Annotated in this window: 49 protein-coding genes and 1 pseudogene (1 of these 50 cut by a window edge); 19 read left to right on the top strand and 31 right to left on the bottom strand. The window is 63.4% G+C overall.

Going from position 1 to position 57,523, the window contains the following annotated elements; genetic code table 11:
* The 5 genes from pcaF to pcaR form a co-directional block, all read right to left on the bottom strand.
* Window positions 1-571 carry the beginning of a 3-oxoadipyl-CoA thiolase gene (gene pcaF, locus CC207_RS01970; RefSeq protein ID WP_178080945.1) on the bottom strand. The gene continues 635 nt to the left of window position 1, outside the view, so the window shows 571 of its 1,206 coding nt (coding positions 1-571); its start codon is at window positions 569-571; its stop codon lies off the left edge, out of view.
* Window positions 568-1,347, bottom strand: a complete 780-nt coding sequence (locus CC207_RS01965; protein WP_088851493.1) for a CoA-transferase subunit beta — start codon at window positions 1,345-1,347, stop codon at window positions 568-570. Before CC207_RS01965 ends, pcaF begins: the two co-directional genes overlap by 4 nt.
* Window positions 1,344-2,204 (bottom strand): CoA transferase subunit A, encoded by an 861-nt coding sequence (locus tag CC207_RS01960; RefSeq protein WP_028690217.1) that lies wholly within the window; start codon window positions 2,202-2,204, stop codon window positions 1,344-1,346. Before CC207_RS01960 ends, CC207_RS01965 begins: the two co-directional genes overlap by 4 nt.
* Window positions 2,205-2,370: 166 nt before the next feature.
* Window positions 2,371-3,717 carry an MFS transporter gene (locus CC207_RS01955; protein WP_028690218.1) on the bottom strand — a complete coding sequence of 449 codons (1,347 nt, stop codon included), beginning with the start codon at window positions 3,715-3,717 and terminating at the stop codon, window positions 2,371-2,373.
* Between the two features lie 358 nt (window positions 3,718-4,075).
* A complete protein-coding gene (gene pcaR / locus CC207_RS01950; protein ID WP_028690220.1) occupies window positions 4,076-4,945 on the bottom strand; it encodes a pca regulon transcriptional regulator PcaR in 870 nt (289 codons plus the stop codon).
* 565 nt (window positions 4,946-5,510) lie between these two features.
* Here pcaR and CC207_RS01945 point away from each other — a divergent pair.
* Both CC207_RS01945 and CC207_RS01940 read left to right on the top strand, forming a co-directional pair.
* Window positions 5,511-5,711, top strand: coding sequence for a hypothetical protein (locus CC207_RS01945; RefSeq protein WP_028690221.1), 201 nt, complete (start codon window positions 5,511-5,513; stop codon window positions 5,709-5,711).
* Window positions 5,712-6,023: 312 nt separating this feature from the next.
* Complete coding sequence (locus CC207_RS01940) at window positions 6,024-7,496, top strand: inorganic phosphate transporter (protein ID WP_028690222.1); 1,473 nt, start codon at window positions 6,024-6,026, stop codon at window positions 7,494-7,496.
* Window positions 7,497-7,580: 84 nt separating this feature from the next.
* Here CC207_RS01940 and CC207_RS01935 read toward each other — a convergent pair whose 3' ends face one another.
* Complete coding sequence (locus tag CC207_RS01935; protein ID WP_088851492.1) at window positions 7,581-9,056, bottom strand: helicase HerA-like domain-containing protein; 1,476 nt, start codon at window positions 9,054-9,056, stop codon at window positions 7,581-7,583.
* Between the two features lie 171 nt (window positions 9,057-9,227).
* Here CC207_RS01935 and CC207_RS28210 point away from each other — a divergent pair.
* The 5 genes and pseudogenes from CC207_RS28210 to CC207_RS01915 all read left to right on the top strand — a co-directional run.
* Window positions 9,228-10,244, top strand: a pseudogene (locus tag CC207_RS28210) (cache domain-containing protein); the annotation flags it as partial.
* Window positions 10,245-10,337: 93 nt separating this feature from the next.
* The gene (locus tag CC207_RS28205) at window positions 10,338-11,102 is read left to right on the top strand and encodes a methyl-accepting chemotaxis protein (RefSeq protein ID WP_371349843.1); all 765 of its coding nucleotides are present in this window, start codon (window positions 10,338-10,340) and stop codon (window positions 11,100-11,102) included.
* Between the two features lie 159 nt (window positions 11,103-11,261).
* Window positions 11,262-12,383 (top strand): glycosyltransferase family 1 protein, encoded by a 1,122-nt coding sequence (locus CC207_RS01925; RefSeq protein WP_028690225.1) that lies wholly within the window; start codon window positions 11,262-11,264, stop codon window positions 12,381-12,383.
* On the top strand, window positions 12,376-13,140 hold the full coding sequence (locus CC207_RS01920) for a DUF2334 domain-containing protein (RefSeq protein ID WP_088851490.1): 765 nt from the start codon (window positions 12,376-12,378) through the stop codon (window positions 13,138-13,140). The genes CC207_RS01925 and CC207_RS01920 overlap by 8 nt, the downstream gene beginning before the upstream one ends.
* A complete protein-coding gene (locus tag CC207_RS01915; protein WP_028690227.1) occupies window positions 13,137-14,126 on the top strand; it encodes a lysylphosphatidylglycerol synthase transmembrane domain-containing protein in 990 nt (329 codons plus the stop codon). Before CC207_RS01920 ends, CC207_RS01915 begins: the two co-directional genes overlap by 4 nt.
* 154 nt (window positions 14,127-14,280) lie before the next feature.
* Here the strand turns inward: CC207_RS01915 and purU are convergent, their stop codons facing one another.
* Window positions 14,281-15,132 carry a formyltetrahydrofolate deformylase gene (gene purU / locus CC207_RS01905; RefSeq protein WP_028690228.1) on the bottom strand — a complete coding sequence of 284 codons (852 nt, stop codon included), beginning with the start codon at window positions 15,130-15,132 and terminating at the stop codon, window positions 14,281-14,283.
* A 300-nt stretch (window positions 15,133-15,432) separates the two neighbouring features.
* Between purU and mvaT the strand changes: the two genes are divergently transcribed.
* On the top strand, window positions 15,433-15,810 hold the full coding sequence (mvaT, locus tag CC207_RS01900) for a histone-like nucleoid-structuring protein MvaT (RefSeq protein WP_028690229.1): 378 nt from the start codon (window positions 15,433-15,435) through the stop codon (window positions 15,808-15,810).
* A 75-nt stretch (window positions 15,811-15,885) separates the two neighbouring features.
* Here the strand turns inward: mvaT and sbcB are convergent, their stop codons facing one another.
* The 3 genes from sbcB to CC207_RS01885 all read right to left on the bottom strand — a co-directional run bounded on the left by sbcB (window position 15,886) and on the right by CC207_RS01885 (window position 18,247).
* Window positions 15,886-17,316 (bottom strand): exodeoxyribonuclease I, encoded by a 1,431-nt coding sequence (gene sbcB, locus CC207_RS01895; protein ID WP_088851489.1) that lies wholly within the window; start codon window positions 17,314-17,316, stop codon window positions 15,886-15,888.
* A gap of 61 nt (window positions 17,317-17,377) precedes the next feature.
* Window positions 17,378-17,737, bottom strand: a complete 360-nt coding sequence (locus CC207_RS01890) for a PilZ domain-containing protein (RefSeq protein WP_028690231.1) — start codon at window positions 17,735-17,737, stop codon at window positions 17,378-17,380.
* A 123-nt stretch (window positions 17,738-17,860) separates the two neighbouring features.
* On the bottom strand, window positions 17,861-18,247 hold the full coding sequence (locus CC207_RS01885; RefSeq protein ID WP_028690232.1) for a hypothetical protein: 387 nt from the start codon (window positions 18,245-18,247) through the stop codon (window positions 17,861-17,863).
* A 181-nt stretch (window positions 18,248-18,428) separates the two neighbouring features.
* Here CC207_RS01885 and pyk point away from each other — a divergent pair, with 181 nt between their 5' ends.
* Entirely contained in the window at window positions 18,429-19,883 is a 1,455-nt protein-coding gene (pyk, locus tag CC207_RS01880; RefSeq protein ID WP_028690233.1) for a pyruvate kinase, read from the top strand.
* Window positions 19,884-20,098: 215 nt separating this feature from the next.
* Window positions 20,099-23,041: a M66 family metalloprotease gene (locus CC207_RS01875; protein WP_088851488.1), complete on the top strand. Its 2,943-nt coding sequence runs from the start codon at window positions 20,099-20,101 to the stop codon at window positions 23,039-23,041.
* Window positions 23,042-23,146: 105 nt separating this feature from the next.
* Here the strand turns inward: CC207_RS01875 and CC207_RS01870 are convergent, their stop codons facing one another.
* A complete protein-coding gene (locus CC207_RS01870) occupies window positions 23,147-24,067 on the bottom strand; it encodes an iron-sulfur-binding ferredoxin reductase (RefSeq protein ID WP_028689704.1) in 921 nt (306 codons plus the stop codon).
* Window positions 24,068-24,334: 267 nt separating this feature from the next.
* Here CC207_RS01870 and CC207_RS01865 point away from each other — a divergent pair, with 267 nt between their 5' ends.
* Window positions 24,335-25,858: a fumarate hydratase gene (locus CC207_RS01865; protein ID WP_011532463.1), complete on the top strand. Its 1,524-nt coding sequence runs from the start codon at window positions 24,335-24,337 to the stop codon at window positions 25,856-25,858.
* Window positions 25,859-25,940: 82 nt separating this feature from the next.
* Here CC207_RS01865 and CC207_RS01860 read toward each other — a convergent pair whose 3' ends face one another.
* The 7 genes from CC207_RS01860 to CC207_RS01830 all read right to left on the bottom strand — a co-directional run bounded on the left by CC207_RS01860 (window position 25,941) and on the right by CC207_RS01830 (window position 31,451).
* On the bottom strand, window positions 25,941-26,531 hold the full coding sequence (locus tag CC207_RS01860) for a GNAT family N-acetyltransferase (RefSeq protein WP_088851487.1): 591 nt from the start codon (window positions 26,529-26,531) through the stop codon (window positions 25,941-25,943).
* A 182-nt stretch (window positions 26,532-26,713) separates the two neighbouring features.
* Entirely contained in the window at window positions 26,714-27,292 is a 579-nt protein-coding gene (locus CC207_RS01855) for a DJ-1/PfpI family protein (RefSeq protein WP_028689706.1), read from the bottom strand.
* A gap of 73 nt (window positions 27,293-27,365) precedes the next feature.
* The gene (locus tag CC207_RS01850) at window positions 27,366-28,523 is read right to left on the bottom strand and encodes a phosphatidylserine/phosphatidylglycerophosphate/cardiolipin synthase family protein (protein ID WP_062364093.1); all 1,158 of its coding nucleotides are present in this window, start codon (window positions 28,521-28,523) and stop codon (window positions 27,366-27,368) included.
* Between the two features lies 1 nt (window position 28,524).
* Window positions 28,525-29,106: a YceI family protein gene (locus tag CC207_RS01845; RefSeq protein WP_028689708.1), complete on the bottom strand. Its 582-nt coding sequence runs from the start codon at window positions 29,104-29,106 to the stop codon at window positions 28,525-28,527.
* 44 nt (window positions 29,107-29,150) lie between these two features.
* Complete coding sequence (locus CC207_RS01840) at window positions 29,151-29,447, bottom strand: amidase (protein ID WP_028689709.1); 297 nt, start codon at window positions 29,445-29,447, stop codon at window positions 29,151-29,153.
* Window positions 29,444-30,520, bottom strand: a complete 1,077-nt coding sequence (locus CC207_RS01835; RefSeq protein ID WP_028689710.1) for a serine hydrolase — start codon at window positions 30,518-30,520, stop codon at window positions 29,444-29,446. The genes CC207_RS01840 and CC207_RS01835 overlap by 4 nt, the downstream gene beginning before the upstream one ends.
* A gap of 43 nt (window positions 30,521-30,563) precedes the next feature.
* A complete protein-coding gene (locus CC207_RS01830) occupies window positions 30,564-31,451 on the bottom strand; it encodes a hypothetical protein (protein ID WP_062364090.1) in 888 nt (295 codons plus the stop codon).
* Between the two features lie 132 nt (window positions 31,452-31,583).
* On the opposite strand from CC207_RS01830, the gene olsB reads away from it, so the two are divergent.
* Both olsB and CC207_RS01820 read left to right on the top strand, forming a co-directional pair.
* Complete coding sequence (gene olsB / locus CC207_RS01825) at window positions 31,584-32,339, top strand: L-ornithine N(alpha)-acyltransferase (RefSeq protein ID WP_028689712.1); 756 nt, start codon at window positions 31,584-31,586, stop codon at window positions 32,337-32,339.
* The gene (locus tag CC207_RS01820) at window positions 32,339-33,121 is read left to right on the top strand and encodes a lysophospholipid acyltransferase family protein (protein WP_069016098.1); all 783 of its coding nucleotides are present in this window, start codon (window positions 32,339-32,341) and stop codon (window positions 33,119-33,121) included. The genes olsB and CC207_RS01820 overlap by 1 nt, the downstream gene beginning before the upstream one ends.
* 10 nt (window positions 33,122-33,131) lie before the next feature.
* Here CC207_RS01820 and CC207_RS01815 read toward each other — a convergent pair whose 3' ends face one another.
* Complete coding sequence (locus tag CC207_RS01815; RefSeq protein WP_088851486.1) at window positions 33,132-33,716, bottom strand: ACP phosphodiesterase; 585 nt, start codon at window positions 33,714-33,716, stop codon at window positions 33,132-33,134.
* Between the two features lie 151 nt (window positions 33,717-33,867).
* Between CC207_RS01815 and CC207_RS01810 the strand changes: the two genes are divergently transcribed.
* Window positions 33,868-34,170, top strand: coding sequence for a helix-turn-helix transcriptional regulator (locus CC207_RS01810; RefSeq protein ID WP_028689715.1), 303 nt, complete (start codon window positions 33,868-33,870; stop codon window positions 34,168-34,170).
* 19 nt (window positions 34,171-34,189) lie between these two features.
* Window positions 34,190-35,239: an alkene reductase gene (locus CC207_RS01805; RefSeq protein WP_062364086.1), complete on the top strand. Its 1,050-nt coding sequence runs from the start codon at window positions 34,190-34,192 to the stop codon at window positions 35,237-35,239.
* Window positions 35,240-35,277: 38 nt separating this feature from the next.
* Here the strand turns inward: CC207_RS01805 and CC207_RS01800 are convergent, their stop codons facing one another.
* The 6 genes from CC207_RS01800 to CC207_RS01775 all read right to left on the bottom strand — a co-directional run bounded on the left by CC207_RS01800 (window position 35,278) and on the right by CC207_RS01775 (window position 45,001).
* Window positions 35,278-37,416: an autotransporter outer membrane beta-barrel domain-containing protein gene (locus tag CC207_RS01800; RefSeq protein ID WP_158216129.1), complete on the bottom strand. Its 2,139-nt coding sequence runs from the start codon at window positions 37,414-37,416 to the stop codon at window positions 35,278-35,280.
* 256 nt (window positions 37,417-37,672) lie between these two features.
* A complete protein-coding gene (locus tag CC207_RS01795; RefSeq protein WP_028689718.1) occupies window positions 37,673-39,751 on the bottom strand; it encodes a hypothetical protein in 2,079 nt (692 codons plus the stop codon).
* Between the two features lie 88 nt (window positions 39,752-39,839).
* Window positions 39,840-41,861 (bottom strand): hypothetical protein, encoded by a 2,022-nt coding sequence (locus tag CC207_RS01790; RefSeq protein WP_088851484.1) that lies wholly within the window; start codon window positions 41,859-41,861, stop codon window positions 39,840-39,842.
* 292 nt (window positions 41,862-42,153) lie between these two features.
* On the bottom strand, window positions 42,154-42,978 hold the full coding sequence (locus tag CC207_RS01785) for an ATPase (RefSeq protein ID WP_088851483.1): 825 nt from the start codon (window positions 42,976-42,978) through the stop codon (window positions 42,154-42,156).
* An 87-nt stretch (window positions 42,979-43,065) separates the two neighbouring features.
* A complete protein-coding gene (locus CC207_RS01780) occupies window positions 43,066-44,061 on the bottom strand; it encodes an NAD(P)-dependent oxidoreductase (RefSeq protein ID WP_028689721.1) in 996 nt (331 codons plus the stop codon).
* Between the two features lie 49 nt (window positions 44,062-44,110).
* On the bottom strand, window positions 44,111-45,001 hold the full coding sequence (locus tag CC207_RS01775; protein WP_028689722.1) for a LysR family transcriptional regulator ArgP: 891 nt from the start codon (window positions 44,999-45,001) through the stop codon (window positions 44,111-44,113).
* A 125-nt stretch (window positions 45,002-45,126) separates the two neighbouring features.
* On the opposite strand from CC207_RS01775, the gene CC207_RS01770 reads away from it, so the two are divergent.
* Window positions 45,127-45,726, top strand: coding sequence for a LysE/ArgO family amino acid transporter (locus CC207_RS01770; RefSeq protein WP_028689723.1), 600 nt, complete (start codon window positions 45,127-45,129; stop codon window positions 45,724-45,726).
* A 484-nt stretch (window positions 45,727-46,210) separates the two neighbouring features.
* Here the strand turns inward: CC207_RS01770 and CC207_RS01765 are convergent, their stop codons facing one another.
* Complete coding sequence (locus CC207_RS01765; RefSeq protein ID WP_028689724.1) at window positions 46,211-47,047, bottom strand: mechanosensitive ion channel family protein; 837 nt, start codon at window positions 47,045-47,047, stop codon at window positions 46,211-46,213.
* A 112-nt stretch (window positions 47,048-47,159) separates the two neighbouring features.
* Window positions 47,160-47,645, bottom strand: coding sequence for a YajQ family cyclic di-GMP-binding protein (locus tag CC207_RS01760; protein ID WP_011535522.1), 486 nt, complete (start codon window positions 47,643-47,645; stop codon window positions 47,160-47,162).
* 99 nt (window positions 47,646-47,744) lie between these two features.
* Between CC207_RS01760 and CC207_RS01755 the strand changes: the two genes are divergently transcribed.
* Genes CC207_RS01755 through CC207_RS01745 form a run of 3 tightly spaced genes read left to right on the top strand, consistent with a single transcriptional unit; the run spans window position 47,745 to window position 51,294 of the window.
* Complete coding sequence (locus tag CC207_RS01755; RefSeq protein WP_028689725.1) at window positions 47,745-48,662, top strand: putative 2-dehydropantoate 2-reductase; 918 nt, start codon at window positions 47,745-47,747, stop codon at window positions 48,660-48,662.
* 36 nt (window positions 48,663-48,698) lie between these two features.
* On the top strand, window positions 48,699-50,726 hold the full coding sequence (locus tag CC207_RS01750; protein ID WP_028689726.1) for an ATP-binding protein: 2,028 nt from the start codon (window positions 48,699-48,701) through the stop codon (window positions 50,724-50,726).
* 1 nt (window position 50,727) lies between these two features.
* Window positions 50,728-51,294, top strand: coding sequence for a cob(I)yrinic acid a,c-diamide adenosyltransferase (locus CC207_RS01745; protein ID WP_088851482.1), 567 nt, complete (start codon window positions 50,728-50,730; stop codon window positions 51,292-51,294).
* Window positions 51,295-51,326: 32 nt separating this feature from the next.
* Here CC207_RS01745 and CC207_RS01740 read toward each other — a convergent pair whose 3' ends face one another.
* The 4 genes from CC207_RS01740 to secA all read right to left on the bottom strand — a co-directional run bounded on the left by CC207_RS01740 (window position 51,327) and on the right by secA (window position 57,169).
* The gene (locus CC207_RS01740; protein ID WP_088851481.1) at window positions 51,327-52,271 is read right to left on the bottom strand and encodes a Nudix family hydrolase; all 945 of its coding nucleotides are present in this window, start codon (window positions 52,269-52,271) and stop codon (window positions 51,327-51,329) included.
* Entirely contained in the window at window positions 52,268-52,900 is a 633-nt protein-coding gene (locus tag CC207_RS01735; RefSeq protein ID WP_028689729.1) for a glutathione S-transferase family protein, read from the bottom strand. The genes CC207_RS01740 and CC207_RS01735 overlap by 4 nt, the downstream gene beginning before the upstream one ends.
* Window positions 52,901-52,994: 94 nt before the next feature.
* Complete coding sequence (gene argJ / locus CC207_RS01730) at window positions 52,995-54,212, bottom strand: bifunctional glutamate N-acetyltransferase/amino-acid acetyltransferase ArgJ (RefSeq protein ID WP_028689730.1); 1,218 nt, start codon at window positions 54,210-54,212, stop codon at window positions 52,995-52,997.
* Between the two features lie 221 nt (window positions 54,213-54,433).
* Window positions 54,434-57,169: a preprotein translocase subunit SecA gene (gene secA, locus CC207_RS01725; RefSeq protein WP_069016107.1), complete on the bottom strand. Its 2,736-nt coding sequence runs from the start codon at window positions 57,167-57,169 to the stop codon at window positions 54,434-54,436.
* Window positions 57,170-57,523 lie beyond the last annotated feature (354 nt).

Here is a 57,523-nt window from a genome sequence, read left to right as displayed (position 1 = left end):
GCTGGCTGCGCAGGGCGAAGGCGTCCTGGTCGGCGCGCGACACCTGGTAATCGTCAGCGACGTTGTCGGCGGTCTCGGGCATGGCGTCCACGCCATGTTGCGCCTTCATCAACGGATTGACGAAGCGCCAGCCGATGGTGGTGTCCTCAAGCTTCATGTTGCGCGAGTAGCCGTTCTCGGCTTTTCCCATCACGAACGGCGCGCGGGACATCGACTCGACGCCACCGGCAATGGCCAGCTCCATCTCGCCACTGGCGATGGCGCGAAACGCGCTGCCGATGGCGTCCATGCCCGAGGCGCACAGACGATTGAGGGTCACGCCAGGAATGCTCTGCGGCAGGCCGGCCAGCAGCAGCGCCATGCGCGCCACGTTACGGTTGTCCTCGCCGGCCTGGTTGGCGCAACCGAGGAACACTTCGTCGAGCAGCTCCCACTGCACCTGCGGATTGCGCTCGACCAGCGCCTTGAGCGGCACCGCCGCCAGGTCGTCGGCGCGCACGCCGGCCAGGGCGCCGCCAAAGCGGCCAATGGGGGTGCGAATGGCGTCGCAGATAAAGACGTCACGCATCAGGCTTCTCCTGCCGTCTGGCCATGGGCGGCGGCGGTGCGCGCTTCGAGGTCGCGCAGGGCGGACAGCTCGACATCGCTGGGTGCCGCGGTCTGCAGCACGTCGTCGGCGAAGCGGATCGCCCAGCCAGTGGCGGCAACGATCTGCTCGCGGGTTACGCCCGGGTGGATCGACGTGACCACGAATTCATGGGTGCCCGCTTCCGGCTCCATGATGCACAGGTCGGTGATGATGCCGACCGGCCCCTCGCCGGGCAGGCCCAGGCGCTTGCGCGAGTCACCGCCTTCACCGTGGCCGACCGAGGTGATGAAATCGAGCTTGTCGACGAAGGCGCGTGGCGACTGCTTGAGGATGATCAGCACCTGCTTGGCGGAACCGGCGATCTCCGGCGCACCACCGGCACCTGGCAGGCGAGTCTTCGGCGCGTGGTAGTCGCCGACCACCGTGGTGTTGATATTGCCGAAGCGGTCGACCTGGGCCGCGCCGAGGAAACCGACGTCGATGCGCCCGCCCTGCAGCCAGTAGCGGAAGATCTCGCCGGTCGGCACCACGGTGTCGGCAGTCTCGGCCAGCTCGCCGTCACCGATGGACAGCGGCAACACACTCGGCTTGGCACCGATCGGGCCGGACTCGTAGATCAGCACGACATCGGGCGACGAGGTCAGGCGCGCCAGATTGGCGGCCTTCGACGGCAAGCCGATGCCGACGAAGCACACGGCACCGTTGCGCAGGCGGCGGGCCGCCGCGACGGTCATCATTTCGGAAGTGGAGTAGCTCATTGCGCGGCCTCCGCGGTGCTGGCCAGCTTGGCCTGGAATTCGGTGAAGTCCCGGGTGCCACGGATGAAGGTGTCGATCCAGGCGGTGAACGACTCGCGGTTGCGGGCGATCGGGTCCCAGGCCTGGTAGAAGCGGTTGTCGCGCTCGTAGTAGCCGTGGGCGTAGGACGGGTGGGCGCCGCCGGGCACCAGGCACACCGCGCTGAGCGCCCAGGTCGGCAGCACGCAGGCATTCATCGGCGCATTCAAGTCATCGACGATCTCCTCGACGGTGACGATGCAGCGCTTGGCCGCCAGGGCCGCTTCCTTCTGCACGCCGAGGATGCCCCACAACAGCACGTTGCCCTTGCGGTCGGCCTTCTGCGCGTGGATCACGGTGACGTCCGGACGCACCGACGGCACAGCGGCGAGCACCTCGCCGGTGAACGGGCAGGTGACGCTCTTGATCAGCGGGTTGACCTTCGGCAGGTCGGAGCCGGCGTAGGCACGCAGCACCGCGAACGGCAGGCCGGAGGCGCCGGCGACATAGGCGTTGGCCAGGTCGGCGTGGCTGTGCTCTTCGATCTCGATGGCGTGCGGCCACTGCTTCTCCACCGCGTCGCGCAGGCGATGCAGCGAACCGACGCCGGGATTGCCACCCCAGGAGAAGATCAGTTTGCGCGCGCAGCCGGCACCGATCAGCTGGTCGTAGATCAGGTCCGGGGTCATGCGCACCAGGGTCAGGTCGCGCTTGCCCTGACGGATGATCTCGTGACCGGCCGCCGTCGGGATCAAGTGGGTGAAGCCTTCGAGGGCGACGCTGTCGCCGTCCTGGATGAACTGCTTCACAGCCTCGTGAAGCGAGAGGATTGCTGCCATTGGAGACTCCTGGTCAGGTCGAGTCGAGTCAGTGAGCAGCGGGCCATTGCGTCGCTGCGATGGGCCCAGATTACGGAGGCTATCGGGGTGGTTACAATCCGATAATCGCACTTTAGTGCGATTATCGAACAGATTGTTATCTTGCTATTTATGCACGCCTATCGTCTCAGGTCGCGTCGGCGTGGCTCACCAGCCCCTTGACCACCACTGCCAGGGTGGCCAGCGCCGCCGGCACCAACAGCGCGGTCAGTACCTGCTCGAAGGTCCACCCCAGCCCCAGCAGCGTCGCCCCGCTCCACGCACCGAGAATCGCGCCGAAGCGACCGATCCCGAGCATCCACGACACCCCAGTGGCACGCCCCTGGGTCGGGTAGAACCGCGCTGCAAGCGAAGGCATGGCCGACTGCGCGCCGTTCACGCACATGCCGGCGACCAGCACTAGCGTGGCCAGCAAGGTAATGTTGCCCAGGCTCTGCCCCACGGCATAGGCGAACACACCCGCCAGCAGGTAGAAGATGCCGATCACCTTGTGCGGGTTGAAGCGGTCCATCGCCCAACCCACGGCCACCGCACTGAGCACGCCGCCGAACTGGAACAATGCGCCGATGAAGGCAGCCTGCTCCATGCTCGCGCCGCTGTCACGCATCAGGGTCGGCAACCAGCTGGTCAGCAGGTAGACGATCACCAGCCCCATGAAGTAGGTCAGCCACAGCAGCACGGTGCCCAGGCCATAGGTGCCCGAGAAGATCACCGCGAACACGTTGCGCGTCGCCACCACCTTGTGCTCAGGCACGCTGAAGCTCGCAGCCTGGGCCACCAGGGCCGGGGCAATCGGCGCCAGGGTCCGGCGCACCTTCTCGGTGCCACGATTGCGCACCACCAGGAACCGCGCCGACTCCGGCAACCAGACCAACAACACCAGCGCCAGCAGCAACGGCAGCACCCCGCCGATCACCAGCAGGCTATGCCAGCCGTAGGCCGGGATCAGCTTGGCCGAGATGAAACCACCCCCGGCCATGCCCAGGTTGAAGCCACAGAACATGCTGGTCACCAGCAGCGACTTGAGCCGTTCCGGGGTGTACTCGGAAAGCAAGGTAGTGGCATTGGGCATGCCCGCCCCCAGGCCCAGGCCGGTCAAAAAGCGCAGCACCAGCAACTGGTCGACATTGCTGGCGTAGGCCGAGGCCAGGCTGAAACCGCCGAACACCAGCACCGCCCCCACCAGCACGCCCTTGCGCCCGAAGCGGTCGGCCAACGGCCCGGACCCAAGGGCACCGAACACCATGCCGATCAGCGCGGCGCTCATCACCGGGCCGAGGCTGGCGCGGTCGATGCCCCATTCCTGGGATAGCGCCGGGGCGATGAAGCCCATGGCGGCGGTGTCCAGGCCGTCGAGGAAGACGATCAGGAAGCACAGGATCACCACCCGCCATTGATAGCGAGACAGCGGTTGGTCGTTGATGAGAGACTGGACATCGAGGCAGTTGCCGACAGCGGATTGTGGCTTGTTCATTGTTGTTATCCGGGAGTTGGGCACAGGCAGGCTACCGCGCATCGCTGATACGCAGGAGCAGTAAACGTTGGATACGACGGCCTGGGATCAGCCGGGCAGCAGCACTGCGCGCGGGTGTGGCCGCGACAGCAAAGGGACGGTCTTCATGGGGGGATGCCCTCGGGCCTGTTGTTATTGTCCGGTCGGCGAAGCCGACTCGTGCGACAGACATTAATCAGCAGGCGTGGGTGGCGCAATTCGTCGGGAACGACACTGTGCGTTTATCGAACAGGAAACGGCAGCGCCGGTTCGACAGCTCAGCCCACACGGTATGAAAGCCCGTCTGCCGCCGATGGGGCGCAATGCGCCCCGACGTTGTTCAGCCAAACAACTGGTGACACAGGTCCCGGCTGGCCGCCAGCAGGATCGGCAGGAAACGTTGCTCCAGTTCGCCACGGCTGACCCGACCGACATGGGTGCTCACGTTCAACGCCGCCAGCACCTGCCCGGAGGCGTCATAGATCGGCACGGCAATCGAACGCAACCCCTGCTCCAGTTCCTGGTCGACCACGCACCAACCCTGCTCGCGCACCTGCTGGATGCAGGCGAACAACGATTCAGGGTCGTGCAGTGTACGGCTGGTCCGCGCCTTGAGGTCGGCCCTATCCAGATATTCGTGCAGACTGGCATCGTCGAGCGCCGCCAAGAGGATGCGCCCCATCGAGGTGCAATAGGCCGGCAACCGCCCACCGACGGACAGGTCGACCGAGATCAACCGTTCGACCGTGGCCGAGCGCGCTATATAAAGGATGTCGTCGCCTTCCAGCGTGGCCATGTTGGCCGCTTCGTGTAGCTGGTCGCTGATCCGGTCGAGGTAGGGCTGTGCCGATACCGCCAACGGCGTCGACGACAGGTAGGCATGGCCAAGGGTCAACACCTTGGGCAACAGCGAATAAGTACGCCCGTCAGTGGTCGCGTAACCCAGCTTCATCAAAGTATGCAGACAACGCCGGACCGCCGCCCGGGGTATTTCCGTGCGGTGGCTGATCTGCGCGATGGTCAGGTGTCGCTTGCGCTCCTGGAACGCCTGGATCACTGCCAGCCCACGGGCCAGGGAAGTCATGAAGTCCGGGTCGCCGGTGAAGGCCTGAATGCGCTTGGCCGCGGACGCCACGATCGGCGGTGCCAGGGCGGGGCTGGTGCTGCGCGTGGGCTCGTTTGCTGGCGGCGCGCTGGTTTCTTCGCTCATGGACATGCCTCAAAAAATCGCTACCTCGTGCGATTATCGAACGAACGGCCGATAATCGCAATTGACCGCTGACACGTTTGCTTATACCTTTCCCCTGCCACATGTGGCTTCTTTGGAGAGACTGGTCAGGTACCCACCGTAGAAGTCCCAGGCAGCGGCCTCGCCTCCTAGCGAGGCCGTTTTCATTTCTGACAGAGAACGGTCAAAGTGGCCCCCTGACAAGTGGAACTTTCAGCACGCTAATCAGGCCAAAACTTTGGCTGGCCAGAATAACTTCCGGTCTATTGTCAATGACGCGTAAAGAACGATAGCCTTCGAATTGACGATTGCTATAATCGGCACTGTTGATTGCCAGTGCTGTATAACGGATCCAATCGATAAACTTTCGTTGCCTTCCTGACGCCAGCCCGCTGCTTGAGCAGTGGTGTGTCGTGTGGTGCACGGCAGGTCGCCCTCCCACGCCCAGTCATTCCAAGTGCAACGATGTGTACGCGCTGCCTGTATGTCCACATTCAGCATGTGTATTTAACGGCCAACGCCCAACTTAAACTATTCAGGTATGACTGTGACGAAAGAAGAACTGCGCGCCGAACTCGAGCGCCAGGCTGAACGTTACAAGGATGTTTACGGTGGTGAAGTCACCACCTATGCCGCACAACCCGACCCGGAACGCAAACCCTGGCGTAAACGTGCCAGCATTCTCGACCAGGCCTTCGCCCAGGAGATCGAGAAGATCGAAAAGGAACTGCGCAGCGACGGCGATTGAAGCTGAGCGATGCTATAGCGCCATCACCCTATGGCGATTGCAGCGAGGCATCCTGGACAAAATTGCTCGATATGAAATGGAATCACACAAATTTCATACAAGCGTTTTAATTGCGGAAAACTTGCCTAAATCGTCTCAAATCGCTGATTTTTCTGAAATTTATCGATTTTTTACGGCATTTTTTCGCAATAGCCCACTCGCACGACGCGTGGATGGGGTCGACATTCCCCTGCCATCGGTCAGTGGCGGGTGCATCGATTGCAATGGTTTTCTGGCATAATCCGCCCCCCCTAAGACCGCCAGACAACCTTCATGATCGATTTATTCAGCGGACTGGATGCCTGGGTTATCGTGAGCCTGACGCTCGCTCTGACCTTCGTGCTCGCATTCGAGTTCATCAATGGCTTTCATGACACCGCCAACGCGGTAGCCACTGTCATCTATACCAAGGCCATGCCACCGCACCTGGCCGTGTTCTTCTCCGGGGTGTTCAACTTCCTCGGCGTTCTGCTCGGCGGTGTCGGGGTGGCCTACGCCATCGTCCACCTGCTTCCGGTCGAACTGCTGATCAACGTGAACACCGGCCACGGCCTGGCCATGGTCTTCTCGCTGCTGGCTGCCGCCATCACCTGGAACCTGGGCACCTGGTACTTCGGTATCCCGGCCTCCAGCTCGCACACCCTGATCGGCTCGATCCTCGGTGTCGGCCTGGCCAACGCCCTGCTCAGCGACATTCCACTGGGCGACGGCGTCAACTGGCAGAAGGCGATCGACATCGGCATGTCCCTGGTGCTTTCGCCCATGGCCGGCTTCGCTGTCGCCGCCCTGCTGCTGATCGGCCTGAAATGGTGGCGTCCGCTGTCGAAGATGCACAAGACCCCGGACCAGCGCCGCAAGCTCGACGACAAGAAGCACCCGCCGTTCTGGAACCGCCTGGTGCTGGTGATCTCGGCCATGGGCGTGAGCTTCGTGCACGGCTCCAACGATGGCCAGAAAGGCATCGGCCTGATCATGCTGGTACTGATCGGCATCGTCCCCGCCAAGTTCGTCCTCGACCTGAACAGCACCACCTACCAGATCGAGCGTACCCGTGACGCCACCCTGCACCTGAGCCAGTTCTACCAGCGCAACGCCGCCACCCTGGGCGAGTTCCTGGCGCTGGGCAAGGCGCAAGCGAGCGACCTGCCGGAGCAGTTCAGCTGCAATCCACAGCAGACCGAGCCAACCATCGCCGCGCTGCAATCGTCGCTGGCCGGCGTGACCGACTACCGCGCCCTGAGCGCCGAGAAGCGCGTCGAAGTACGTCGCTACCTGCTGTGCCTGGACGACACGGCGAAGAAGGTCGGCAAGCTGCCGGGCCTGCAGGCCCGTGAAAAGGCCGACCTGGAGAAACTGCGCAAGGACCTGACCGCCACCACCGAGTACGCACCGTTCTGGGTGATCGTCGCCGTCGCTCTGGCCCTGGGCCTGGGTACCATGGTCGGCTGGAAACGCGTGGTACTGACTGTCGGCGAGAAGATCGGCAAGCAGGGCATGACCTATGCCCAGGGCATGTCGGCCCAGATCACCGCGGCCTGCGCCATCGGCATGGCCAACGTGTTCAGCCTGCCGGTGTCCACCACCCACGTGCTGTCGTCGGGTGTCGCCGGTACCATGGTCGCCAACAAGAGCGGCCTGCAGGGCGGCACCGTGAAGACCATTCTGCTGGCCTGGGTGCTCACCCTGCCGGCAACGATGGGCCTGGCGGCTGGCCTGTTCTGGCTGGCCACCAAGGCGATTGGCTGAGTGCTGATGCAGTACTGAAAAAGGCGCCTTTGCAGGGCGCCTTTTTCATATCCGTCATTCGAGGCCTATCGCGGGGTAACGGGTTTAACGTTTCTTCCCTCCCAGCAACGATCCCATCAAACCACGCACCAACTGCCGCCCCAACTGATTGGCCGCCTGGCGCACCGCTGACTTGATGGCCTGCCCCGCCGCGCTCTGCAGAAACTCGCCGGCCTTGTCGGCGAAGCTGTCCTCGTCGGCCTCGGCCTGGGGCGCGGGCTCCACCGGCTCGCCCTTGCGCTGGGTCAGCATTTCATAGGCCGACTCACGGTCCACCGGCTTGTCATAGCGCCCTGCCAGCGGCGATGCCGCGATCAGTGCCTGCCGCTCTGCTGCGCTCAATGGCCCGATCCGCGACTGCGGTGGCGCGACCAGCACCCGCTGGACCATGGCCGGCGTACCCTTCTCCTCCAACGTCCCGACCAGCGCCTCACCAATGCCCAGCTCGGTCAACACCGCCAGACTGTCGAACGCCGGATTGGGACGGAAACCATCGGCCACCGCGCGCAGCGACTTCTGCTCCTTGGCGGTGAATGCCCGCAGGCCATGCTGGATGCGCAGCCCCAACTGAGCCAGTACCGCATCCGGCAGGTCGCCCGGTGACTGGGTGACGAAATACACCCCCACGCCCTTGGAGCGGATCAACCGCACCACCTGCTCCAGGCGGTCCTGCAACGCCTTGGGGGTGCCGTTGAACAGCAGGTGCGCTTCGTCGAAGAACAGTGCCAGCACCGGCTTGTCGGCATCGCCACGCTCCGGCAACTGCTCGAACAGCTCGGCCAGCAGCCACAACAGGAAGGTCGCGTAGACCTTGGGCGCGTCATGCACCAGGCGGCTGGCATCGAGCAGGTGAATACGCCCGCGACCATCGCCTTCGGGGCGCAGCAGGTCCTGCAGTTGCAGCGCCGGCTCGCCGAACAGCGCCTCGGCGCCCTGCTGTTCCAGGGTCGCCAGCCGGCGCAGCAAGGCCTGCGTGGAAGCGCCGGTCATCAAGGCGCTGTCCTCGCCCAGCAGCTGCGGGTTGTCCTTCAGGTGCGCGAGCAGGGCCTTGAGGTCTTTCAGGTCGAGCAGCAGCAGGCCTTCGCGATCGGCCACCTTGAACGCCGCATACAAGGCGGCCTGCTGGCTGTCGGTGAGCTCCAGCAGGTTGCCCAGCAACAACGGTCCCATTTCGCTCAAGGTAGTGCGCAATGGATGCCCCGATTGCCCCGCGATATCCCAAAGACTTACCGGATAAGCCTGGGGCGTGTGGTTCAGCCAGGGCATGCCGGCGATCCGCTCGGCCACCTTGCCCTGGGGCGCCCCCGCCGCGCCCAGGCCGCACAGGTCGCCCTTCACATCTGCGGCGAATACCGCGACCCCGGCATCGCTGAACAGTTCGGCCAGATGTTGCAGGGTGACCGTCTTGCCGGTGCCGGTGGCCCCGGCCACCAGGCCGTGCCGGTTGGCCAGGCGCATGGACTGGGACACCGGCTGACCATCGGGACCTGCTCCTACTACCATTCGTAAGAAATCCGACATCTTCTTTCATCCCCTGCTCAAGTTCTGACGCGTGACAGCCGATATTTCAAATTGATTCTTCCAGAAAGACAGTAACAACCCGAAAAGGACCCACGGGAATTGTTGCACTGTTTTCCAGCCGTGCTTTGTGCGAACGACCCGATAAAAAACCTTAGCGGACGCGATCACGTTATGAATAAAAGCCTTCGTTTCAGCCATAAGATTCTTCTGGCGGCATCACTGATCGTGATACTCGCCTTCAGCCTCTTCACCCTTTACAACGACTACCTCCAGCGTAACGCCATTCGCGAAGACCTGGAGAACTACCTGGCTGAGATGGGCGAGTCCACCTCCACCAATATCCGCAACCTGTTCGAAGGGCGCATCAAGCTGGTCGAGAACGTCGCCCAGAATATTGCCCAGTACCCACAGAACACCGGTACCCTGCTGGGCCAGAACGCCCTCACCTCGAGCTTCCAGACCATCTATCTGGGCCAGCCCGACGGCACCTTCACCGTGCGCCCGGACACCAAGATGCCCGACGGCTATGACCCGCGCGTGCGTCCTTGGTACAAGGACGGCCTGAACGCCAATGGCACGATCCTCACCGAACCCTATATCGACATGGCCACCAATGAGCTGGTCATTTCGATCATCAGCACCGCCTCGCGCTCGGTCGGCGTGGTCGGCGGCGACCTGGCCCTCGACGGCCTGGTGCAGATCATCAACTCGCTGAACTTCGGCGGCATGGGCTACGCGTTTCTGGTCAACGACCAGGGCAAGATCCTGGTACACCCGGACAAGAACCTGGTGATGAAGTCGCTGTCGGACCTGTTCCCGCAGAACACCCCCAGGCTGTCCAGCAACCTGACCGAAGTGACGCTCAACGGCGAAACCCGCCTGCTCACCTTCACCCCGGTCAAGGGCCTGCCGTCGGCCAACTGGTACATCGGCCTGTCGGTGGACAAGGACAAGGCCTTCTCGATGCTCAGCACCTTCCGCACTTCGGCGGTGATCGCCACCCTGGTGGCGGTGGTGATCATCATCGCCCTGCTCGGCCTGCTGATCCGCGTGCTGATGCAGCCACTGCACACCATGACTCGCGCCATGTCGAACATCGCCGAGGGTGAAGGCGACCTGACCCGCCGCCTGGAAATCCACAACCACGACGAGTTCGGCATCCTCGGTACCGCCTTCAACCGCTTCGTCGAGCGTATCCATGGTTCGATCCGCGAGGTGTCCTCGGCCACCGAGCAAGTCAACGAAGTGGCGCTGCGGGTCATCAGCGCCTCGAATTCGTCGATGAGCAACTCCGACGAGCAGTCCAACCGCACCAACAGCGTCGCCGCCGCCATCAACCAGCTCGGCGCCGCCGCCCAGGAAATCGCCGGCAACGCCGCCCAGGCCTCGCAGCATGCCAGCTCCGCGCGGCTGCTGGCCGAGGAAGGCCAGCAGGTGGTGCAACGCAACATCGATGCGATGAACCGCCTGTCGGACCTGATCGTCACCTCCAGCGAGCATATCGAGACGCTGAACAACAAGACCGTCAACATTGGCCAGATCCTCGAGGTGATCACCAGCATTTCCCAGCAGACCAACCTGCTCGCCCTCAACGCCGCCATCGAGGCTGCTCGCGCCGGCGAGGCAGGACGTGGCTTTGCCGTGGTCGCCGACGAGGTGCGCAACCTGGCACACCGCACCCAGGAGTCGGCGCAACAGGTGCAGACCATGATCGAGGAGCTGCAGGTCGGCGCCCGCGAGTCGGTCGACACCATGGGCCAGAGCCAGCGTCATAGCCAGGACAGCATGGAGATCGCCAACCAGGCCGGTGAACGCCTGGGCAGCGTCACCCAGCGCATCGGCGAGATCGACGGCATGAACCAGTCGGTGGCTACCGCCACCGAAGAGCAGACCGCCGTGGTCGACTCGATCAACATGGATATCAACGAGATCAACATGCTCAACCAGGAAGGCGTCGAGAACCTGCAGGCCACCCTGCGCGCCTGCTCGGACCTCGAGCAACAGGCCGGCCGCCTCAAGCAACTGGTCGGCAGCTTCCGCATCTGACCTGCCGCCCGCTCCCGTCATGGGAGCGGGCTTGCCCCGCGACAGGGCGCCCCGCCAAATCCCGATCGAACAAACTATCCTTCAGACAGGTCAACCCTCAGGCGCGTCATCGCCGGTTCATTACCGCCGGATGACACACTCGAGGAAGATCCCGGAGGGATGCTGATCGTGCACATCGCCGACATCACCATGTTCTACGCCCCGGCCAGCGGCGGCGTGCGAACCTATCTTGATGCCAAACACCGCCGCCTCGACGCCATGCCCGGCGTTCGCCACAGCCTGCTGATTCCCGGTGCCAATGCCAGCCATGTCGATGGTGTCTACCACGTACCGGCCCCGCCCCTGCCCTTCGGCAATGGCTACCGCTTCCCGGTGCGCCTGGCGCCCTGGTGCAAGGAGCTGCGCCGCCTGCAGCCCGACCTGATCGAGGTCGGTGACCCCTACCTCACCGCCTGGGCAGCCCTCGAGGCGCGGCGCAAGCTCGATGTGCCGGTGATCGGCTTCTATCATTCCGACCTGCCCTTGCTGGTGAGCAACCGCATGGGCAACTGGTTCACCCCCAATGTCGAGGCCTACGTCAGCAAGCTCTACGGGCATTTCGACCGAGTCCTGGCGCCCAGCCAGGTAATGGCCGACAAGTTGCGCCGGCTGGGTGTTGAGAATGTGCACGTGCAGCGCCTGGGTGTGGACTTGGCGCTGTTCAACCCCGACCGGCACGACCCCGGCCTGCGTGCAGAGATGGGCATCGCCGACGACCGTCGCCTGCTGGTGTTCGCTGGTCGCGGCTCACGGGAAAAGAACCTGCCGGTGCTGCTCGACTGCATGCAAGCGCTCGGCCAGCCCTACCACCTGCTGCTGGTGGGCTCGAACATGCCGGCCAACGTGCCGGGCAATGTCAGCGTGATCGACCACTTCTGCCCGCCCACGCAGATCGCACGACTGCTGGCCAGCGCCGACCTTCTGGTGCATGCCGGTGACCAGGAGACCTTCGGTCTGGTGATACTCGAGGCCATGGCCAGCGCGACGCCCGTGGTGGCCGTGCGTGCCGGCGCCTTTAGCGAGATCGTCGACGGGCACTGCGGCCGGCTGTGTCCACCCAACAATGGCCAAGCCATGGCCGAAGCTGTGCGCGAGGCGTTCGACAGCGGTGTGGACCAGCTGGGCCGTCAGGCGCGCCAGCATGTGGAGCGCCATTACAGTTGGGACACCGTGGTCAACGGTTTGCTCCAGCATTACCAGGCAGTGCTCGGCCACCCACTGACGGTGCGCGCCCATGGCTGAGGGCCAGACCGCCACGCGCAGCCTGATGCTGGTGCTGCACGATGTCGCGCCAGAAACCTGGCCAGACTACCAGCCCTTTGTCCAGGCCATCGACGCACTGGGCGGGGTGCCTATGACCTGGCTGGTGGTGCCGGATTTCCACCATCGCAATCCACTGACGCGTTCTCCTACCTTTTGCCGACTGCTCGAGCGGCGCCTGGCCCAAGGTGACGAGCTGGCCTTGCATGGCTACTACCACGCCGACGATGGCCCGCCACCGCGCGGACCGGGCGAATACTTCATGCGCCGGATCTATACCCACGAAGGCGAGTTCCATGGGCTGAACCAGGCAGATGCCCTGCAGCGCCTGCAGGCGGGGCTGGCACTGTTCGAGAAACAGGGCTGGCCGGTGGCGGGTTTCGTCGCTCCCGCCTGGTTGATGAGCGAAGGCACGCGCCAGGCATTGCGGGCGTTGCCGCTGCGCTATACCAGTTCACCGCGCCATCTCTACCGACTGCCGGATTTCACCGCCTTCGATGCCCCGGGGCTGGTGTGGAGCGCACGCAGCGCTTGGCGCCGCGGCCTGTCGAGGGTGGTCAGCGACTGGCAGTGCCGCCGCTGGAGCGAAGCCGACACCCTGCGCCTGGGTCTGCATCCGGTCGACATGCGCCACGCCAGCGCACGCAATTACTGGCTCGACACCCTGCACCGGTTGCTGGCCCAAGGCCGTGAGCCACTGACCAAGTCCGCCTGGCTGGGGCGCCAGGCCGCCCCATGAAGCGCCTGGGCTGGTTGGCCCTGGCACTGCTGCTGGCAATGCTGGTGCCCACCCTGCTCGGCGGCAGCGACCTGCTCCCGCGCCTGCGCGCGTTCGACGCCGGGCTGATGCTGTTGCTGCTGGCCATGATCCTGCTGTGCTGGATCCTCAATGCCGCCCGTCTGCGCCTGCTGCTGGGTGAGCAGAGCACACAGGTGGGACGCATGCACAGCCTGGGCGTGGTGATGGCCACAGAGTTTGCCATCTGCACCACCCCCGGCGGGAGCGGTGGCCCGTTGACCCTGATGACACTGCTGGCCCGCGCGCGCATCGCGCCATCGCGCAGTGGCGCGGTGTTCGCCATGGACCAATTGAACGACCTGCTGTTCTTCTTCTGTGCGATGCTGGCGATTGCCGCCTATGCCCTGTTCCACCGCCTCGGTCATAGCCAGGCGCAGATGCTGCTGGGCAGCGCCCTGCTGCTGTGCGCCGCACTTGCGGGGATTTTCCTGCTGCTGCGCTATCGACGCGCGGTGATGCGCGGCAACGGTCGGTTGTTGCTTCGCCTGGGCATCGCGCCGGCACGCCGATGGCGCTGGGCGCGCAAGCTGCTGCGCTTTGTCCACGCACTGAGCGAAACCTGGAGCATGCCAAGGCGCACACTGGCGCTGGTGTTCATCCTCACCTGCGCGCACTGGTGCCTGCGCTATAGCGTGCTGTATCTGGCGTTGCGGGGATTGGGGGTGGACCTGGCGTGGATTGCCAGTTTCCTGGTGCAGATGCTCTCGCTCAGTGCCGGGCAGTTCAGCCTGTTGCCAGGCGGTGCCGGTGCGGCGGAGCTGACCTCGGCGACCTTGCTGTCACCGCTGGTGGGCAGTTCGACGGCAGCCGCGGCGATCCTGATCTGGCGCGCGGTTACCTATTACTTCTATCTGCTGGCGGGCGGGCCGGTGTTCCTGTTCCTGCTGGTGCGTCCACGGCAGGCGCAGCGTCACCAGACGGGTTGAGTCGTCCCCAGAGCTCGGCGGCACCGGGAAACTCGGTGCCGTCCTCGCCGCTCAACGCCTCGGGATCGAAGCGGGCCAGGCAGCCTTCGCCCAAGGTCGCTGGCGCCGAGGCGCCGGCCTTGTCACGCGGATCTGCCATGCCTGAGCCCTCGTCTCAGTTGAACACCACGGTCTTGTTGCCATGCACCAGCACGCGGTCTTCCAGGTGGTAGCGCAGGCCACGGGCCAGGACCATCTTTTCCACGTCACGGCCAAAGCGCACCATGTCCTCGATGCTGTCGGCGTGACTGACACGCACCACGTCCTGCTCGATGATCGGGCCGGCGTCCAACTCCTCGGTCACGTAGTGGCAGGTCGCGCCGATCAGCTTCACGCCGCGCAGCGCCGCCTGGTGGTACGGCTTGGCACCCACGAACGAGGGCAGGAAACTGTGGTGGATGTTGATGACCTTTTCGGCGTATTCCTGGCACAGCTGCGGCGGCAGGATCTGCATGTAGCGCGCCAGCACCACGGCATCGGCGCCGTATTCGGCGACCAGGCGCGAGACCTCGGCGAACGCCGGCTGCTTGTCCTTCGGATCGACCGGCACATGGTGGAACGGAATGCCGTGCCACTCGACCATGCTGCGCAGGTCATTGTGGTTGGAGATCACGCAGGGAATCTCGCAGTCCAGCTCATCGGTGTGCCAGCGGTGCAGCAGGTCGGCCAGGCAGTGCGATTCGCGGCTGGCCATCAGCACCACGCGCTTCTTCTGCGCCGAGTCGGTGATCCGCCAGGTCATGGAGAACTCTTCGGCGATTGGGGCGAACGCCTCACGGAAAGCCTCGATACCGAACGGCAGGGACTCGGCGCGGATCTCATGGCGCATGAAGAACCAACCGCTCTGCTCGTCGGAGTGGTGGCTGGCTTCATTGATCCAGCCATTGTAGAGGGCCAGGAAATTACTGACTTTTGCCACGATGCCGACACGGTCGGGGCAGGCAATCACCAGTCGATAGGTGCGCATGAGGGAGACTCCAGAACTTCGCAAAGGCGCATATTCTAGCGACCTGCCGGGAAAAACGCAGTAAGCATCTACACCCCTGCGCCCTCACGCTCAAGGACACCGTCGCACACGCCTATTCCCTTCATCCCAAGGGGAAATGGCCAGAGGCCCAGACAAATTGTAAATTTTTCTTAACCTAATGACTGCGCAGTCAGTGCCTACTATTAAATGAGTGATCAATATTAAATTGTTTACTTGAGAGTTTCGCCTGTCTATTATTGCCTCACTGTCTCTCTCTGAACATGCATTAAGGAACACACCATGTCCCTGATCAACGAATACCGCGCCACCGAAGAAGCCATCAAAGAACTTCAAGCCCGCCTGGCCAACCTGTCGCAAGACGGCAAGCTGCAAAAAGAGCTGGAGTTCGAAAAGAAACTGCGCGAGCTGATGGCCGAAAACGGCAAGTCGCTGCGTGACGTGATCGCCCTGCTCGATCCCGAAAGCAAACTGAGCAAAGCCCCGCGTGGCGCAGTCAAGACCACCGGCACCAAGCGTGCGCGCAAGGTCAAGCAATACAAGAACCCGCACAACGGCGAGGTTATTGAAACCAAGGGTGGCAATCACAAGACCCTGAAAGAGTGGAAAGCCAAGTGGGGCGGCGACGTCGTCGAAAGCTGGGCTACCCTGCTGGATTGATTCGCCTGATAGGCGCATTGGTTTCAACATTAAAAACGCCGGCACTTGCCGGCGTTTTTTGTTTATCTGCACATTTCAAAGCTGGTACTGCACTTTCAGTTGCCGGACATGAGCTTGCCAAGCCTCCAGCACCTGCCGTCCCGCTTCGCTGGCGTCGGCCCAACTGCCCTGGCATGCCAACTCGAAGTCCGCCAGGGTATTAGGCGCACCGTAAGTAGGATCAGTAAGCCGCTGCTGACAGAATCCATACCAACGGGCGTGCTCCTGTTCATCAAGGGTGTCGGAAAAGTTTCGCGCGCGATAGCGGAACAGCATTTCCGGCAGCCGCGGATCATCGAACATCCAGTGCCCATGTGCCAATTGCGCCGGATCCACACGCCGCACTTGTTCACTCAGGCGCTTGTCGCGGTCACCGAGAAAACCGTCATACAACTGTTGCTCCGGATCTTCGCTGGGGGCAAAGCCTTCTTCCTGATAAATGATGTCCAGCTTGTCTCCCCAAATGGCCTGCTGATTGGCCAACTGCTCCGCCTTTACCTGCAATGCCGACAACTCGAGCCCCAGGCGTTGTTGGTCGTCCGGGCGCAGTACCGACAGTGGCGCCACTACCGGACAGCGGTTGATATGCACCAACTTCAGCGGCACCGGTAGTTCGCCCTGGGTCATCTCTTCGTGCCGCGTATACAGCCGCTGGCGCAAGGCCTCTGCACTTTCCTGGAGCAGCGGCGAAGCATCTTGTTGCAAGTCGCAGACAATCAGCGCGTTGCGGTTACGCGGATGCCAGGCCAATGGCAGCACCACGCCGATATAGTTGCGCTGGGCCGAGAAACGCCCGGAGACATGTACCAGGGGCTGTAACAGTCGAACCTGCTCCATGACCTTGTGTTTGCTGCGCAACTGGAACAACCAGTCATACAATCGCGGCTGTTTCTCACGAATCAAGCGAGCCAGGGCAATGGTCGCCCGCACGTCGGAAAGCGCCTCGTGGGCATGGCCATGGTCGATGCCATTGGCCTGGCTCAGCAGTTCCAGGCGCAGACTGGTGCGCCCGTCCTGCTGTGGCCAGACAATCCCCTCGGGGCGCAGCGCATAGGCGGTACGGACAACGTCGATCAGGTCCCAGCGGCTGTTGCCGCCCTGCCATTCCCGGGCGTAGGGGTCGAAGAAGTTGCGATAGAGGCTGTAGCGCGTGACCTCATCATCAAAACGCAAGGTGTTGTAGCCCGCGCCGCAGGTACCGGGGCGAGCCAGCTGATCGTGCACCCGGGTCATGAACTCGGCTTCGCACAGGCCCTGGTCGGCCAGCTGCCGGGGAGTGATGCCGGTCACCAGGCAGGCCGCCGGGTGCGGCAGGATATCGTCTGAGGGACGGCAGTAGAGGCTGATCGGCGCCTCGATCTCGTTGAGGTCGAGGTCGGTACGCACGCCGGCCACCTGCAGCGGGCGGTCGCTGCGCGGATTGATGCCGGTGGTTTCGTAGTCGTGCCAGAAAATGCTGGAGCTCACGGGGTCTTCCTGTATCGAGGTCGACCAGAGTCTAACGGCACGTGGGAGGGCTGGGCCAGCCTCAGGCGGAGGCGTTCATGGGACGGAAGCTGAAGAAGTCGCGCAGGGTGCGGACAAACTCATCGTATTCCTGCGGTGCCTGCAGCAGCATGAAACCGGCATCGAAATGCCCCGGCGTCTCATCTTCGCGGCACCACAGGCAACTGGCCGTCAGGTTGATGAACTGCAGGCCACCGCCGGCGAGGGGCACCCGCAGCTGCAACTCGAAGTCGGGCCCCACCAGCACCGGCAACTGGCTGATCAGCATCAGGCCATCTTCCGAAGCGTTGCCCAGATAACCGATCTGCTGGTCGGTGCAGCGGTTGAACACCTTGAGCACGCAAGGCAGCTGATGACGTTGTATGTGTCGCTCGATAAACATGATCGCAGTGAAGTCCTGTACCTGGAGCCAGGAAGACAAGGTACTGGCGATGATCGTTACAACTCTTTAACAGATTAGCCCAGTCCGACGGACGGACTACATGAAATCATCGACACCTTGGGATTAACGCCAAGGTGTAGTCTTCACCGGATTGGCCACCGCCGCCTCGCTGCCACGCAGGTAGCCGAGCTTATCCAGCGTCTGCAGACGGGCCTGGGCACGGTAGGCGTACTCGTTGCGTGGGTACTGCTGGATCAGGTACTGATAGGTCTGCGCCGCATCGACGTAGAGCTTCTGCCGCTCCAGGCACTGGCCACGCAACAGCGACACTTCCGGGTGGATGAACGGACGGGCGCGGCTGGTGCGGTCGACCTGTGACAGCTCCAGCATGACTTTCGCGCAATCGCCACGATCGTAGGCGCGATAGGCATTGTTCAAATGGTGGTCCATGGACCAACGGGTGCAGCCGACGACACTGGCCGCCATGGTCAAAACGATCAGGGTGCGCATGGGAATTCTCCTTTGATGGGCAGTGTATCGGCCTTTCACGACAAATCTTCACCGCCTTTTGCAAGCATACCCGCGCCGTTCAAATGCAACCCTGCTTCGTGTGCGGGTAGTGCAACGGAACAATGACTACAGCGCAATTGAGGAGTAGCCTTTCGCTGCGCTTCACTATAGGAGTCTGTGCATGACCATCCGCCGTACCAAAATCGTCGCCACCCTTGGCCCCGCCAGCAACTCGCCGGAAGTGATCGAACAGCTGATCCTCGCCGGCCTGGACGTGGCACGCCTGAACTTCTCCCACGGCACCCCGGACGAGCACAAGGCCCGCGCCCGCCTGATCCGTGACATCGCCGCCAAGAACGGCCGCCATGTCGCGCTGCTGGGCGACCTGCAGGGTCCGAAGATCCGCATCGCCAAGTTCGCCAACAAGCGCATCGAACTGAAAGTCGGTGACACGTTCACCTTCTCCACCGCCCACCCGCTGACCGAAGGCAACCAGGATATCGTCGGCATCGACTACCCCGACCTGGTCAAGGACTGCGGCGTCGGTGACGAACTGCTGCTCGACGACGGCCGTGTGGTCATGCGTGTCGAAACCGCCACCGCCGATGCCCTGCACTGCGTGGTCATCATCGGTGGCCCGCTGTCCGACCACAAAGGCATCAACCGCAAGGGTGGCGGCCTGACCGCGCCGGCCCTGACCGAAAAAGACAAGGCCGACATCAAGCTGGCCGCAGAAATGGACCTGGACTACCTGGCCGTGTCGTTCCCGCGTGACGCCAGCGACATGGAGTACGCGCGCAAGCTGCGTGACGAAGCCGGCGGCAGCGCCTGGCTGGTGGCCAAGATCGAACGCGCCGAAGCGGTCGCCGACGACGAGACCCTCGACCAGCTGATTCTCGCTTCCGACGCCGTCATGGTTGCCCGTGGCGACCTGGGCGTGGAAATCGGCGACGCCGAGCTGATCGCCATCCAGAAGAAGATCATCCAGCACGCCCGCCGCAACAACAAGGCGGTGATCGTGGCGACCCAGATGATGGAGTCGATGATCCAGAACCCGATGCCGACCCGCGCCGAAGTGTCCGACGTGGCCAACGCCGTGCTGGACAACACCGACGCGGTGATGCTGTCGGCCGAAAGCGCCGCCGGTGCCTACCCGATCGAAGCCGTGCAGGCCATGGCCCGTATCTGCTCGGGCGCCGAGAAGCACCCGACCAGCCAGAAGTCCAGCCACCGCCTGCACACCACGTTCGAGCGCTGCGACGAGTCCATCGCCCTGGCGGCGATGTACACCGCCAACCACTTCCCCGGCGTCAAGGCGATCATCGCCCTCACCGAAAGTGGCTATACCCCGCTGATCATGTCGCGCCTGCGTTCGCACGTGCCGATCTTCGCCCTGTCGCCGCACCGCGCCACCCAGGCCCGTGCCAACATGTTCCGCGGCGTCTACCCGATCGCCTTCGATCCGGCCTCGCTGCCGGCCGACAAGGTGAGCCAGGCGGCGGTCGACGAGCTGCTCAAGCGTGGACTGGTGGAGCAAGGTGACTGGGTGATCCTGACCAAGGGCGACAGCTACCACACCATCGGTGGCACCAACGGCATGAAGATTCTGCATGTCGGTGACCCGTTGGTCGGTTGATCAAGGGTGAACGGGGCGATTTGAGAGCGCTCAGGGGTGGCGTATCAATTGCCCCCAAGGCCTCAAAAACGCCCGACCGATCGAGCGCTACGCGCGTGGCGCTCGATCTCCCTCCCAAACATTCGCGCTCAGCGACTAGTAATTCTGCCAGTAGCCATCGTCAGCCACTGCTGCGAAAGTTCTTTCCAAGCAATGACACTTGGAAAGGTGATGCTATGGACACACCGTACGCGCTGACGATTCGTGACGGAAAGCTACTGCTCGAGCCCGCCAATGCTTCGAACAATCAATTGTTCAGATTGGTGAGCCAGTCAGATGGCTCAACCGGCATTCGGCATATCAACGATGACAAACTCACCGTTACGATGTCCGACACTGCCGTGTGGGTACAACCCTACGAGGGATCGGGATACCAGAGCTTCAAACTGAACAACCATGCCGATGGGAGCGTTTCGTTCCAAAGTCATTACATCGACATCCCACGTTTGCTCGAAGCAACCTTTTCTGGCTCCGCTCCTGCCTTGATAAAAAACTTGGCGCAACGCTTCTACCTGAGACCCAACGGGTCAGGCGTCTCACTTCATAAAATCAGCCAGGTCTTCGACACAGCGCCCGCCAACAATGAGCTACTCGGCACACTGCAAGGCAGCGTGAAATTCGCGCAAAGCCAAGTAGTGCCAGTCACGCCCAAGTCGGGGGACAAGCAACCCCACTTGGTCGCCGGCCGCAAAACCCTGCTGATGTTGAAACCGTTACCCCTGCGGCCAGCAGAAGTCATCACAGCCCATGTGCTAGACAGCCGCTCGGCCTTGCTCGGGACATTGGAACTCCAGTCGCCACACAACCTGCCTAACACGATCTACCACAGCCCCGCCAATCTGGATGAGGAGTCTTTCAACTTCCCGTCCCCCACCCAGCCATACACGATTAGCAGCCAAGATGAGTTACAGAGACTCAATACCCCCGGGGGTGCCTACCTGAGGGACCTGCTCACGCGCTTTGATCAGGTAGAGATCAGACTTGCAGACGGGGCCTGGACGTCAGATATCTATGTGCCTGCCCCTGCAAGCAGCCTCAAGGGCAATATATTGATTAAGCATTATGCAGGCTTTGAGACGACCCTCCATTTCGACAACCGCACGCTCCAGTCAACCCATGGGTCCGAACTCAAGTGCCTCTTGATCGGTGGGCAGTGGGTCAATAGCGCCGATTGGGAAAACCGCCTACTGACCTATACCGAGGGCACCTGGAGCGCAATAATTCCGGCGCAGTGGATCAAGCCAGGCATCGGCATCAAGTTCGAGGCGGGGTCCGCTGCTGGGGTGTTGAACAACATTGAAGTCGGGGCAACCTGCGAGCTGCTCATCAACACCATCGACATTGGCATGCTCACGCCCCCGCGCAATGAATACGCTTTCGCGGTCACCCCCGATGCCCACCGAGAGTACTTCCAGCGCGTCCCTTTGACGCGCATGATCGTTAACGAATACCAGTCGCTCCACCTGCCAGAGGTCATGCTGCCAAACGGCACCCTGTTGACCGACTTCGATCCGAGCGAAGGCGGATGGCACACTGGCACCATGCGTCAGAACATCGGCAAGGAGCTGATCTCACTGGGTATCAACCACGCCAACTACGGTATCAACAGTTCGCCAGGTAGCGGCGAGTGGACCCCTTTCGTAGCCGCTCAGCTCACCGCACACAACAGCTGTGGAAAATACGCCAACGGCATTCAAGTGCATGGTGGATCGGGAGGCGCTGGGATGGTCACACTCGATCAATCACTGGGCAATGAATTTAGCCATGAGGTCGGACATAATTACGGACTGGGCCATTTTCCCGGCGAGTTCGACGGCTCCGTGCATCGGCCTGCAGAAGATATCAACGCCAGCTGGGGCTGGGACATGGACCTCAACAAGTTCACCCCCAACTTCAGCCCGTCGATCACCCAAAAACCCACCTGCCACGAAAACAGGTGCCAAGCGCCATTTCATGGGCGCTCGTTCGGCATGGACCCAATGGCCGGTGGAGCGCCGATGGGTGGACTCAACCGTTTCACGCTGCATACACCCTTTACGGCACAGTTGGTTCAGCGGTTTTTGGAAAGCAAAGCCATATTTTCTTCCGACTCTCCGACGGGTTTCCGTAAGTGGAACCCCACCTCTAAGAGTATGGAGCCTTACACCCACAGCATTGACTCCGTCAGCCTTAAACAGGCCAGCGGCCAGGATTTCCATCCGTCGGCGCCTACCGCTGAATTTGATCTTCAATCGATCTTGAACATTGCCATTACCGACGCGGATCGGGTTGAAGACGTGCATATACCCTCGGCAGCCTTACACACCGATTGCGTCATGCGCATCGAGCACAAGGCCACCCAGAGCCGCCAACTTCACCTGAATGACCAGGTACTTCCCATCGCCCGAGGTTTTACAAAAACCTATGTCTCGACCGGAACGTCCTGGGCACCGTGCATTTTGTTGACGGCAAGCATGGCGCGATGCACGGTGACCGCAGATGATCTCCGGCAATCGAATGTGAATACGCTGCTGGCCCAACACCCCGTGCTCAATCTTCTCGTGCGCGAGGGCGAACCCGGTGCTGATGTTCACCTGCCGCCTGCGTCTCAAGCGTACGAAGGGCGCGTGGTTATTGTCGACCACCGCGGGATCGGTACATTGAAACTCTATTTCAATGGCGTGGCCATGACGATCCCTTGCGGGATCAAAAAGTCCTTCATCTGCGAGACAGGCCTTTGGCATGAGCGCTCACGCCTGGTGGATACCGCCGTTGCCCGAATTCCACAAGCCTTCGGTGTACCGGTAACGACGTTAATTGGCTATTACGATCCTGAGGGTAACTTACCGGCTTATATCTATCCCGGTTTGCACGGTGCCTATGGCTACACCTACCCCGACGACAATGACACGCCCCCCGAGGCAGGTTGGCAGTTGAAGGTTTTAGTAAACGGTCAAGCCAAGCGATTCACGTTAGCGAACAGGCGCCTCACCTCGGGGGTGATGAATAAATTCCACATCAATGTAGCCGCGTCCAACGGCCCGATAATCATTGCGCTCTTGCGCAACGGTGTGACCGTCCGCGAAACATTTGTCACTCAAGCCGAACGGCCCTTGAAGTACACGATCAATGGCGAATAGGGTTCGTACGCGTTATACGTGTGATGCCGTTTAACCCCGCACAAGAACGCCGGCTAGCCGGCGCTCTTGTGCGATGAGGCGGTCACATGGACGTTCGCTGCCCGCTCAACAATGTGCGGTAAATACGTCTGCCAATACCTGGCTACGTGGCAAACCGCCAATGAACAGCCGCCGCGCAAAGCGCTCGACGCTTGCAGGAGAGCCGCATAGCAGCGCGACAGTATGCCGGGTTACCGGCCCAAAACCCGCCACGGCCTGCTCCATCCGCGCCACGGTGACCTGCTCGACCTGCACACCGACCAGATGCGAAAGCGCCTCGCTCAGGTAATGCCCAGTTTCATCGTGTGCGACGTGCAAGACCTTGATCGGCCCCTGATGCCCTTGGCGCAAAGCTTCTCGCACTATGCCCCATAACGGTGCCAACCCAGTCCCTGCCGCCAACAGCCACAGCGGCTGTTCTTGCCACTGTGGGTCGTAATGCAACGCTCCCCCTCTGAATTCGCCCAAGCGCAGTTCGTCACCCAAACTCAAGCCACGGGCCGCATCGCAAAACGCACCCGGGCGTTGGCAGTCTATGTGGAATTCCAGAAAAGTGTCTTCTCCCGGCAGGCTCGCCAAGGAATAGGGCCGTGCTACCGCCCCCTTCCACAACACCACATGCTGCCCCGCCTGGTAGCGCATCATCCGTTCGGGTAGCAGCCGCAGGCGTAGCACATCACCCAACCAATCTACGCCAACCACCTTCGCCGCCACGCCCTCTCGCAGCGGGTCGAAGACAGCCACCTGCAGGTCTGCGACCACTCGACACTGACAGGCCAGACGCCACCCTTGGACATGTTTTTCCATGGCCAGCGCCTCTGGCAAGGCGTCCACCGGTTGCCCGCTCAAGCAATGCACCAGGCACGCATGGCAACTGCCGGCACGGCAGCTGTAAGGTACGTTCAGGCCTGCATCGTTCAAGGCGTCGAGCAGGTTGCTGCCGACAGGGACCGTCCAGCGGCGCTCGCCCACGCAGAGTTCAGGCATGATCAGTCGTTCTCCAGAAATCACAGGTCCACTTTAAGCCAAGCGCACAGTAAGCCAAGCGCCCAAGGCCAGCAAAAAAGATGCCCGAGCACAGCCGACCAAGGTCCAGACCACGCGCAGGTGTTTCGCAGGCACAGGCGCGCTATACTGCCGCGCCTTTTTTGCGCCGGCCTGACCTGCCGGCGACCTGCAAGGACGCCTCGACACGCTGGTCGGCACCGTCGGGCGTCTCTACGAATGTTCCCGTTTTCAAGAGGAGCGCGCTGCATGACCGTGATCAAGCAAGACGACCTGATTCAGAGCGTCGCCGACGCCCTGCAATTCATCTCGTACTACCACCCCGTCGACTTCATCCAGGCGATGCACGAAGCCTACCTGCGTGAAGAGTCGCCAGCCGCGCGTGACTCGATCGCCCAGATCCTGATCAACTCGCGCATGTGCGCCACCGGCCACCGCCCGATCTGCCAGGACACCGGTATCGTCACCGTGTTCATCCGCGTCGGCATGGACGTACGCTGGGACGGCGCCACCCTGAGCGTCGACGACATGATCAACGAAGGTGTGCGCCGCGCCTACAACCTGCCCGAGAACGTCCTGCGCGCCTCGATTCTGGCCGACCCGGCCGGTGCCCGCAAGAACACCAAGGACAACACCCCGGCCGTGATCCACTACTCCATCGTCCCCGGCGACAAGGTCGAGGTCGATGTCGCGGCCAAGGGCGGCGGCTCGGAGAACAAGTCCAAGATGGCCATGCTCAACCCGTCCGACTCGATCGTCGACTGGGTGCTCAAGACCGTCCCCACCATGGGCGCCGGCTGGTGCCCGCCTGGCATGCTCGGCATCGGCATCGGCGGCACCGCCGAGAAAGCCGCGGTCATGGCCAAGGAAGTGTTGATGGAGTCCATCGACATCCATGAGCTGAAGGCCCGTGGCCCGCAGAACCGTCTTGAGGAGATCCGCCTCGAGCTGTTCGACAAGGTCAACCAGCTGGGCATCGGCGCCCAGGGCCTGGGCGGCCTGACCACGGTGCTCGACGTCAAGATCATGGACTACCCGACCCACGCCGCCTCGCTGCCGGTGTGCATGATCCCCAACTGCGCCGCCACCCGTCACGCCCACTTCGTGCTGGATGGTTCCGGCCCTGCCGAGCTGGAAGCGCCGTCGCTGGACGCCTACCCGGAAATCGTCTGGGAAGCCGGCCCGAGCGCCCGTCGCGTCAACCTCGACGACATCACCCCGGAAGAAGTCGCCAGCTGGAAGCCGGGCGAGACCATCCTGCTCAATGGCAAGATGCTCACCGGTCGCGATGCCGCGCACAAGCGCATGGTCGAGATGCTCAACCGTGGCGAAGAGCTGCCGGTCGACCTCAAGGGCCGCTTCATCTACTACGTCGGCCCGGTCGACCCGGTCGGTGACGAAGTGGTGGGCCCGGCCGGTCCGACCACCGCTACCCGCATGGACAAGTTCACCCGCCAGATCCTCGAACAGACCGGCCTGCTGGGCATGATTGGCAAGTCCGAACGCGGCCCAACCGCCATCGAGGCGATCAAGGACAACAAGGCCGTGTACCTGATGGCCGTCGGCGGCGCCGCCTACCTGGTGGCCCAGGCCATCCGCAAGTCGAAGGTCCTGGCCTTCGCCGAGCTGGGCATGGAAGCGATCTACGAGTTCGAAGTGAAGGACATGCCGGTCACCGTCGCGGTGGACAGCAAGGGCGAGTCGGTGCACATCACCGGTCCCGCGCTGTGGCAGAGCAAGATCGCCGAGAGCCTGGCGGTGGAAGTGAAGTAAAGCACCGTTCGCGGTCAACGAAACGCCCGGCTTATGTCGGGCGTTTTCGTTGACCGCGCTCGCTTGGGTGACTCAGGCAAGATCACGCAGGCAGCGCCTTGAGCCAGAACGACATGATCTTGGCCGACTGCGCCTGCTCGTCGAGGTCTCGCCAACGATAGGCGGTACGCAGCGACGGTTCATGCAGAAAGCCGCGGTTGCGCCAGAACCCCTGCAATGGTTTGTAGTCCGCCGGACGCCGTGGGTGTCCAGACGGACGCTCCACCGCACAGAAGGCGCAGCAGTCGAACTCGGCCAGCTTGTGCGCGTAGGACTCGCGTTCGATGAAAAAGCGCACGCCAAGCCCCTGTCCACGGTAAGCCGGCAGCAGCACAGACTCGCCGAAGTAATAGACCGAGGCCGGATCACGGCCCTGGGCGAGGAACGGTTGCTGCAACTCGAGATCGACATCCACCAGCGGCAGGCCGGTGGCGGCGCCCACCAGCTGGTTGCCGTCCAACGCCAGCACCACCAGGCTGCGTCCGGACTCGGCGTAATTGGCCAGGTAATCGGCCTGGTAACTCAGGGAACTGTCCAGGAGATAGGGAAACTCGCGAAACAACGCCAGGCGCAGGCGCGCGAGGTCATCGATGTAAGGCGCGATGGCGGCGCCATGGAGCAGACGTATTTCCATGCGGGCGGTCGTCCTGTCGATGGCTATGACTGAGGCCCACCCTAGCATCCCCCCAGCCCCGCGGCCTTTCCCCTGCGCGACAGGTATTTCTCCATGACCGCTACTCCCACAGGGGACAGTTCCCGGCGCGGCAACGCAGTCCGAAGGGCTGGGCGATCGCCTACAAAGCTCAACCGTGTCGGTCAGGAGATACGGGTTCCCAACACTTTCAGAAACGCCGCCAGCCACGCCGGATGCGCAGGCCAGGCAGGCGCCGTCACCAGATTCCCGTCGACATGGGCCTGGTCCACCGCGATATCGATGAACCGCCCACCCGCCAGCCGTACCTCGGGCGCACAAGCGGGATAGGCGCTGCACTCGCGCCCTTCCAGCACGCCTGCCGCCGCCAGCAACTGGGCCCCATGGCACACGGCCGCAATGGGCTTGCCGGCCTGGTCGAAGGCCTTGACCAGTTCCAGCACCCTCTCGTTCAGGCGCAGATACTCCGGGGCGCGGCCACCGGGGATCAGCAGCGCGTCGTAGCTTTCGGCGCGCACCTGGACGAAGTCGTAGTTCAGGGCGAAATTGTGCCCCGGCTTCTCGCTGTAGGTCTGCTCGCCCTCGAAATCGTGGATCGCCGTGCGCACCGTCTGCCCGGCAATCTTTTCCGGGCACACGGCATGGACGGTGTGGCCAACCATGGCCAGGGCCTGGAATGGCACCATGACCTCGTAGTCCTCGACGTAGTCGCCCACCAGCATGAGAATCTTCTTCGCCGTCATCGCATCCACTCCTTCGCTTGTCTGGGAACAATCCTGCAAGATAGTCCGGTTTGCCCGAGCGCGATATACACGACTAGTTGCGCCGGTCCAACAGGTTGGCCACCACCCGGTCAAGCCAGCCCCACAGGCGTTGCTGGATCCGCCGCCACAATGGCCGCGCGTGCCAGCGCGCCAGGTCAACCTCCAGACTCTGGGCGAAATCGCGCTCGAAGCTGACGGCCACCGCGGCGGTCAGCGGAGGGTCGAGGGCCTCGACGTTGGCTTCGAGGTTAAAGCGCAGGTTCCAGTGATCGAAGTTGCACGACCCCACGCTGACCCAGTCATCCACCAGCACCATCTTCAGGTGCAGGAAGCACGGCTGGTACTCGAAGATGCGCACCCCTGCGCGCAGCAGCCGCGGGTAATAGCGGTGGCCAGCGTAGCGCACCGCAGGGTGGTCGGTACGCGGCCCGGTCAGCAGCAGGCGTACATCGATGCCCTTCTGCGCGGCACGGCGCAGTGACCGGCGCACGCTGAAGGTCGGCAGAAAATAGGGCGTGGCCAGCCAGATACGACGCTGGCCGCTGTTCAAAGCGCGGACCAGCGCATGCAGGATGTCCTTGTGCTGGCGGGCGTCGGCATAGGCCACCCGGCCCAGGCCCTGGCCCTTGGCCGGCACCTGGGGCAGGCGCGGCAGGCCGAAGCCCTCGGGTGGGCGCCACGCCGTGCGGCGCTGGTTAGCGTGCCACTGGCGATCAAACAACAGTTGCCAATCAGTGACGATCGGCCCCTGCATGCGCACCATCACCTCGTGCCATTCGCTGGCCTCCTCGCCCGGCGTCCAGAATTCATCGGTGACCCCGGTACCACCGACCACCGCCAGCCGCTCATCCACCAGCAGCAGCTTGCGGTGATCGCGATAGAGGTTGCGCAGGCCCCGGCGCCAGCGCAGGCGGTTGTACCAGCGCAGGTAGACCCCCGCCGCCAGCAGGCGCTCGCGCAGCACCGTGGGGAAGGCCAGCGAGCCGTAGTCATCGAACAGGCAGCGCACCCGCACGCCGCGTAGCGCCGCTTGCTCCAGGGCCTCGACCACCGCCTCGGCGCAGGCGCCGCCCTCGACCAGGTACAGCTCCAGGTCGACCTGGAATTCGGCGCGCACGATCGCCAGCAGCATGCGCGGAAAGAATTCGGGGCCGTCGATCAGCAGTTCGAACTGGTTGCCATCCCGCCAGGGGAAGACCGGCCCCGGCATGTCAGCGGGCGGTGAAGATCAGCACCGCGCTCACCGGCACCGAGGGGTTGATCGACTTGAGCCCGGCCAGCTTGCGCAGGTTTTCCAGGCCCGGCAGCAGGCCGAAGTCCGAGGCGCGCAGGATCAGCGGCTCGAGAGTCACCACCTGGAATCGTCGCTCATCCAGGCGCGTGGCCAGCAGCAGGGTGTTGTAACTACGGGTCTGCCCATGCAGGGTGACACTGACCGGCAGGCGCAGCTCCAGTTGCGCGCCACTGGCCAGATCGTTGATCGGACGCAGGTCGATCTGCGCCTGCACCGTGGCCTCGGGGAACTGCTCAAAGACGAACAGGTTGTCGCGCATGCGCTCATCGCGCAGTGGGATACCGCTGCTGATCGAGTCCATTTCGATGCTCACTTCGGCGGCGCCCTTGCGGTCGACCTTGCCGTGCAGCACCAGGAATCGGTTGACCTCGGCGATATTGCCGTTCTTGCCGGTGACGAAGGACAGGCGCGAGGACTCGCCGTCCAGGTGCCAGTTGGCGTGAGCGGGCAGGCACAGGGCGAGCAGGAGGGCGGGCAGCAGGCGAGACGGCTTGAACATGTGAAATCCTGTAGATCAAGGCCGTCAACCTTACCCGCACGGTTTCACGGCAGCAAGCGGCAGCCCTCACGCGCGCCCTGCCAGGCGGCCTGGTTGCGCCGCCCCATGCCTTCGGCGGTGACCAGACGCCGGGCGCCGTCCTCCTCCAGCAGGCTCAAGGGCAGGTACTGCTGCACATAGCCACGGCAGTAGGTCTCAGCAAAGCCCATGACGAAGCGGCACGAGCAGTACTCTTTCGCCGAATAGGCCGAAAGAATGCCCGGGAAGTCCGCCAGCGCCTGGCGCTCATGCCAGGCCCAGGCCAACCCGGCCAGCAACACCACGAGCACGACCCGCTTCATGCGCCCTCCCCCGCCACGGCGGCCAGTACCCGCTTGAGCAGTTCGTTGTGGCTGAAGCTGGCGTCGCGGTCATCGGCGTAGCGCACGATCACCAGTTTGTGCGAAGGCAGCACATAGAGGGCTTGGCCCCAATGGCCGAGCGCGGCGAAGGTGTCCGCTGGCGCATCCGGCCACGGCGCCGGCTGCCCGGGCAGTGGCTGGTTGAGCCACCAATGGCCGCCGGGGTTGGCTTCGCCCGGCACCGGCTGGGCGGCGTTGAACAGGGTACGGTTGAACGCCACCCAATCGGTCGGCAGCAACCGGCCCTCGCGCCAGCATCCGTCGCGCTGCATCAGCAGGCCGATGCGCGCCAGGTCGCGGGCATTCAGATAAAGATAGGAAGAGCCAACATAGGTGCCCGCCCCATCCCGTTCCCAGACCGCGCTGTCGATCCCCAGCGGGATGAACAGGGACTGCCAGGGGTAGTCGGCATAGCCCGCGGGATCGAGCATGCCGCGCAGGCTGGCGGCGAGCAGGTTGCTGTCGCCGCTGGAATAGGCGAACTGCGTGCCGGGCGCATTGGCAGCGGGCATTGCCGCCGCGTAGGCCGGCATATCAGCACGGCCACGGGTATAGAGCATGGCCACCACCGACGACTTCAGGGGCGCGTATTCGTAGTCCTCCTGCCAGGCCAGGCCGCTGGCCCAGTGCAGCAGGTCGGCCAGGCGCAGCCCAGGATGTCGCTGTAGGGCCGGGTAGTAACGGGCGGCCGGGTCATCAAGCCTGAAACGCCCCTCGCCGTAGGCCACGCCCATGACCGTGGCCAGCACGCTTTTGCTCACCGACCAGGTCAGGTGCGGCGTGTCGGCTTGGGTTGGTTCGGTATAGCGCTCATGCAGAATACGACCATCGCGGATGATCAACAGCGCGTCGGTGCGAATGCCGCCGCGTTCGGCATCACGCGGCGCGAAGGCGTAGGTGTCGACCGCCTGCCAGTCGATGACGGCGTTATCGACCGGCCATTGCGCCGAGGGCCAGTATTCGGCCCAGGCAGGGCCAGCGGTCATGGCCAGGGCAAGCAATAGTGACTTCATCGGGAGCAGCCCAGGTTCAAAGGCTCCCCAGCCTCTCAGGCTTTCATGACAATCCGGCGGCGCTCCAGGCCTTGGCCAGGCGCTTGTCACGGGCCACGCCGGCCAGCGCCAGCAGGCCCTGGTCGCGCTGCCACAATTGCGCCCAGTGCCCGGGCCCGGCGGCCAACGCCTGGTCGATCTCGCCCCGCAAGCCCTGGAACTGGGCAAACAGGCCACCCAGCAGCAAGTGGCAGGCCACGCTGTCCGGGCATTGCCGGCTGCCCTCGGCACAACCGGCCAGCAGCCCGATCAGCCGCAGGCGCAGGTCCTGCGGCCAGGCGCACTCCTGGGCCACGCCATACAGCCAGGCCACCAGCGCGGCGAGCACATAAAGGTCTTCAAGGGAGCGGAACGGTTTGACGTAGGCGTCCCAACCATCGCCGGCCAGCAACTCGCACGCGGCTTCCTTGAGCTGCAGGCGGCCATGGCCGACTTCAGGCATCAACGGCAGGGTCGGCAACGCTTCGAGGCTTACCCCTGGCTCGCCCGGATAGACCACCGCCAGCTGCAAGCGCGGCGCCTCGCCCACGCCCTCGTGGCGCGCCGCCACCAACAGCCATTCAGCATCCAGCCCGGCGGTGACGAAGTCCTTGCTGCCGCTCAGGCGCAAGCCATCGAGACGGGTGTGCATGTCCGCAGGGCGCACGCTGCGCCGCTCGGTGGCGCACAACGCCCCCAGGCTGGCGGGCGCGCTGGGCCAAAGCACGCGCAGCGCCGCCTGGTAACCGAGCAGGAAGGCCAGGCCCGGCGTAGCCATGGCGCGCCCGCCCAGCACCGCCAGCTCGAACGGCGCGACGGCGCCCAGGCGCTCGAGTACCGCCGCGTAGGTTTCGCCCAGGGTCGCCGCCAGCGGGTGGCGCAAGGGGTCATTGAGTCGTTGCAACCAGGCCATCGCAAGCTCCTTGTGGGGTGTCACGCAAGCATCACCAAAGATTCACAGGGGTGACACCGGGCGTACCTAGGCTGACTTTGCACAACAAAGCCGACCGGCCGCAACCCTTTGGCTGGCTTATGGAGACTCGCAATGACTCGGATCGCTCGCTCTGGCGACAACAGCACTGAACGCCGTCTGCAAGCCGAACGCCTGGTCGGCGCCGCGGCCCTGCAGGAAGCACAGGCCCTGCGCTTCAAGGTGTTCAGCGCCGAATTCAAGGCCAAGCTCAAGGGCGCCGAACACGGCCTGGACATGGACGACTACGACATCCACTGCCGCCACATCGGCGTGCGCGACCTGGCCACCGGCCAGCTCGTCGCCACCACCCGCCTGCTCGACCACCAGGCCGCCAGCAGCCTGGGTCGCTTCTACAGCGAAGAAGAATTCAGCCTGCACGGCCTGTTGCAGCTACAAGGCCCGATCCTCGAACTGGGCCGTACCTGCGTCGACCCGGCCTACCGCAACGGCGGCACCATCGCCGTGCTCTGGAGCGAATTGGCCGAAGTGCTCAACGAAGGCCGCTACAGCTACCTGATGGGTTGCGCCAGCATCCCCATGCAGGACGGTGGCGTGCAGGCCCACGCGATCATGCAGCGCCTGCGCGAACGCTACCTGTGCACCGAGCACCTGCGCGCCGAACCGAAGAACCCACTGCCCAGTCTGCCGCTGCCGAACAACGTCATCGCCGAAATGCCACCGCTGCTCAAGGCCTACATGCGCCTGGGCGCGAAGATCTGCGGCGAGCCTTGCTGGGACGAGGACTTCCAGGTCGCCGACGTGTTCATCCTGCTCAAGCGCGACGACCTCTGCCCGCGCTACGCCCGTCACTTCAAGGCGGCGGTCTGATGCCGCGTCTGCGGGCCACTGCCCGCCTGCTGCGGCTGTTTCTGGTACTGGCACTGGGGCTGGCAATGGCCAGCATCATTGCCCTGGGCGAACGCCTGGGCCTGAAAGCCTCGATCGAACGTCGCCAGCGCTGGACACGCCTGTTCATGGGCCGCCTGGTCGCCGCCCTGCCCTTCGACGTCAAGGTCAAGGGTGAACTGCCGCAACGGCCGATGCTGTGGATCTGCAACCATGTGTCGTGGACCGACATCCCGCTGCTCGGCATGCTCACGCCGCTGTCGTTCCTGTCCAAGGCCGAGGTGCGGCACTGGCCGGTGGCCGGCTGGCTGGCCGAGAAGGCCGGGACCCTGTTCATCCGCCGTGGCGGTGGCGATGCCCAGCGCCTGCGCCAACAGATCAGCGAACAGCTGGGCGAGCAACGTCCCCTGCTGATCTTTCCGGAAGGCACCACCACTGACGGTCGCACCCTGCGCACCTTCCATGGACGTCTGCTGGCCGGGGCCATCGACCGTGGCACGCCGCTACAGCCGGTGGCGATCCAGTATCTTCGCGCGGGCCAACCCGATCCGATTGCGCCGTTCATAGGCGATGACGACCTGGTATCCCATCTGCTGCGGCTGTTCGGGCAAGACCGGGGCGAGGTGGTGATTCACCTGCTAGCGCCGATCGGCAGTGAAGGCCAGGAGCGCGCGGCGCTGGCATTCCAGGCACAGCAGGCAGTGCATCTTGCGTTGTTCGGCATCGAGGATGTCGAGCCGCGACGCCAGGCCAAGGCAGCCTGAATAGCTGACGTCAGTTGGAGGGGCGTCTTCGCGCTGCCGCAAACGCCTGCAGTTGCGGATAGAACTCGCGAAAATCCGCCAGCAGCGGCTCGTACAGCCGCTCCAGCTCTCCCATCATCCCGTCCATCCCCTCGGGCCGCGACAAGCGCCGGGCAATACCGCCAAACACCTGCTCCAGGGTGGCGAAGTCGCCATACGCCCCCAGCCAGTCATCCGCTGCCATGAACGGCGCGATCCCCGCCAGCCGGCCCGGCAGCTGCGGCTCAGCCAGCAGCACTTTGTAGAAGTCGCCGGTGAACTGCGCCAGCGGCTGCTCCGCGTAGTCCCCCCAGCTCCTGGCCAGGCAATGATCGAAAAACACATCCAGCACGATTCCGGCGAAGCGTCGCCGCTCACGCCGGAAACGCGCCAGCGCCGCCAGCACCAGCGGATGGCTGTCGGTGTAGCTGTCGATATGCCGGTGCAGCCGGATCGAAGCCTCCAGCGCTGGCGGAAAACGCCCCTCCAGCGCGCCCTTGACGAAATCGCCATACAGGCTGCCGAGCAGTTGTTGCGGCGCCGGGCCGCCCAGATGGAGGTGCGCGAGGTAGTTCATGGCGCCAGTCTAGCACCGCCCCACAGCCAATCGTCATGAACCGATATAGCCAATGACGCTTGCCTCAGAACCCTTTCATATTTGTATATCGCGATGCAACGATTTATATTTCGCCCCATCGCGATATACCGCTACACACCACGAGCCAACCATGCCCCTCGATCTCGACGAAATCATAAAAGCACTGGCCCACCCGGTCCGGCGAGACATCCTCAACTGGCTGAAAGACCCGGCCGCGCAGTTCCCCGACCAGCACCACAGCACCGAGCACGGTGTGTGTGCCGGGCAAATCGACCAACGCTGCGGTCTGTCGCAGTCGACCGTCTCCGCCCACCTGGCCACCCTGCAACGCGCCGGCCTGATCAGCAGCCAGAAGATCGGCCAGTGGCATTTCTTCAAACGCAACGAGGCGACCATCAAGGCGTTCCTCGAGCAAATGAGCCAAGCGCTCTGATCCAAGCGAGGCTTTGCACATGACTACGCTGTTCGACCCGATCACCCTGGGCGACCTGGAACTGCCCAACCGCATCATCATGGCCCCGCTGACCCGCTGCCGCGCCGACGAAGGCCGCGTGCCCAATGCGCTGATGGCCGAGTACTACGTGCAGCGCGCCAGCGCCGGCCTGATCCTCAGCGAAGCGACCTCGGTCACGCCGATGGGCGTTGGCTACCCGGATACACCGGGGATCTGGAACGACCAGCAGGTACGCGGCTGGCACAACGTGACCAAGGCCATCCACGCCGCCGGCGGGCGCATCTTCCTGCAGCTGTGGCATGTCGGGCGCATCTCCCACCCGTCGTACCTGAACGGCGAGCTGCCGGTGGCCCCCAGCGCGATCCAGCCCAAGGGCCATGTCAGTCTGGTGCGCCCACAGAGCGACTACCCGACGCCACGAGCCCTGGAAACCGAGGAGATCGCCGATATCGTCGAGGCCTACCGCAGCGGCGCCGAAAACGCCAAGGCCGCCGGTTTCGACGGCGTGGAGATCCACGGCGCCAACGGCTACCTGCTCGACCAGTTCCTGCAGAGCAGCACCAACCAGCGCACGGACCGCTATGGCGGTTCGCTGGAAAACCGCGCGCGGTTGCTGCTGGAAGTCGCCGACGCCGCCATTGAGGTGTGGGGTCCGGGCCGCGTCGGCGTGCACTTGGCGCCACGGGCGGATGCCCACGACATGGGCGACGCCGACCGTGCCGAGACCTTCACCTACGTGGCACGAGAGCTGGGCAAGCGTGGCATCGCCTTCATTTGCTCGCGAGAGAAGGAAGCCGACGACAGCATCGGCCCGCAGATCAAGGCGGCGTTTGGCGGCCCCTACATTGTCAACGAACGCTTCGACAAGGCCAGCGCCAACGCGGCCCTGGCCAACGGCAAGGCCGATGCGGTGGCCTTCGGCATCCCGTTCATCGCCAACCCCGACCTGCCCGCGCGCCTGGCCGCCGATGCGCCGCTCAATGCGCCGCGTCCTGAGACCTTCTACGCCGGGGGGCCGGTGGGGTATATCGATTATCCGCGGATGTAGTCTGTTGCAGGACCTGCAGGAGCGGGTTTGCCAAGCGGTCAGAAGTTGTAGCGCAAGCCCAGGTTGACCCCATACGGCTGTTCGATGTGCTTGCCGTTGCTGTACTGGAACTCGCCGTGCAGCTGCAGCACCTCGGACACCTGTGCGGCCAACCCCACGGCAAACTCGCCCCGCGTGCCGGACAGGTCGTTGGTGAAGTGGTTGTCGTTGACCTTCACCTTGTTGCTCTTGATGAACTCGTGAGCCGCCGCGACTTTCAGGTACGGCTGCAGGACACTGCCGTTGTCCAGCGCCAGGCTGCGCCCGACCTGGGCACCAACCTTGCCGAGCACCGAGTTGGCACCATCGCTTTGGGCGCGCATGCCGTTGTCCAACGTGTAGCTGTCATCATCGACCCACAACGTGGACAACTGGGTGAACGGCTCGACATACCAACCATCGTCCAGCTTGAAGTGCCGCCCGACCTCCACCGAGGCCCCGAGGCCGTCATTGTGATATTCACCCTTGGTCTTGCGACCATCGCTCATTACCACGTCGTTGCTGTTACGAAAGCGGTTGTACTTGAGCATCGCGTCGACGTAGTAACCGCTGTCGGCCATCCAGGTGCTGTAGGCACCGACGTAGTAGCTCTTGACCTTGCCGGATGAACCGAGGCTGAAGTCCAGGTCGGACTCGCTGTAACCGCCCATGACCCCGAGCAACCAGCGCCCGTCGTGGCCCGGCACCGCGCCGTCGGCGCCGAAGCTCACGCCGTTCTGATCCTGCTGGTAGGCCACGGCGTTGCCGGCCGAGAGGTTGTAGCGGTTGCCGTAGCTGCGCATCCAGATGCCCTGGCCATGCCCCAGGCGCAATTCACCCATGCGGCTGCGCAACGAGGACAGTTCGCCATACCAGACGGTGGGCGCGGCGCTGAACAGCCCCAGCACCGCACGGGCGCCCGGCGTCACGATCGGGCTGCCGCTGTCGTCGAACTTCTGCACAAGGTACCAGTTGTCCTCACCCTCGCCTTTTTCAAGGGTGTAGGTGTAGGTACCGAAATCGATATCGTGCAGCAGGCCGAAGGTCGCGTCGCCGCCACCGGTTTCGACGATACGGTGCGGCGCCTGCCCTTCGACCGGATCGGCACCGGTACTGGCGATGCTCAACTGGTGGCTGCCCTCGGCGGCCCCGGTAACCTTCAGCAGATCGCCGGTACCACTGGCCAGGTCGATGTCCATCACGAAGATGCCCGAGCCCTTGAGGTTGTCCACCGTCAGGGTCTTGAAGCCCGCCGTTGTGTCCCGGTCGGTGAAATCGACCGTGCCATTGTCGAGTGTCAGTTCGCCAACCTCGCCATCCTTGGTCAGGATCCAGCGGCCACCGCTGTTCAGCTCCAGGCTCTGCACATTGACCAGGTTTCCCCGCAGCGAGGCATTGTTCTGCAGCAGCAGGTTCGCGGTACTGCCGGCTGCCACCACCACATCGCCGCTCAGCTGGCTGTTGTCCGCGGTGAAGTCGGCGGTCATGCCACCGATGACCTCGAGGATCGTGCCATTGCCCCCGATAAGCTGGCTGCCATTGGCCACCAGAATGTGTGCGGTGCCGGTGGAGCTACCGGAACCGGCCCTGACGATGATGGCACTTTGAGTGTCGCCCCTGACCGTCGATCCATCCAGGATCACCCGGGAGCCGCCACCACCGTTGGCTGCCGACTCCTGACGCACATCCAGACCATTGGTCTTGCCACTGACGAGACTGCCACCCGTGGCTTGCAGACTGGAACCGACGACAAAGGCGCCGACACGCTCCAGCCCGGTGAGCGTGCTGCCTTCCAGAACAAGGCTGCTGCCTCGCACAAGGGAGGCACCAATGCCACCTGCAATCGTGCTGCCCTGGGCCCGGATGCTGGAGGCCAGGGCAGCAGAAACGCCAAACGAGGATGCCGTCGGGCCACCCGTCACGGTTGCGCCATTGAGTAGCGCCTGGGTGCCATCGAGCAATTTGATGCCGGCTTGCACGCCGGCGGCGGCTACCTGTCCACCATTGACAGTGACAGTCGACCCACTAGAGACCGTTATACCCTCTGTGCTGCCAGTGGCGGTGATCTCCAGGGTCGACCCATTTCTCAGCTCATAGGTATCCGCGACCGGGCCAGTGACCGTTTCACTCTGGTTGTCGAGCACTTTGGCCTCGGCCAAGTCCGCGCCTGACATGGCAGTTATCAGACCCACCGCGACACTCAAGGGTATGCTGGAACTTCTCATAGCGATCTCCCACTAAAACATCGTCAACCGAACGGCCAGTCGTCGTAGCACCTCGGCACTGTTGAAACGGCGAACAGTCTCGACAGAAATCCAAAAATCTTCTGTAGGATTTTTCCGCCAGGGCACGAGAAAACACTGACACCTGCCTCGCCATGGCGCATGGAATGTGGGATTGACACGGGGCGAACCGTTAACGCGGCGTGAAGACATGAAGAGGCGAAAACTGCCGTTTTTCCCCCACCTTCGGAACAACGGAATAGTTGGCGTACACCGTCTTCTTTACATCTGCGGCAACCCAGTTCGGGTCGATTGGCACAAGCCAATAGCTGGCGTCCTGATACACCGCCTCCGTTGCATGCCTGGACGGTTCCCCTTCAACCTGCCAGTGAATGTCGATCTGATCGCCGCTCTTGACCTCTTGATAGCGCACGATGAACTTCGGCTCCTGGCTGGCAAAGGACATGTATCTGGGAGCCTGCATCTCCAGCAGCTGTTCCTGAATGTTCAGCTCCAGCACAACCGAGGTTTCCTCCTTTTCATCACGCAGGATCTTGTAGCTGATCGGCACCGTATGCCCAATCCCGTTCATCACCACGCCAGCGGGTACCTCAAACACCAGATCGGCCGGCCCGACGACGTCTCTCCAGGGGGACTGGTAGTCACGGTCCGGCACTTCCAGCACTAACGCAACCTGGTCTCCGGCCATCCCGGCATATTGGCGCACGGTGACCTTCACATGGCTGGCCCCGACGAAGTCGCGGTTGAAGTCCAACTGGTCCTTGTTATCACCGAATGCCTTTTCCACTTCTGGGCGCGGGAATGCGACACGCCCTACCCGCAGATCGCAATTCGCGGAACCGGAGAGGGCCCCGCCCCCTGCAGCCAGCGTGTAGGACAAGGTGACCCGTCCCCCAACCAGAACCTCGACCTCGTCCTTCCCGACCCTTTGCTCAAGCTCACCCTCCTTTTGAACATCGAGCGGCCAGGAAAGATCATGAGGATCGCCAGCAGCGGACACACCATTCCACTCCAGCAGGATCTGATCGCCCTTGGCCATATGGGGGTAAGCCTTGATTCGTATCGTCGCGCCCTGCGGCGGAACATTCTCGGGATCGAGCCCACCGTCCGCTGCCTCATCCACCTCAGGAGCGTCAAGTTCGAGGGAGCCGATGATGGAGATCACCCCTGGATCGGAACCGAGTCCACTTTCATCAATGCGGTAGACAAGGCGTGCATCCCCCTGCAACACCGCGGCCGCATGGGCGTTCTCCAGAGGGATTTCAACGCCACCCGCCTTCAACTGGGCATGCTTGATCACAGGCGCCAGGAGGCTGCCATTGGCAGTCCTGCCCACCCAGACCAGCGTTACCGCCTGCCCAACTACCCAACGGTCGTCGGGGTCCAGAACGATGCGGACGTCGGCATCTCCCAGCAGGTTGAAATCAAGGTTGCCCGAGTCGTCGGCATCCAGCACGCGCGGTGCAGACAGGGGTTGTACGACCTGGAGTACCAGGCTGTCATGAGCCAGGGAGAGGGCGGACTCGTTACCTGCCCGGTCCTGTATCTGATAGGTGAAAGCGATTGGAATCCCGCCAACCAATGTCTGCAACTTGGCCTGGGGCAATGCGATGGGCGTAGGCTCGCTCTCGCTGTCCACGATGAACGGCCCCGCGCTGACTCGTTCAATGCCATCGGTCATACTGACCGTGATCGTGTCACCCAGCGCCTGATGCAAGAAACCGCTGATCGTGACCCAGAGCACGCCCTCCTCGAAATCGGACTCAAGGATTACACCCCTGTCCTCCAATGCCTTGGGGAACACCATTTTTCCCAGTGCCCCCTCATCACCTCCGGGGGCCAGCCTGTCAATACGAACAAACCGGCTAGGACCATGCTCCCAGACCGTGCTCAGAGAGGGGCGAACAGCGTAGCCCAAGCTGAACCGCCGTTCTTTCCCCTCCCCTACTGAACGCCAAAAGGACGCGGGCAGCGTGAGTTCGAACTTATGATCGCGATCCTCCGCCTCAGACTGCTCGACATAGTGATAAGCGCCCTCTTCGGCCTCGAGAATCTCGTCGTCCCAGGTCAACGCGATTTGGTAATCAACCGCAATCTCAGGCCACCACGGGACGATCACCTGCAGATCGTCACTTAACCTGTCACCCGGCAACAGTTCAGGGAGCTCATCGTAACCGTCATCCAATAGCGCACAGACTTCGAGTGCTTTGAATTCAAACGTGCCCTTTACCCCTTCATTGAAGGTATTCATTCCTCATCCTCGGCCAGTCAAGGAGCCCAAAGGCAACAATGGGACATGAACAACCAGTGCCCTGGCGAATCGCCAGGGCACTTTTACTTCAAGGCAGCGGGCACGTCCCCTGACTGGGTTCCCTTACCGAGACCGGCACACGTTTGTGACCGGCTTTCACCGGCCCATGGACATTCGTCGCCGTGTACTCGACGGTGGCCGAGCCGGTGCAGATTACGAACGCCCATCGACGCTCGATCTGGTAGGTGAGTTCGCCCTTGTCTTTGTGATGCTGTTCGATTCTGATGAGCGGGAGGTTTACTTCAGCATCCGGGATAGGGTTTCCGGGAGTAGGCTTCTGACTGTCGTCTGCACTGAGATGGATCACAATGGTGTCGCCCACCGCCACGTTGCCATAAAGCTCGATTTTCACCGGTAAATCTCGTTGCGCCTTCTCGATATCGATTGCGCCAAACCGATTGAGGTCAGTGAATTCAAGCTCCTTGAGCGCAGTGCCCCCTCCCGGCAGGTCTTCCCCGCGCAGTAGGACCACAGGCTTGGATGGAGAATGCGCAGTGTTTTCCTCGCCACTCGCACCGAATACCCGGGTCACGGTATAGGCCATCTGCACTGTGCCACTGGGCTCGCTGGCCAGCACGGTCGGGGGAACTGGACGATTGATGTTGACCTTGGCAGCTGCCTCGGCAGCGCTCACGGGAGCAAGCGCGTGGGAGGGCTGTGTGCCCCAGACCAGGTGGAGTTTATCGTCCTCCTCCAACAGTTCAGTGCCGTCCACGGCGAGCCAGGGGATGGTCACTTGCGCACCTGCGGCGACATCCTCGGGCGTCAGCTCATCCACTTGCCCGGAGGCATCGCCGACAATGGTGGCCAATTCCAGATTGCCATGCCCTGGCAACTCCGGATCGGGATCGGGCCCACCCGGCAGCCGCAGGTCGACATTGACGCTCGCCGGGGGCGTCGCGTCGCCGATCTTGAAGGCGCCGCGCCACAATTCATAACTCACGGCCACTGCCCCTGTCTTCGGCCCTGCGCTGGTAAGCGGATACAGCAGGACCAGTTTCATCAATGGCTCTGGCGGCGGCGGCACCACGGTGACTTCATGTTCGTCCGAACGTTGGGCTCCCCAAAGCACGACGACCTTATCGCCGATACGAGCCCCGGTGACCCCGGGAACCACCAGGTTGATGCCTGCACGGGCATCTTTGTCGAGAATCAGCGGGTCGCCCGACTGGTCAAATCCTGGCACTTCAGGCGTAGGGAGAACGACGGGGATATCCTGCAACAGCAACTGCAGGGTGTCATGAGGCACGGAAACGATCGATAGATTCCCTGCCCGATCCTGCGACGTGTAGGTGAATGTGATCGGGGTATTGTCCTTGAGCTTCTGCACCTCGGCCAGCGGCAGTGCCACTGGCGTGGCGTCACTGCTGCTGGTGACGGTGAAGGGGCCGACCGTCACTGGGGTGGTGCCGTCGGTCATGGTCACCATGATCTGGTCACCCTGCTTCTGCTCCATATAACCCCTGACATGGACCGTAAGCATGCCAGCGACAAAGTCCGTGATCAGGATGTGCTTCCTGGCCTCGATCTCCGAAGCAAACGATAGCCTCGCGAGTGTGCCGGGGTTGCCACCCGGCGCCAGTTTATCGATGCGGATGACTCGGTTGGGCCCTCTTTCGAATTCACCTGAAAACTCTGGTCGAACCGAGTAACCCACCTGGAAGGTACGATCCTGCCCATCCGCAATGAAATCCCAATACGAACTCGGCAGTTCCAGAGAAAACTCGTAATCAGGATCCGCCGCTTCCGCGGCCGTGATCGAATGCCAGGCCATGCCCACGCCTTCGAGTTCTTCGTCACCGTTTACATACAACGCGATGACCATACCTTCCTCGACCTCATCCCAGTTCGGCACCCTCACCTTCAACGGTTTCTTATGGTCCGCCACCGGCAAGAGTTCAGCAGGATCGTCGACGCCATCCTCAACCAGCCCCTCGACAATCAGTTCCTTGAATTCCAACACTCCACCCTGTGGGAACAACACTCTGGAGCGTTTACCCGCGGGCCGCAGCAACCGACCGCTGAGTTGTTTGGGTACAGGCTTGTTCATGGCCATTTTCCTAATCTGTTCTACAGGTACGCGGCCCCTGCACCCTCACGGATTCGGGGCAACGAGTTAGTCACGACACAAGGCACTAGCCAACCAGTGATGGGAACAGGAGCAAGGGAGGAAACGGCTGCCGTCGTCGTGCTAGTAGATGTAACAAACTCCAGCCCGTCCGACACCTGACAAAAATGCCAGGTTCAGACGGGTTCGGGGTCTGCAGAAGGGAAGGGAAACAGACAAATTCAGAGGCAATGGCACCCGATCAAAGTCTCAGGTAACCACATTCATGCTCGGTTCAAGGGCGGGCATTGATCTGCTGTTGCAAGTTCTGGATTTGGCTCTGCAGGGTATTGATATTGCGGGTCGTCTGCCCACGGAAGGCATCGAACTCCTGCACCGAAGCGCCACCGCCCGCGGTGGCCGGGCGGTTGTCTAACTGGCTCTTGAGCACCAGCACATCCTGCTCAAGGCTCTCGATGGCCGCGCTCGGATTGCCCTGCTTCTTCAGCGCCGCCACCTCATTGCTCAGGCTCTTGAGCTGACCATCCAGCTTGCCGCCATCCACCTGGCCCGACTTGAGCGCCGCCAGCTCGCCATTGACTGCCTTGAGCTGCGCCTGCAGTTGCCCTTGCAATTCGGTCACCGCCTTCTGCTGCTCGCGGGTATCGGCCAGCACCTGCTCCAAGCGCTTGCCCAGGTCACCCGCCTGTCCGGCGACGCCCTGCTGCTGCTTGCCCTGCTCGGCCAGCGAGGCCTGCAACTGACGGATCTGCAGCTTCAACGCCTCGCTGCCGGAACTGCTGCTGGACTCGCTGGCATCGACCTTGCCGCTGATCGCCTGCAAACGCCCGGCCGCCTCCTCACTGATGCGGGCAAAGCTTTCCTGGGTCGCGACCAATTGCTGCTCCATCAATGTGATCTGCTGGAAGCTCCACCAGCCAAGTCCGCCCAAGGCGATGAACGAGGCACCCAGCAAGGCCCACAGCGGGCCGTTGCTGCGTGGGCGTGCCGCCTTCTGGCGGCTGCGGGTGACGTGGGCAGGCAGCAATTCATCGTCATCAGGGGTGCCGGCACGCAGGGTGGGCACATCGTCAAAGTCGTCGTGGGCGTCGTTACGCATGGGTGCATTCAACCGCGGTGGTAGCAAAGAGGCATGAGTATAAACCGCCTGGACGGCGCACTGATGACCATCATCCCGCCCACAGGTTCAGCGTTGCCCCGTCTGCGCCTGCCACCAGGCACAGAATTCATCCAGCGCGGACCACACATCGGCCTGGGGTCGGTAGCCCAGGTACTGACGGGCACGGCTGATATCGAGGGTGAAATCTTTGCTCATCACCTGCACTGCCGTGCGGCTCAAGGTCGGCAGCGGGCGCCCGGGCCAAAGCATGCAAGCGGCCTCGTTGAGCGCCGCCAGGCCGTAGGCCAGGCTTGGTGAGCGGTAGCGGGTGACCTGCGGCAGTTGCATGCGGCGCATCACGTAGTTGACCACGTCCCATAGCGGCAACGGATGGCCGTTGCTGATGTTGTAGGCCTGGCCAAGGGCCTGTTCCTCGGCGAAAAGGGCACTGAGCAATGCCTCGTTGAGGTTGTGCACACTGGTGAAGTCGACCTTGTTCAGGCCATTGCCGACGATCGCCACGCGCCCCTTGGCCTGCATTCGCATCAGGCGTGGGAAAATGCTCGCATCGCCGGCACCGGTGACGAAACGCGGGCGCAGCGCCAGCACTTCCAAGCCGAACTCCTGGGCGCCGAACACTTTCTGCTCGGCCAGGTGCTTGGTCAGCGCGTAATGGTCATGGAAGCGGCGCGGTACCTGGTCCTCGCGAATGTCGAGGCGCGAACGTCCAGTGAAGTAGATCGACGGCGACGACAGGTGCACCAGGCGCCGCACATGCTCCTTGATGCACCCCTCGACCACGTTCTCGGTAAGTACCACGTTGCCCTGGTGAAAATCCTGATAGCGGCCCCAAGTGCCCACCGCGCCGGCGCAATGCACCACTGCGTCGACACCCTGGCACAGGCGCCGGGCCAGCTCGGCATCGCCCAGGTCGCCCGGGATGAACTGCGCCCCGCGCTTGACCAGGTGCTCCACGCCCTCCGCCCGCCGGCCATTGATCCGCACCTCCAGGCCCTGCTCCAAGGCGAAGCGCGCAAAGCGCCCGCCGATGAAGCCGCTCGCGCCGGTGACCAGAATTCGCATGTAAGACTCCGCCTTGCCAGATTTCGGATGCAACTGACGCCTGATATGCCTACAAGGGCACCAGCCAATGCCGCGCCGAATGGCGCAGGTGGTCGGTCAGCTGGACGAGCAACTGCCCGCCGTTGCGCCAATGATGCCAGTACAGCGGTACGTCGATGGGGGTATTGGCGCAGATTTCCACCAGTTCGCCACGGGCCAGCTGTTCGGCTACCTGCCGCTCCGGCACCAGCCCCCAGCCCAGGCCAGCCTCGGTCATGCGCAGGAAACCTTCGGAGGACGGGCAAAGGTGGTGCAGGAATCCTTCCTGCACGCCCAACGACGCCAGATAGCGATGCTGGAGGAAATCGTCCGGCCCGAACACGATCGCCGGAGCACGGGCCAACCGCTCGACCGCAAAACCTTGGGGAAAGTAGCGCGCCATGAACGCGGGGCTGGCCAGCGCACGATAACGCATCGACCCCAGCGGCAGGCTGCGCGCGCCGGCAACGGGACGTTCGCTGCCACACAGGCAGGCCGCGACCTCGCCGGCGCGCATGCGCTTGAGGCCGACCTCCTGGTCTTCGACCACCAGGTCGAGCAGCACCTGCTGCTGCGCGCAGAAAGCCCCCACCGCACCGGCCCACCAGGTCGCCAGGCTGTCGGCGTTGAGGGCGATGCGCAGGCGCTCGGGCATGCCCTCCTCGTCCAACGCCGGCACCTGGCGCTGCAAGTCGCGCTCGAGCAGGCGCACCTGCTGCACATGGTTGAGCAACTGCCGGCCGACCTCGGTCGGGCTCGGTGGCGTGGCGCGCACCAGCACCGGCTGGCCGACCCGCGCCTCGAGCAGCTTGATGCGTTGCGAGATGGCCGACTGCGACAGCCCCAGCACCTGGGCGGCGCGCTCGAAACCGCCTTGTTCGATCACCGCAGCAAGGGCGGCGAGCAACTTGTAGTCGAACATCGATTTCTCTAATGACTGATCAGCTCTATTGGTTTTTCTTATACCGCCGCAACCGCCACAATGGCCACATCTTTCTTGTTGATCCGCGCCGATGTCCGCATCGGTGCCCGTGGAGTGTCCCCGCTATGTGGCAAAGCTATCTCAACGGCATGCTGGTGGCCTTTGGCCTGATCATGGCCATCGGCGCCCAGAACGCCTTCGTCCTGGCGCAGAGCCTGCGCCGTGAGCATCACCTGCCGGTGGCGGTGCTGTGCGTGGTCTGTGACGCGCTGCTGGTCGCCGCCGGGGTGTTCGGACTGGCCACGGTACTGGCGCACAACCCTACTCTGCTGGCCGTGGCGCGCTGGGGCGGCGCGGTGTTCCTGATCTGGTACGGCACCAAGGCCCTGCGCAGCGCGTTTTCCAAACAGAGCCTGCAGCACCGGGAAGGCCAGGGCGTGCGCTCGCGCCGCGCGGTGCTGCTGAGCGCGCTGGCGGTGACCCTGCTCAATCCCCACGTATATCTGGACACCGTGCTGCTTATCGGCTCCCTCGGCGCCCAGCAGACCGTGCCCGGCGCCTACGTGGCCGGCGCCGCCAGTGCCTCGCTGGTGTGGTTCTCGACCCTGGCGATCGGCGCCGCCTGGCTGGCGCCGTGGCTGGCACGCCCTGCGACCTGGCGGATGCTCGACCTGATGGTGGCGGTGATGATGTTCGCGGTGGCGGCGCAGCTCATCTTCAACTGAACCGCTTACCTGTAATTGATGGACTCGCCCCGCAATCCCTGTCTGCTACCGATGTGTACGGACTTGAGACATCGCTGACACACGTGCGGGGACAAATCTGCTCATTATCTGGTCACTGCTGCAAAGTGATCAGGTGTACCAACGCAAACCGAAAGATCGTGCGGAGGCTGCCATGAGCAGCTGATCAACCGAGCAATGCCAGCCGGGCGCTGAGCGCTCCTACCCCTGCTAGTGTGCTGTCTCGGCAATAAGCTGTTCAATTTTGGCGGCGTCTTGGGCGCCCGGCCGGCGTTGCCACGCCTCGCCATAGCCCTGCCATGACTCGTCGCGGCGCCTTGCCCGAACATCCAAGCCACTTGCCATATGTTCAAAAGCAGCTAGACATTGTGGGCCGCGAAAGGGCCGCGTAGCGGCCCCAGGATTTCAGCGGATAGGCAAAGATCGTCGGAGCCGCCTTGCGGCCCCGATTTCGCAGGCGCTTGTGTTACGCCACAGTCTCCTGCACCACACGGATCACCCGCTGCGGAAACGGAATGTCGATCCCTTCGGCCTTGAGACGGTCGCGGGCATGCTCGTTGAGCATGAACATCACGTCCCAGTAGTCGGCCGTCTTGGTCCAGATACGCAGCGACACGGTGATCGAGCTGTCACCCAGGGTCGAGATCACCGCCTGCGGCGCTGGATCCTGCAGCACGCGCGGATCCTGGGCCAGCTCCAGCAGTACATTGCGCGCCTTCTGCAGGTCGGCGTCGTAGTCCACGCCCACGTCGAACACCACCTTACGGGTCGGCTGGCGGTTGGTGTTGGTAATGATGCCGTTGGACAGGCTGCCGTTGGGCATGATCACGGTCTTGTTGTCGCCAGTGCGCAGCACGGTGTGGAAGATCTGGATGCTGTCCACGGTGCCCGCGACACCTTGCGCCTCGATCCAGTCACCGATGCGAAACGGGCGGAACATCAGGATCAGCACGCCGCCGGCGAAGTTCGCAAGGCTGCCCTGCAGGGCCAGACCGATGGCCAGGCCCGCGGCACCGATGGCAGCGACGAACGAGGTGGTCTCGATGCCGATCATCGAGGCCACGCTGACCATCAGCAGCACCTTCAGCACGATGTTGGCCAGGGTACTGATGAAGCCCTGCAGCGCCGCGTCGGCGCGCAGGCCGACCAGCTTGCCCAGGCGGGCGCTGACCTTGTTGATGATCCACCAGCCGATGGCCAGGGTCAGCAGCGCCAGCAACAGGCGGCTGCCGTACTCCATGATCAAGGGGAGCCAGGTTTGCGATTGACGGACCAGCTGATCGACTTCAGCGTTCAAATCCATGTTTATCTCCTGATGCCGAACGGCAAGTACACGATGAGGCGGGCAACGCAAAGCAAGCGGCCCGGACCCCGATGGACATCACTGCGCCATCAAGGTTCCGGGCCGCCGCGGATCAGTCGCGGAAGTTGTTGAACTGCAGCGGCATGTCGAATTCCTTGGTGCGCAGCAGGGCGATGGCTTCCTGCAGGTCGTCACGCTTCTTGCCGGTCACGCGCACCTGCTCGCCCTGGATGGCAGCCTGGACCTTGAGCTTGCCGTCCTTGATGGTGGCGACGATTTTCTTGGCCAGGTCCTTGTCGATGCCTTCGCGGAACTTGGCTTCCTGCTTCTTTTCCTTACCGGATGCGTAGGGATCCTTGGTTTCCAGGCATTTGACGTCGATCTTGCGCTTGACCAGCGCCAGGCGCAGGATTTCCAGCATCGCCTCGAGCTGGAACTCCTCCTCGGCGGTCAGCAGCACGGTCTGTTCCTTGTCCTTGAACTCGAAGGTGCCCTTGCCCTTGAGGTCGTAACGGCGGTCGAGGTCCTTGATGGCGTTGTCGACGGCGTTCTGCACTTCGTGCTTGTCCAGTTCCGATACCACGTCGAACGAAGGCATGGATGATCTCCAGAAAAAAAGCGCGCTCGGCTTGAAGATGGAGCGCGTCGGGTTTGATGGTTAAAATGCGGGCTCATTATAACGGGTTGCGAAACGCAGATGAGCAGCACCTGGCATATTCTCGGCGCCGGTAGCCTCGGCAGCCTCTGGGCCTGTCGCCTGGCCCGCGCCGGCAAGGCGGTCCGCCTGATCCTGCGCGATAAGCAGCGCCTGTCCAGTTACCAGGGCGCAGGCAAGCTGACGCTGTTCGAACAGGACAAGACCCAGCACTACGCGATCCCCGCGGAAACCTTCGATGCCCAAGGGCCGATTCATCGCCTGTTGGTGGCCTGCAAGGCCTACGATGCCGCGCCAGCCGTGGCGCGCCTGGCCGCGAGACTGGCCAACGGCGCCGAACTGGTGCTGTTGCAGAACGGCCTGGGCAGCCAGGACGAAGTCGCCGACCAGGTGCCCCACGCCCGCTGCATCTTCGCCTCCAGCACCGAGGGCGCGTTCCGCGAGGCCGACTGGCAGGTGCGCTTCGCCGGCCACGGTTTCAACTGGCTGGGTGATCCGACCAACCCCAACGTCCCGTCCTGGTTCGCAGACCTGCATGACGCCGGCATCCCGGCCCAGTGGTCGCTCGACATCCCCACCCGCCTGTGGCGCAAACTGGCCCTCAACTGCGCGATCAACCCGCTCACCGTGCTGCACGACTGCCAGAACGGTGGCCTGCTCGGCCACCTGGCCGAAGTCGACCAGCTGTGTGACGAACTGGCCGACCTGCTGCGCCGTTGCGGCCAGCCCGAGGCCGCCCACGACCTGCATGAGGAAGTGCAGCGGGTGATTCTCGCCACCGCGGCCAACTACTCTTCCATGTACCAGGATGTCCGCCATGGCCGACGCACCGAGGTCCACTACCTGCTCGGCCACGCCTGCCGTACCGCCAACCGCCATGACCTGGCGGTACCGGCCCTGGAACGGCTGCAGCGGCGCCTGGTCGATAACTTGCAGGCGCGCGGACTGCGTAGCGACTGACGGCATTCATCCACAGGACAGGACACCTCCTCACCCATGACCCTGCGTCAACGCCTGGAAAACCTCCCGGTCGGGCAGAAATTGCTGGCGGCCCTGCTGGTGCTGCTGGTGACCATCCTGTTGGTGGCCAACCTCGCCTTCATCAGCGCCGCCTATTGGATCACCCAGGAAAGCATGGCGCCCCAGGCCCTGCAGACCATCGGCAAGCTGGTCTCCAACCCGCAGATGTCCGCGCGCGCCGGCGATTCGGCAGAGAACGCCACGGCGCTGCTCAAGGAGCTCGACAGCTATTCGCCGCTACGCGCCGCCGCGATCTATGGCGGTGACGGGCAGATGCTGGCCCAGCTGCAGCACGGCGACCCGCTAACCCTGCCCAAGCGCTACCGCAACATCGACGGCTGGCGCCTCATGGAGTTTCGCAGCACCCAGCTGATCCGCCTGCCGCGCAGCGCCGCCCCACCCGCGCATCTGCTGCTGGTGGCCAGCAGCGAGTTGCCCACCGCGTTCTACACCGGCACGCTATCGGCCAGCCTGGCCATCCTGGTGTTCAGCATACTGCTGTGGCTGGTCATCGCCCGGCAGATCAAGCGCCTGATCACCCTGCCGATCAATCGCCTCGAAGAGCTGACCCGCCAGGTTACCCGCGAGGAGAGCTACGCCCTGCGCGCCCAGCGCGGCAACGACGACGAGATCGGCAGCCTGGCGGAGGCGTTCAACACCATGCTCTCGCGCATCGAGGCCCGCGAGCAGCAGCTCAAGCGCACCCGCGACGAGTTCCAGGACGCCTACGACCAGGCCCAGGGGCTGGCCGAGGAAACCCGCCACACCAACCGCAAGCTGGAGCTGGAAGTCCAGGTGCGCAGCAAGATCGAGAAGAAGCTCACGGGCTTTCAGAACTACCTGAACAGCATCATCGACTCCATGCCCTCGGCACTGATCGCCCTCGACGAGCAGCTCTACGTCACCCAGTGGAACCACGAGGCCACGGTGCTCTCCGGCACGCCGCTGGACGAGGCGCTGAACCAGCCGGTGTTCCTCGCCTTCGAGCCGCTCAAGCCCTTCCTGCCGCAGCTCAAGGAGAGCGTGGAGAAATACCGGGTGGCCAAGATCGAGCGGGTTACCTGGCCAAAGGGCGAGGACCTGCGCCACTACGCCCTGACCTTCTACCCACTGATGGGCGGCGCCGGACGCGGCGTGGTGATCCGCATCGACGACATCACCCAACGCCTGTCCCTGGAAGAAATGATGGTGCAGTCGGAAAAGATGCTCTCGGTCGGCGGCCTGGCCGCAGGCATGGCCCACGAGATCAATAACCCACTGGGCGCGATCCTGCACAATGTGCAGAACATCCGCCGACGCCTGTCGCCAGACCTGCCGCGCAACCAGGAGCAGGCCGGCGAACTGGGCATCGACCTGACGGCCGTCAACCGTTACCTGGAGAGCCGCGAAGTGCCGCAACTGCTCGACGGCATCCAGCAGGCCGGCGCCCGGGCGGCCAAGATCGTCACCCACATGCTCAGCTTCAGCCGCCGCAGCAACCGCCAGCTGGCGCCTTGCGAGTTGCCGGCGCTGATCGACCAGGCCGTGGAGATCGCCGGCAACGACTTCGACTTGGCCATCGGATTCGACTTCAAGGGCCAGGCCATCGTCCGCCAGTTCGACCCGCAATTGGGCCCGGTGCCCTGCACCGCCAACGAACTGGAACAAGTGCTGCTCAACCTGCTGAAGAATGCCGCCCAGGCCATCCACCAGCGCCCACAGCCCAGCGAGCCGGGGCGTATCACCCTGCGCACGCGGCTCAACCCGCCGTGGGCGGAGATCCAGGTCGAAGACAATGGCATCGGCATGCCCGAGACGGTGCGCAAGCGCACCTTCGAGCCGTTCTTCACCACCAAGGAAATCGGCCAGGGCACCGGCCTGGGCCTGTCGGTGTCGTACTTCATCATCACCAACAACCACAAAGGGCAGATGGAGGTGCAGTCCACTCCCGGCCAGGGCACCTGCTTCACTCTGCGCCTACCTCTGAACCCGGCCCAGCCGACCACCACCAAGACGGAGACATGACATGGGCTACCGCCTTTCGAAGATCTACACCCGCACCGGCGACAAAGGCGAAACCGGCCTGGGCGACGGACGCCGGGTGCCCAAGGACCATCCGCGGATTGAGGCGATCGGCGAGGTAGACAGCCTCAACAGCCAGTTGGGCGTGCTGCTGGCCGGGCTGGCCGAGGCCGGTCTTGGCGAGCTGATCGAGGTACTGGCGCCTTGTCAGCACCGTTTGTTCGATCTGGGTGGGGAACTGGCAATGCCCAGCTACCAGGCGTTGAACATTGCCGAGGTGGAGCGCCTGGAGGCGGCCATCGACCACTGGAACGAAGAGTTGGGGCCGCTGAAAAACTTCATCCTGCCTGGGGGCTCGATGCTGGTGGCCCAGGCCCATGTCTGCCGCAGTGCGGCGCGGGCGGCGGAACGGCGTTGCCAGCAACTGAATGCGCTGGAACCGCTGGAGGGGGTGGGGCTGGCCTATATCAACCGGGTATCGGACCTGTTGTTCGTCGCGGCCCGGATCATTGGGCGGCGCCAGGGAGTTGCAGAGGTATTGTGGCAGCCTGCGCCTAAACCTGGAGCCTGAGATTGCTGGGGCTGCTGTGCAGCCCCAATTACTCAGACCTCAGGCCAAAACGCCCGGATCCCCGCCACACCCTGCGCCCCAACCTCCCTGGCCCGCTCCCGTTCACCCGGCCCGACCCCGCCCAGCAGAAACACCGGATGGCTGATCCCGCCGATCAGCCGCTGCGCCTCGTCCCACCCCAGCGGCACCGCCTCGGGATGGGTCTGGGTCGCCTGCACCGGCGACAAGGTGACAAAGTCCACCCCCATCTGCTCGGCCAGCGCCAGTTCCTCGGCACTGTGGCAGGACGCCGCCAGCCAGCGCTCCTTCGGGAAGGGGCGGCCCTTGGCGGCGTACTTGCGAAGCTGCGCGGCGGTCAGGTGCCAGCCGGCCGACGGGAAGTCGCCCAGCCACTCCAGCGGCCCCTTGAGCATCAATTGGGCCTTGCCCGCGCACAGGCCGACCGCATCCACCGCTACATCGCGGTACTTGGGGTCGTACATGTCCGGCGCGCGCAGCTGGATCAGCCTGATGCCGCTGGCCACGGCCTTCTGGATGCCCTTGAGCAGCTCTGGCACTTCCAGACCGTCAGGGGTGATCAGATACTGGTCGGGCAGGCGCGCCGCGGCGACGATCGGCTTGTTGGCCTCGGGGAACTCATACTGACCAAGGTCACGCGGCGCCACCCAGGCCAGGGGCTGGCCTTCGGCGCCGTGGGGCTCACCAGTAAAGGCGTGCACTTCACGCACATCCAGCAGCACCTGCTTGTCCGGATAGTCGTGGCTGACCTTGATCAACGGCCGCGAAGCCGCGACCTCGATCCCCAGCTCCTCGCGCAGCTCGCGGGCCAGCGCCGCCTCGACGCCCTCGCCCTCCTCCAGCTTGCCGCCGGGGAACTCCCACAGGCCGCCCTGGTGCTGGGTATCGGCGCGGCGGGCGATCAGGATCCGCCCGTCGGCACCACGAATGACCGCTGCGACTACATGAATCCGTTTCACCCTTCACGCTCCGCCAGGCCAGCTTTTTGCCAGGCTTGGAAGGCTGGCCATTGATAAATGGTCTCGATGTAGGCAGCCGCTTCGGCCGGCACCGCGACACGGTAGGTGCGCAAGCGCACGGCCACAGGGGCGAAGAAGGCGTCGGCCAAGCTCGGGCGGCCGAACAGGAACGGGCCGTTTTCCTTGGCCACCAAGCGGCATTCGCTCCACAGGGCGACGATGCGGTCGATATCGACCTGCACGTCCAACGGCATCTCGGCCAGTGCTTCGTCACGGGACAGGTCGAATGGCATGGCACCGCGCAGGGCGAAGAAGCCGCTGTGCATCTGCGCGCAGGCCGAACGGGCCTGGGCGCGGGCGGCAACGTCCTCGGGCCACAGGCGGGCCTCGGGGTGGCGTTCGTTGAGGTATTCGGCGATGGCCAGGGAGTCGGCGATGACGCCATGCTCGCTTTGCAGCAACGGCACCTTGGCGGTGGCCGAGAAGGCCAGCAGGCGCTGGCGGGTGTCAGGCTGGTTGAGCTTGACCAGGGTTTCTTCGTAGGGGACGCCGGCCAGCTCGAGGGCCAGGGCGCCGCGCAGCGACCAGGAGGAATACAGCTTGTCGCCGATGATCAGGTGATAGCTCATGGTTCGGCTCCATGTTGCGGACAGTATGCAGTAATCGCGGGGCAAGCCCGCTCCCACGACAGTCTGCGTGGGACCGGGCTTGCCCCGTGATGGATCAGGTGCGGTATTCGGCGTTGATCTTCACGTACTCGTGGGACAGGTCGGTGGTCCAGATTGTTTCGCTGCACTGGCCACGGCCCAGTTCGATGCGGATGGTGATTTCCTCCTGGGCCATCACCTTGGCGCCCTGGTCCTCGGTGTAGCTCGGGCTGCGCCCGCCCTGGCTGGCGATGCAGACGCTGTCCAGGTACACATCGATCAGGCTCACATCCAGCGCCGGCACGCCGGCACGACCGACCGCGGCGAGGATACGGCCCCAGTTGGGATCGGAGGCGAATAGCGCGGTCTTGATCAGCGGCGAGTGGGCCACGGCGTAGCCGACGTCCAGGCACTCCTGGTGATTGCCACCGCCGTTGACCTGCACGGTGACAAACTTGGTAGCGCCTTCGCCGTCGCGGACAATGGCCTGGGCCACCTCCATGCACACCTCGAACACCGCCTTCTTCAGCGCCTCGAACAGTGCGCCGCTGGCCTCGGTCACTTCCGGCACATCGGCCTTGCCGGTGGCGATCAGCATGCAGCAGTCGTTGGTCGAGGTGTCGCCGTCGATGGTGATGCGGTTGAACGACTTGTTGGCGCCGTCGAGTATCAGGTCCTTGAGCACCGCCGGGGCGACCTTGGCGTCGGTGGCGATGTAGCCGAGCATGGTGGCCATGTTCGGACGGATCATGCCCGCGCCCTTGCTGATGCCGGTGACGGTGATGGTCTTGCCGTCGTACTGGAACTGGCGGCTGGCGCCCTTGGGCAGGGTGTCGGTGGTCATGATGCCAGTGGCGGCTTCGGCCCAGTGGTTTTCCGACAGGTTGTCCAGGGCGGCCTGCAGCGCGCCTTCGATCTTCTCCACTGGCAGCGGCTCGCCGATCACGCCGGTGGAAAACGGCAGCACGGACTCAGCAGGAACACCGGCAAGCTCCGCCAGCTTGGCGCAGGTGCGCTCGGCGGCGGCCAGGCCCGGTGCGCCCGTGCCGGCGTTGGCATTGCCGGTGTTGGTCAGCAGGTAACGCACGGTACCCTGCACACGCTGCTTGGAAAGGATCACCGGGGCCGCGCAAAAGGCGTTGAGGGTGAACACGCCGGCGACGCTGGAGCCTTCGGCGCAGCGCATCACCACCACATCCTTGCGCCCTGGGCGCTTGATGCCCGCCGAGGCGATACCGAGTTCGAAACCGGGAACCGGGTGCAGGGTGGGCAGGGGACCAAGACCAACAGCCATTAGAGCGCTCCTATGGAAAACAAGGGATGTGACGACGTCGGCCGATCTTAATGTCGGCCGGTTACCAGAGGGAAGAGCGGGGGCCGCTTCGCAGCCCATCGCGACACAAGGCCGCTCCTACAGAGACTGCGCTGCTCTTTAGCCGAGCGCAGTACCTGTGGGAGCGGCCTTGTGTCGCGAAAGGGCCGCAACGCGGCCCCTCGGATGTCACGCAGGATCGATTACTCGATCTGACCATGGCAATGCTTGAATTTCTTGCCCGAACCACACCAGCACGGCTCGTTGCGGCCCAGCTTCATGTCGTTGCGAACCGGCGCGGAGGCCACGGCGACTTCGGCGCCCTCCTCGGCCAGCTGCTCGCCTTCCAGGCCCGGCGCGGCGGCATGCTGGAACTGCATGCGGCTGGCCAGTTCCTCGGCCTCGCGGCGCAGGCGCGCCTCTTCCTCGGCCGGATCTTCGCGGCGTACCTGGACGTGCGAGAGCACGCGGATGGTGTCGCGCTTGATCGACTCCAGCAGCTCCTGGAACAAGGTGAACGACTCGCGCTTGTACTCCTGCTTCGGGTTCTTCTGCGCATAGCCGCGCAGGTGGATACCGTGGCGCAGGTGGTCCATGGTCGAAAGGTGGTCTTTCCACAGGTCGTCCAGCACGCGCAGCAGGATCTGCTTCTCGAAGGTGCGCAGGGCGTCGATGCCGGCCTGGTCTTCCTTCTCGTTGTAGGCGTCGGTGATTTCCTTGATCAGCCGCTCGCGCAGGGTCTCCTCGTAGAGGTGATCGTCCTCGTCGAGCCACTGCTGGATCGGCAGCTTGATGGCGAAATCGCTGGCCAGCGAAGCTTCCAGGCCGGCCACGTCCCACTGCTCGGGCAGCGATTGCGGCGGAATATGCTGGCTGATGGTGGCATCGAGCACTTCCTGGCGGAACTCGGCGATGGTGTCGCCGATGTTCTCGGCGGCCAGCAGGCTGTTGCGCATGTGGTAGATCACCTTGCGCTGCTCGTTGGCCACGTCGTCGTATTCGAGCAGCTGCTTGCGGATGTCGAAGTTGCGGCCTTCGACCTTGCGCTGCGCCTTCTCGATGGCGTTGGTTACCATGCGGTGCTCGATGGCCTCACCGGACTGCATGCCCAGCGCCTTCATGAAGTTCTTCACCCGGTCGGAGGCGAAGATGCGCATCAGGCTGTCTTCCAGCGACAGGTAGAAACGGCTGGAGCCGGCGTCTCCCTGACGGCCGGCACGGCCACGCAGCTGGTTGTCGATACGGCGCGACTCGTGGCGCTCAGAGGCGATCACGTGCAGGCCACCGGCTTCCAGCACCTGCTGGTGACGCTTCTGCCAGTCGGCCTTGATCTGGGCGATCTGTTCAGGGGTCGGGTTGTCCAGGGCGGCCACCTCGGCCTCCCAGTTGCCGCCCAGCAGGATGTCGGTACCACGGCCGGCCATGTTGGTGGCGATGGTCAGTGCACCCGGAGCACCGGCTTGCGCGATGATCTCTGCTTCTTTTTCGTGGTACTTGGCGTTCAGGACCTTGTGGTCGATACCTTCCTTCTTGAGCAGGTTGGACATGTGCTCGGAGGTTTCGATGGTCGCGGTACCGACCAGGACCGGACGGCCGTGGGCCATGCTTTCCTTGATGTCGGCGATGATCGCGGCGTACTTCTCGTCGGCGGTCAGGTACACCAGGTCGTTGAAGTCCTTGCGGGCCAACGGCTTGTTCGGTGGGATGACCATCACATTGAGGTTGTAGATCTGGGCGAACTCGAATGCCTCGGTGTCGGCGGTACCGGTCATGCCGGACAGCTTGGTGTAGAGGCGGAAGTAGTTCTGGAAGGTGGTCGAGGCCAGGGTCTGGCTCTCGGCCTGGATGTTCAGGTTTTCCTTGGCCTCGATGGCCTGGTGCAGGCCTTCGGACAGGCGGCGGCCCGGCATGGTGCGGCCGGTGTGCTCGTCGATCAGGAGGATCTGGCCTTCCTGGACGATGTACTCGACGTTGCGGTGGAACAGCTTGTGCGCGCGCAGGCCGGCGTAGACGTGGGTCAGCAGGCTCAGGTTGTGCGCCGAGTACAGGCTCTCGCCCTCGGCCAGCAGGCCGGACTGGGTCAGCATGTCCTCGATGAACTGGTGGCCGGCCTCGTTCAGTTCGACCTGACGGCTCTTCTCGTCGATGGTGTAGTGGCCCTCTTGGGTCACCTGGCCTTCGACTTCCTCGATGTGCTGGGTCAGGCGCGGGATCAGGCGGTTGATCTCGATGTACAGCTTGGAGCTGTCCTCGGCCTGGCCGGAGATGATCAACGGGGTGCGCGCTTCGTCGATGAGGATCGAGTCAACTTCGTCGATCACGGCGAAGTTCAGCTCACGCTGGAACTTCTCGTCCTGGCTGAACGCCATGTTGTCGCGCAGGTAGTCGAAACCGAATTCGTTGTTGGTGCCGTAGGTGATGTCGGCGGCATAGGCGGCGCGCTTTTCTTCCGGCGGCTGGAAGGCCGAGACGATGCCGACGTTGAGGCCGAGGAATTCGTACAGCGGACGCATCCAGTTGGCGTCGCGGCGAGCCAGGTAGTCGTTGACGGTGACCACGTGCACGCCCTTGCCGGACAGCGCGTTGAGGTACACAGCCAGGGTACCGACCAAGGTCTTGCCTTCACCGGTGCGCATTTCTGCGATCATGCCTTCGTGCAAGGTCATGCCGCCGATCAGCTGGACATCGAAGTGACGCATGCCCATTACGCGCTTGCCGGCCTCGCGGGCCACGGCGAAGGCTTCGGGCAGCAGCTGGTCGAGCGTCTCGCCTTTGGCCAGGCGTTCCTTGAACTCTGCGGTCTTGCCCCGCAGCTGCTCGTCGGAGAGGGCCACCATCTTCTCTTCGAAGGCATTGACGGTGCTCACCGTCTTGAGCATGCGTTTGATTTCACGCTCGTTCTTGCTTCCAAAAAGTTTTTTTAACAAAGGCGCAAACATATCGGCAGGATCTTCCACACGTAGGGATGGAGGGCGGCCCCGTGAGTCGCCCGTGCAGCCCTGAGGCCGCATGCGAACGAGCATTCTACCCGGAAACGATGGTGAGGAAAGTGGTGGATTTCCACGATGCTGGCACAGCGCTTTTAGGGGGCCTGACTAACATAGGGGCTTTTTGCGCAAGTTCAAGGTGCGTGAAGATGAAACGTATCGCGAATGACTTGCATCAAGATCCGGCGACCGCTCGCCACACGCTGGCGTGGGAGCGGGCTTTCCCCGCGATGAATGCCCAACTGGTAGACTGTTGATCCTGTATCCCTCTGCAGACCTCCATGGCCTACAAACCCACCCCTGCCC

Source organism: Pseudomonas sp. DrBHI1 (genome assembly GCF_002205115.1).
GTDB classification, from domain to species: domain Bacteria; phylum Pseudomonadota; class Gammaproteobacteria; order Pseudomonadales; family Pseudomonadaceae; genus Aquipseudomonas; species Aquipseudomonas mosselii.
Note: the sequence above shows the minus strand (reverse complement) of the source record. Positions and strands in the feature narration are given on the sequence as shown.

Bases quoted from the DNA above. Each gene is read 5' to 3' on its own strand.
- CC207_RS01965 (WP_088851493.1), bottom strand. From the start codon at position 1,347: ATGAGCTACTCCACTTCCGAAATGATGACCGTCGCGGCGGCCCGCCGC.
- CC207_RS01960 (WP_028690217.1), bottom strand. From the start codon at position 2,204: ATGGCAGCAATCCTCTCGCTTCACGAGGCTGTGAAGCAGTTCATCCAG.
- CC207_RS01955 (WP_028690218.1), bottom strand. From the start codon at position 3,717: ATGAACAAGCCACAATCCGCTGTCGGCAACTGCCTCGATGTCCAGTCT.
- pcaR (WP_028690220.1), bottom strand. From the start codon at position 4,945: ATGAGCGAAGAAACCAGCGCGCCGCCAGCAAACGAGCCCACGCGCAGC.
- CC207_RS01940 (WP_028690222.1), top strand. From the start codon at position 6,024: ATGATCGATTTATTCAGCGGACTGGATGCCTGGGTTATCGTGAGCCTG.
- CC207_RS01935 (WP_088851492.1), bottom strand. From the start codon at position 9,056: ATGTCGGATTTCTTACGAATGGTAGTAGGAGCAGGTCCCGATGGTCAG.
- CC207_RS28205 (WP_371349843.1), top strand. From the start codon at position 10,338: ATGAGCAACTCCGACGAGCAGTCCAACCGCACCAACAGCGTCGCCGCC.
- CC207_RS01925 (WP_028690225.1), top strand. From the start codon at position 11,262: ATGCTGATCGTGCACATCGCCGACATCACCATGTTCTACGCCCCGGCC.
- CC207_RS01920 (WP_088851490.1), top strand. From the start codon at position 12,376: ATGGCTGAGGGCCAGACCGCCACGCGCAGCCTGATGCTGGTGCTGCAC.
- CC207_RS01915 (WP_028690227.1), top strand. From the start codon at position 13,137: ATGAAGCGCCTGGGCTGGTTGGCCCTGGCACTGCTGCTGGCAATGCTG.
- purU (WP_028690228.1), bottom strand. From the start codon at position 15,132: ATGCGCACCTATCGACTGGTGATTGCCTGCCCCGACCGTGTCGGCATC.
- mvaT (WP_028690229.1), top strand. From the start codon at position 15,433: ATGTCCCTGATCAACGAATACCGCGCCACCGAAGAAGCCATCAAAGAA.
- CC207_RS01890 (WP_028690231.1), bottom strand. From the start codon at position 17,737: ATGTTTATCGAGCGACACATACAACGTCATCAGCTGCCTTGCGTGCTC.
- CC207_RS01885 (WP_028690232.1), bottom strand. From the start codon at position 18,247: ATGCGCACCCTGATCGTTTTGACCATGGCGGCCAGTGTCGTCGGCTGC.
- pyk (WP_028690233.1), top strand. From the start codon at position 18,429: ATGACCATCCGCCGTACCAAAATCGTCGCCACCCTTGGCCCCGCCAGC.
- CC207_RS01875 (WP_088851488.1), top strand. From the start codon at position 20,099: ATGGACACACCGTACGCGCTGACGATTCGTGACGGAAAGCTACTGCTC.
- CC207_RS01870 (WP_028689704.1), bottom strand. From the start codon at position 24,067: ATGCCTGAACTCTGCGTGGGCGAGCGCCGCTGGACGGTCCCTGTCGGC.
- CC207_RS01865 (WP_011532463.1), top strand. From the start codon at position 24,335: ATGACCGTGATCAAGCAAGACGACCTGATTCAGAGCGTCGCCGACGCC.
- CC207_RS01860 (WP_088851487.1), bottom strand. From the start codon at position 26,531: ATGGAAATACGTCTGCTCCATGGCGCCGCCATCGCGCCTTACATCGAT.
- CC207_RS01855 (WP_028689706.1), bottom strand. From the start codon at position 27,292: ATGACGGCGAAGAAGATTCTCATGCTGGTGGGCGACTACGTCGAGGAC.
- CC207_RS01850 (WP_062364093.1), bottom strand. From the start codon at position 28,523: ATGCCGGGGCCGGTCTTCCCCTGGCGGGATGGCAACCAGTTCGAACTG.
- CC207_RS01845 (WP_028689708.1), bottom strand. From the start codon at position 29,106: ATGTTCAAGCCGTCTCGCCTGCTGCCCGCCCTCCTGCTCGCCCTGTGC.
- CC207_RS01840 (WP_028689709.1), bottom strand. From the start codon at position 29,447: ATGAAGCGGGTCGTGCTCGTGGTGTTGCTGGCCGGGTTGGCCTGGGCC.
- CC207_RS01835 (WP_028689710.1), bottom strand. From the start codon at position 30,520: ATGAAGTCACTATTGCTTGCCCTGGCCATGACCGCTGGCCCTGCCTGG.
- CC207_RS01830 (WP_062364090.1), bottom strand. From the start codon at position 31,451: ATGGCCTGGTTGCAACGACTCAATGACCCCTTGCGCCACCCGCTGGCG.
- olsB (WP_028689712.1), top strand. From the start codon at position 31,584: ATGACTCGGATCGCTCGCTCTGGCGACAACAGCACTGAACGCCGTCTG.
- CC207_RS01820 (WP_069016098.1), top strand. From the start codon at position 32,339: ATGCCGCGTCTGCGGGCCACTGCCCGCCTGCTGCGGCTGTTTCTGGTA.
- CC207_RS01815 (WP_088851486.1), bottom strand. From the start codon at position 33,716: ATGAACTACCTCGCGCACCTCCATCTGGGCGGCCCGGCGCCGCAACAA.
- CC207_RS01810 (WP_028689715.1), top strand. From the start codon at position 33,868: ATGCCCCTCGATCTCGACGAAATCATAAAAGCACTGGCCCACCCGGTC.
- CC207_RS01805 (WP_062364086.1), top strand. From the start codon at position 34,190: ATGACTACGCTGTTCGACCCGATCACCCTGGGCGACCTGGAACTGCCC.
- CC207_RS01795 (WP_028689718.1), bottom strand. From the start codon at position 39,751: ATGAATACCTTCAATGAAGGGGTAAAGGGCACGTTTGAATTCAAAGCA.
- CC207_RS01790 (WP_088851484.1), bottom strand. From the start codon at position 41,861: ATGAACAAGCCTGTACCCAAACAACTCAGCGGTCGGTTGCTGCGGCCC.
- CC207_RS01785 (WP_088851483.1), bottom strand. From the start codon at position 42,978: ATGCGTAACGACGCCCACGACGACTTTGACGATGTGCCCACCCTGCGT.
- CC207_RS01780 (WP_028689721.1), bottom strand. From the start codon at position 44,061: ATGCGAATTCTGGTCACCGGCGCGAGCGGCTTCATCGGCGGGCGCTTT.
- CC207_RS01775 (WP_028689722.1), bottom strand. From the start codon at position 45,001: ATGTTCGACTACAAGTTGCTCGCCGCCCTTGCTGCGGTGATCGAACAA.
- CC207_RS01770 (WP_028689723.1), top strand. From the start codon at position 45,127: ATGTGGCAAAGCTATCTCAACGGCATGCTGGTGGCCTTTGGCCTGATC.
- CC207_RS01765 (WP_028689724.1), bottom strand. From the start codon at position 47,047: ATGGATTTGAACGCTGAAGTCGATCAGCTGGTCCGTCAATCGCAAACC.
- CC207_RS01760 (WP_011535522.1), bottom strand. From the start codon at position 47,645: ATGCCTTCGTTCGACGTGGTATCGGAACTGGACAAGCACGAAGTGCAG.
- CC207_RS01755 (WP_028689725.1), top strand. From the start codon at position 47,745: ATGAGCAGCACCTGGCATATTCTCGGCGCCGGTAGCCTCGGCAGCCTC.
- CC207_RS01750 (WP_028689726.1), top strand. From the start codon at position 48,699: ATGACCCTGCGTCAACGCCTGGAAAACCTCCCGGTCGGGCAGAAATTG.
- CC207_RS01745 (WP_088851482.1), top strand. From the start codon at position 50,728: ATGGGCTACCGCCTTTCGAAGATCTACACCCGCACCGGCGACAAAGGC.
- CC207_RS01735 (WP_028689729.1), bottom strand. From the start codon at position 52,900: ATGAGCTATCACCTGATCATCGGCGACAAGCTGTATTCCTCCTGGTCG.
- argJ (WP_028689730.1), bottom strand. From the start codon at position 54,212: ATGGCTGTTGGTCTTGGTCCCCTGCCCACCCTGCACCCGGTTCCCGGT.
- secA (WP_069016107.1), bottom strand. From the start codon at position 57,169: ATGTTTGCGCCTTTGTTAAAAAAACTTTTTGGAAGCAAGAACGAGCGT.